56 protein-coding genes and 2 tRNA genes (2 of these 58 only partly in view) are annotated in these 56565 nt (G+C 66.9%); 37 read left to right on the top strand and 21 right to left on the bottom strand.

What is annotated here, in order from left to right; all coding sequences use genetic code 11:
- Positions 1-647: the final stretch of an aminotransferase-like domain-containing protein gene (locus SACXIDRAFT_RS10170; protein ID WP_006238471.1), read on the top strand. The gene continues 688 nt to the left of window position 1, outside the view; 647 of the gene's 1335 nt are visible here — the last part of the coding sequence; its start codon lies off the left edge, out of view; it ends in the stop codon at positions 645-647.
- A gap of 64 nt (positions 648-711) precedes the next feature.
- The gene (locus tag SACXIDRAFT_RS10165) at positions 712-1662 is read left to right on the top strand and encodes a D-alanine--D-alanine ligase family protein (RefSeq protein ID WP_006238470.1); all 951 of its coding nucleotides are present in this window, start codon (positions 712-714) and stop codon (positions 1660-1662) included.
- A 188-nt stretch (positions 1663-1850) separates the two neighbouring features.
- Here the strand turns inward: SACXIDRAFT_RS10165 and SACXIDRAFT_RS10160 are convergent, their stop codons facing one another.
- The 8 genes from SACXIDRAFT_RS10160 to rpmH form a co-directional block, all read right to left on the bottom strand.
- On the bottom strand, positions 1851-2822 hold the full coding sequence (locus SACXIDRAFT_RS10160; protein WP_006238469.1) for a ParB/RepB/Spo0J family partition protein: 972 nt from the start codon (positions 2820-2822) through the stop codon (positions 1851-1853).
- Positions 2819-3721, bottom strand: a complete 903-nt coding sequence (locus tag SACXIDRAFT_RS10155; protein ID WP_006238468.1) for a ParA family protein — start codon at positions 3719-3721, stop codon at positions 2819-2821. Before SACXIDRAFT_RS10155 ends, SACXIDRAFT_RS10160 begins: the two co-directional genes overlap by 4 nt.
- Positions 3722-3812: 91 nt before the next feature.
- The gene (rsmG, locus tag SACXIDRAFT_RS10150) at positions 3813-4514 is read right to left on the bottom strand and encodes a 16S rRNA (guanine(527)-N(7))-methyltransferase RsmG (protein ID WP_006238467.1); all 702 of its coding nucleotides are present in this window, start codon (positions 4512-4514) and stop codon (positions 3813-3815) included.
- A 156-nt stretch (positions 4515-4670) separates the two neighbouring features.
- A complete protein-coding gene (locus SACXIDRAFT_RS10145; RefSeq protein WP_006238466.1) occupies positions 4671-5210 on the bottom strand; it encodes a Jag family protein in 540 nt (179 codons plus the stop codon).
- A 24-nt stretch (positions 5211-5234) separates the two neighbouring features.
- A complete protein-coding gene (gene yidC, locus SACXIDRAFT_RS10140; protein ID WP_006238465.1) occupies positions 5235-6323 on the bottom strand; it encodes a membrane protein insertase YidC in 1089 nt (362 codons plus the stop codon).
- 5 nt (positions 6324-6328) lie between these two features.
- On the bottom strand, positions 6329-6661 hold the full coding sequence (yidD, locus tag SACXIDRAFT_RS10135; protein ID WP_006238464.1) for a membrane protein insertion efficiency factor YidD: 333 nt from the start codon (positions 6659-6661) through the stop codon (positions 6329-6331).
- Entirely contained in the window at positions 6658-7023 is a 366-nt protein-coding gene (gene rnpA / locus SACXIDRAFT_RS10130) for a ribonuclease P protein component (protein ID WP_083840099.1), read from the bottom strand. The genes yidD and rnpA overlap by 4 nt, the downstream gene beginning before the upstream one ends.
- A 32-nt stretch (positions 7024-7055) precedes the next feature.
- A complete protein-coding gene (gene rpmH / locus SACXIDRAFT_RS22390; protein WP_005467123.1) occupies positions 7056-7199 on the bottom strand; it encodes a 50S ribosomal protein L34 in 144 nt (47 codons plus the stop codon).
- A gap of 753 nt (positions 7200-7952) precedes the next feature.
- Between rpmH and dnaA the strand changes: the two genes are divergently transcribed.
- From dnaA to SACXIDRAFT_RS10075, 11 genes are all read left to right on the top strand, one after another.
- The gene (gene dnaA / locus SACXIDRAFT_RS10125) at positions 7953-9701 is read left to right on the top strand and encodes a chromosomal replication initiator protein DnaA (RefSeq protein ID WP_006238462.1); all 1749 of its coding nucleotides are present in this window, start codon (positions 7953-7955) and stop codon (positions 9699-9701) included.
- A 1463-nt stretch (positions 9702-11164) separates the two neighbouring features.
- The gene (gene dnaN, locus SACXIDRAFT_RS10120) at positions 11165-12292 is read left to right on the top strand and encodes a DNA polymerase III subunit beta (RefSeq protein ID WP_006238460.1); all 1128 of its coding nucleotides are present in this window, start codon (positions 11165-11167) and stop codon (positions 12290-12292) included.
- 32 nt (positions 12293-12324) lie between these two features.
- Positions 12325-13221, top strand: coding sequence for a phosphogluconate dehydrogenase (NAD(+)-dependent, decarboxylating) (gene gnd / locus SACXIDRAFT_RS10115; protein ID WP_006238459.1), 897 nt, complete (start codon positions 12325-12327; stop codon positions 13219-13221).
- Positions 13222-14391, top strand: coding sequence for a DNA replication/repair protein RecF (gene recF / locus SACXIDRAFT_RS10110; RefSeq protein WP_006238458.1), 1170 nt, complete (start codon positions 13222-13224; stop codon positions 14389-14391).
- A gap of 244 nt (positions 14392-14635) precedes the next feature.
- Positions 14636-15199: a DciA family protein gene (locus SACXIDRAFT_RS10105; RefSeq protein ID WP_006238457.1), complete on the top strand. Its 564-nt coding sequence runs from the start codon at positions 14636-14638 to the stop codon at positions 15197-15199.
- A 292-nt stretch (positions 15200-15491) separates the two neighbouring features.
- Entirely contained in the window at positions 15492-17459 is a 1968-nt protein-coding gene (gyrB, locus tag SACXIDRAFT_RS10100; protein WP_006238456.1) for a DNA topoisomerase (ATP-hydrolyzing) subunit B, read from the top strand.
- A 55-nt stretch (positions 17460-17514) separates the two neighbouring features.
- Positions 17515-20058, top strand: a complete 2544-nt coding sequence (gene gyrA / locus SACXIDRAFT_RS10095; protein ID WP_006238455.1) for a DNA gyrase subunit A — start codon at positions 17515-17517, stop codon at positions 20056-20058.
- 32 nt (positions 20059-20090) lie between these two features.
- Entirely contained in the window at positions 20091-20825 is a 735-nt protein-coding gene (locus SACXIDRAFT_RS10090; RefSeq protein WP_006238454.1) for a DUF3566 domain-containing protein, read from the top strand.
- Between the two features lie 49 nt (positions 20826-20874).
- Positions 20875-20948 (top strand) — tRNA-Ile (locus SACXIDRAFT_RS10085).
- Positions 20949-21207: 259 nt separating this feature from the next.
- Positions 21208-22320 (top strand): tryptophan--tRNA ligase, encoded by a 1113-nt coding sequence (gene trpS, locus SACXIDRAFT_RS10080; RefSeq protein ID WP_006238453.1) that lies wholly within the window; start codon positions 21208-21210, stop codon positions 22318-22320.
- A 173-nt stretch (positions 22321-22493) separates the two neighbouring features.
- Positions 22494-22910 (top strand): GvpU-like protein, encoded by a 417-nt coding sequence (locus SACXIDRAFT_RS10075; protein WP_006238452.1) that lies wholly within the window; start codon positions 22494-22496, stop codon positions 22908-22910.
- A gap of 54 nt (positions 22911-22964) precedes the next feature.
- Here the strand turns inward: SACXIDRAFT_RS10075 and SACXIDRAFT_RS10070 are convergent, their stop codons facing one another.
- Positions 22965-23198: a CsbD family protein gene (locus SACXIDRAFT_RS10070; RefSeq protein ID WP_006238451.1), complete on the bottom strand. Its 234-nt coding sequence runs from the start codon at positions 23196-23198 to the stop codon at positions 22965-22967.
- A gap of 130 nt (positions 23199-23328) precedes the next feature.
- Here SACXIDRAFT_RS10070 and SACXIDRAFT_RS10065 point away from each other — a divergent pair, with 130 nt between their 5' ends.
- The 10 genes from SACXIDRAFT_RS10065 to SACXIDRAFT_RS10020 all read left to right on the top strand — a co-directional run bounded on the left by SACXIDRAFT_RS10065 (position 23329) and on the right by SACXIDRAFT_RS10020 (position 31578).
- On the top strand, positions 23329-23520 hold the full coding sequence (locus SACXIDRAFT_RS10065; protein WP_006238450.1) for a DLW-39 family protein: 192 nt from the start codon (positions 23329-23331) through the stop codon (positions 23518-23520).
- Between the two features lie 37 nt (positions 23521-23557).
- A tRNA-Ala gene (locus SACXIDRAFT_RS10060) sits at positions 23558-23630 on the top strand.
- A 619-nt stretch (positions 23631-24249) separates the two neighbouring features.
- Positions 24250-25500 (top strand): DNA cytosine methyltransferase, encoded by a 1251-nt coding sequence (locus tag SACXIDRAFT_RS10055; RefSeq protein ID WP_006238449.1) that lies wholly within the window; start codon positions 24250-24252, stop codon positions 25498-25500.
- A complete protein-coding gene (locus tag SACXIDRAFT_RS23700) occupies positions 25497-26294 on the top strand; it encodes a very short patch repair endonuclease (protein ID WP_006238448.1) in 798 nt (265 codons plus the stop codon). The genes SACXIDRAFT_RS10055 and SACXIDRAFT_RS23700 overlap by 4 nt, the downstream gene beginning before the upstream one ends.
- A 156-nt stretch (positions 26295-26450) precedes the next feature.
- A complete protein-coding gene (locus SACXIDRAFT_RS10045) occupies positions 26451-27089 on the top strand; it encodes an Eco29kI family restriction endonuclease (RefSeq protein ID WP_006238447.1) in 639 nt (212 codons plus the stop codon).
- 515 nt (positions 27090-27604) lie between these two features.
- Positions 27605-27955, top strand: coding sequence for a YciI family protein (locus SACXIDRAFT_RS10040; RefSeq protein WP_040922117.1), 351 nt, complete (start codon positions 27605-27607; stop codon positions 27953-27955).
- Position 27956: 1 nt separating this feature from the next.
- Complete coding sequence (locus tag SACXIDRAFT_RS10035) at positions 27957-29225, top strand: RNA polymerase sigma factor (protein WP_040922116.1); 1269 nt, start codon at positions 27957-27959, stop codon at positions 29223-29225.
- Between the two features lie 153 nt (positions 29226-29378).
- Positions 29379-30131, top strand: a complete 753-nt coding sequence (locus SACXIDRAFT_RS10030; RefSeq protein WP_006238444.1) for a hypothetical protein — start codon at positions 29379-29381, stop codon at positions 30129-30131.
- An 11-nt stretch (positions 30132-30142) separates the two neighbouring features.
- Positions 30143-30898 (top strand): hypothetical protein, encoded by a 756-nt coding sequence (locus SACXIDRAFT_RS10025; RefSeq protein ID WP_006238443.1) that lies wholly within the window; start codon positions 30143-30145, stop codon positions 30896-30898.
- Between the two features lie 104 nt (positions 30899-31002).
- On the top strand, positions 31003-31578 hold the full coding sequence (locus SACXIDRAFT_RS10020; RefSeq protein WP_006238442.1) for a dihydrofolate reductase family protein: 576 nt from the start codon (positions 31003-31005) through the stop codon (positions 31576-31578).
- A 42-nt stretch (positions 31579-31620) separates the two neighbouring features.
- Here SACXIDRAFT_RS10020 and SACXIDRAFT_RS10015 read toward each other — a convergent pair whose 3' ends face one another.
- Positions 31621-32082 carry an iron chaperone gene (locus SACXIDRAFT_RS10015; protein WP_006238441.1) on the bottom strand — a complete coding sequence of 154 codons (462 nt, stop codon included), beginning with the start codon at positions 32080-32082 and terminating at the stop codon, positions 31621-31623.
- 260 nt (positions 32083-32342) lie between these two features.
- Complete coding sequence (locus SACXIDRAFT_RS10010; RefSeq protein WP_006238440.1) at positions 32343-32864, bottom strand: CGNR zinc finger domain-containing protein; 522 nt, start codon at positions 32862-32864, stop codon at positions 32343-32345.
- A gap of 95 nt (positions 32865-32959) precedes the next feature.
- Here SACXIDRAFT_RS10010 and SACXIDRAFT_RS10005 point away from each other — a divergent pair, with 95 nt between their 5' ends.
- Positions 32960-33652: a haloacid dehalogenase type II gene (locus SACXIDRAFT_RS10005; RefSeq protein WP_006238439.1), complete on the top strand. Its 693-nt coding sequence runs from the start codon at positions 32960-32962 to the stop codon at positions 33650-33652.
- 67 nt (positions 33653-33719) lie between these two features.
- Positions 33720-34838, top strand: coding sequence for a DMT family transporter (locus SACXIDRAFT_RS10000; RefSeq protein ID WP_006238438.1), 1119 nt, complete (start codon positions 33720-33722; stop codon positions 34836-34838).
- On the opposite strand, the gene SACXIDRAFT_RS09995 is transcribed toward SACXIDRAFT_RS10000, so the two are convergent.
- The gene (locus SACXIDRAFT_RS09995) at positions 34828-35847 is read right to left on the bottom strand and encodes an NADP-dependent oxidoreductase (RefSeq protein ID WP_006238437.1); all 1020 of its coding nucleotides are present in this window, start codon (positions 35845-35847) and stop codon (positions 34828-34830) included. The genes SACXIDRAFT_RS10000 and SACXIDRAFT_RS09995 overlap by 11 nt on opposite strands.
- Before the next feature lie 103 nt (positions 35848-35950).
- Between SACXIDRAFT_RS09995 and SACXIDRAFT_RS09990 the strand changes: the two genes are divergently transcribed.
- A complete protein-coding gene (locus tag SACXIDRAFT_RS09990; protein WP_006238436.1) occupies positions 35951-38722 on the top strand; it encodes an AfsR/SARP family transcriptional regulator in 2772 nt (923 codons plus the stop codon).
- Between the two features lies 1 nt (position 38723).
- On the opposite strand, the gene SACXIDRAFT_RS09985 is transcribed toward SACXIDRAFT_RS09990, so the two are convergent.
- From SACXIDRAFT_RS09985 to SACXIDRAFT_RS09970, 4 genes are read right to left on the bottom strand one after another with little or no spacing between them, the layout of a single operon-like run.
- Positions 38724-39908: a DUF418 domain-containing protein gene (locus SACXIDRAFT_RS09985; RefSeq protein WP_006238435.1), complete on the bottom strand. Its 1185-nt coding sequence runs from the start codon at positions 39906-39908 to the stop codon at positions 38724-38726.
- A gap of 42 nt (positions 39909-39950) precedes the next feature.
- Complete coding sequence (locus tag SACXIDRAFT_RS09980) at positions 39951-40634, bottom strand: response regulator transcription factor (RefSeq protein WP_006238434.1); 684 nt, start codon at positions 40632-40634, stop codon at positions 39951-39953.
- The gene (locus tag SACXIDRAFT_RS09975; RefSeq protein WP_232285284.1) at positions 40631-41806 is read right to left on the bottom strand and encodes a histidine kinase; all 1176 of its coding nucleotides are present in this window, start codon (positions 41804-41806) and stop codon (positions 40631-40633) included. Before SACXIDRAFT_RS09975 ends, SACXIDRAFT_RS09980 begins: the two co-directional genes overlap by 4 nt.
- 17 nt (positions 41807-41823) lie before the next feature.
- Positions 41824-42612: a MerR family transcriptional regulator gene (locus SACXIDRAFT_RS09970; protein WP_006238432.1), complete on the bottom strand. Its 789-nt coding sequence runs from the start codon at positions 42610-42612 to the stop codon at positions 41824-41826.
- 100 nt (positions 42613-42712) lie between these two features.
- On the opposite strand from SACXIDRAFT_RS09970, the gene SACXIDRAFT_RS09965 reads away from it, so the two are divergent.
- Entirely contained in the window at positions 42713-45001 is a 2289-nt protein-coding gene (locus SACXIDRAFT_RS09965) for an ATP-binding cassette domain-containing protein (protein ID WP_006238431.1), read from the top strand.
- An 804-nt stretch (positions 45002-45805) separates the two neighbouring features.
- Here SACXIDRAFT_RS09965 and SACXIDRAFT_RS22380 read toward each other — a convergent pair.
- A complete protein-coding gene (locus SACXIDRAFT_RS22380) occupies positions 45806-46462 on the bottom strand; it encodes a transposase family protein (protein ID WP_198284311.1) in 657 nt (218 codons plus the stop codon).
- Between the two features lie 273 nt (positions 46463-46735).
- Between SACXIDRAFT_RS22380 and SACXIDRAFT_RS09950 the strand changes: the two genes are divergently transcribed.
- From SACXIDRAFT_RS09950 to SACXIDRAFT_RS09940, 3 genes are all read left to right on the top strand, one after another.
- Complete coding sequence (locus tag SACXIDRAFT_RS09950) at positions 46736-47431, top strand: hypothetical protein (RefSeq protein WP_157599657.1); 696 nt, start codon at positions 46736-46738, stop codon at positions 47429-47431.
- An 87-nt stretch (positions 47432-47518) separates the two neighbouring features.
- Positions 47519-48052, top strand: a complete 534-nt coding sequence (locus SACXIDRAFT_RS09945) for a DUF2020 domain-containing protein (RefSeq protein ID WP_040922575.1) — start codon at positions 47519-47521, stop codon at positions 48050-48052.
- Between the two features lie 175 nt (positions 48053-48227).
- Positions 48228-48671, top strand: a complete 444-nt coding sequence (locus SACXIDRAFT_RS09940) for a DUF6918 family protein (RefSeq protein WP_006238426.1) — start codon at positions 48228-48230, stop codon at positions 48669-48671.
- Between the two features lie 86 nt (positions 48672-48757).
- On the opposite strand, the gene SACXIDRAFT_RS09935 is transcribed toward SACXIDRAFT_RS09940, so the two are convergent.
- Positions 48758-49435 carry a hypothetical protein gene (locus SACXIDRAFT_RS09935; RefSeq protein ID WP_006238425.1) on the bottom strand — a complete coding sequence of 226 codons (678 nt, stop codon included), beginning with the start codon at positions 49433-49435 and terminating at the stop codon, positions 48758-48760.
- 91 nt (positions 49436-49526) lie between these two features.
- Here SACXIDRAFT_RS09935 and SACXIDRAFT_RS09930 point away from each other — a divergent pair, with 91 nt between their 5' ends.
- Together SACXIDRAFT_RS09930 and SACXIDRAFT_RS09925 are read left to right on the top strand one after the other, a co-directional pair.
- Positions 49527-50084 carry a peptidylprolyl isomerase gene (locus SACXIDRAFT_RS09930; RefSeq protein ID WP_006238424.1) on the top strand — a complete coding sequence of 186 codons (558 nt, stop codon included), beginning with the start codon at positions 49527-49529 and terminating at the stop codon, positions 50082-50084.
- Between the two features lie 137 nt (positions 50085-50221).
- Positions 50222-51175 (top strand): rhomboid family intramembrane serine protease, encoded by a 954-nt coding sequence (locus SACXIDRAFT_RS09925; protein ID WP_006238423.1) that lies wholly within the window; start codon positions 50222-50224, stop codon positions 51173-51175.
- Here SACXIDRAFT_RS09925 and SACXIDRAFT_RS09920 read toward each other — a convergent pair.
- Both SACXIDRAFT_RS09920 and crgA read right to left on the bottom strand, forming a co-directional pair.
- Positions 51151-51582, bottom strand: coding sequence for a PH domain-containing protein (locus SACXIDRAFT_RS09920; RefSeq protein WP_006238422.1), 432 nt, complete (start codon positions 51580-51582; stop codon positions 51151-51153). The genes SACXIDRAFT_RS09925 and SACXIDRAFT_RS09920 overlap by 25 nt on opposite strands.
- Before the next feature lie 47 nt (positions 51583-51629).
- Entirely contained in the window at positions 51630-51896 is a 267-nt protein-coding gene (gene crgA / locus SACXIDRAFT_RS09915; protein ID WP_006238421.1) for a cell division protein CrgA, read from the bottom strand.
- 507 nt (positions 51897-52403) lie between these two features.
- Between crgA and SACXIDRAFT_RS09910 the strand changes: the two genes are divergently transcribed.
- The gene (locus SACXIDRAFT_RS09910; protein ID WP_006238420.1) at positions 52404-53279 is read left to right on the top strand and encodes a class E sortase; all 876 of its coding nucleotides are present in this window, start codon (positions 52404-52406) and stop codon (positions 53277-53279) included.
- On the top strand, positions 53279-53437 hold the full coding sequence (locus tag SACXIDRAFT_RS23295; protein ID WP_006238419.1) for a hypothetical protein: 159 nt from the start codon (positions 53279-53281) through the stop codon (positions 53435-53437). The genes SACXIDRAFT_RS09910 and SACXIDRAFT_RS23295 overlap by 1 nt, the downstream gene beginning before the upstream one ends.
- A 17-nt stretch (positions 53438-53454) precedes the next feature.
- Here the strand turns inward: SACXIDRAFT_RS23295 and SACXIDRAFT_RS09905 are convergent, their stop codons facing one another.
- The gene (locus tag SACXIDRAFT_RS09905) at positions 53455-54249 is read right to left on the bottom strand and encodes a TetR/AcrR family transcriptional regulator (protein ID WP_006238418.1); all 795 of its coding nucleotides are present in this window, start codon (positions 54247-54249) and stop codon (positions 53455-53457) included.
- 144 nt (positions 54250-54393) lie between these two features.
- Here SACXIDRAFT_RS09905 and SACXIDRAFT_RS09900 point away from each other — a divergent pair, with 144 nt between their 5' ends.
- The 3 genes in view from SACXIDRAFT_RS09900 to SACXIDRAFT_RS09890 are tightly spaced (at most 37 nt apart) and all read left to right on the top strand, a layout consistent with a single transcriptional unit that may run on beyond the window.
- Positions 54394-55323, top strand: coding sequence for a daunorubicin resistance protein DrrA family ABC transporter ATP-binding protein (locus SACXIDRAFT_RS09900; protein WP_006238417.1), 930 nt, complete (start codon positions 54394-54396; stop codon positions 55321-55323).
- Positions 55320-56123, top strand: coding sequence for an ABC transporter permease (locus SACXIDRAFT_RS09895; RefSeq protein ID WP_006238416.1), 804 nt, complete (start codon positions 55320-55322; stop codon positions 56121-56123). Before SACXIDRAFT_RS09900 ends, SACXIDRAFT_RS09895 begins: the two co-directional genes overlap by 4 nt.
- Before the next feature lie 37 nt (positions 56124-56160).
- Positions 56161-56565, top strand: the 5' portion of a protein-coding gene (locus SACXIDRAFT_RS09890) for an aminodeoxychorismate/anthranilate synthase component II (protein ID WP_040922112.1). 237 nt of this gene lie beyond the right edge of the window; only the first 405 of its 642 coding nucleotides appear in the window; the start codon lies at positions 56161-56163; its stop codon lies off the right edge, out of view.

Below are 56565 nucleotides of genomic sequence, written 5' to 3'. Positions count from 1 at the left end.
ACAACCCGTACGGCCTGCTGGGCTTCGACGGACAGACCTATCCTTCGCTGCGTTCGATGGCGCCCGACAACGTCGTGTACCTGGGATCGTTCTCCAAAACGTTCGCGTCAGGCCTGCGGGTCGGGTGGGTTCTCGCGCCGCACGCCGTGCGCGAGAAGCTGGTCCTCGCGGCCGAGTCGGCGACACTGTGCCCGCCGACGTTGAACCAGCTCATCGTGTCAAAGTACCTCGCCACGCACGACTGGAAAGGCCAGATCAAGACCTTCAGGGAGAACTACCGCGAGCGCCGCGACGCCATGCTGTCCGCACTGGAGCAACACATGCCTGCGGGAAGCACGTGGACGAGGCCCGACGGCGGCTTCTACGTGTGGGTGACCGTGCCGTTCGGTGTGGACACCAAGGCGATGCTGCCGAGGGCCGTCACGGCCCGCGTCGCGTACGCCTCGGGCACGGGCTTCTACGCCGACGGTTTCGGCAGCAGGCAGATGCGGCTTTCGTATTGCTACCCGACTCCCGAACGCATCCGCGAGGGTGTTCGCAGGCTCGCCGGGGTGCTCGAGTCCGAGATGGAGCTCATGCGCACCTTCGGTAACGTGACCACCCGCGCCGTGTCCGGTCCACAGTTCCCCGGTCCCGACACGGCCTGACGTCCGCCGCGGTCCAGCGGCGCCGATCACACCTTCACGTTCACAGATCACGAGGAGTTCCGCGTTGGCCGAGGGTACTGTCGCCGTTCTCGCCGGCGGGTTGTCACACGAGCGAGAGGTCTCGCTGCGGTCCGGCCGCCGACTGTCCGTCGCCTTGCGCGATCAGGGCCTCATGGTTCGGGAGTGGGACACCGACGCGGGGCTGCTGGACCGGTTGAGGCAGGAGAAGCCGGACGCGGCCGTCATCGCCCTGCACGGCGGCGAAGGGGAGAACGGGTCGGTGCAGACCGTTCTGGAGATGCTGGGCGTGCCGTTCGTCGGAACCAGTTCCCGTGGCTGCCGCAAGGCGTGGGACAAGCCGATCGCCAAGGCTCTGATCGAGAACGCGGGTTTCGCGACGCCGGAGTGGGTGGCCCTGCCACACAGCACGTTCAGGGAACTCGGCGCGCAACCCGTACTCGACGCGATGGTGGAGCGGCTCGGTCTCCCGCTGATTCTCAAGCCCGACCAGGGTGGTTCCGCACTGGGTGCCCAGGTTGTGCGCGACGCCGCCGATCTGCCTGCCGCGATGGTGGGTTGCTTCGCGTACGGCGACACGGTGCTCGCCGAACGGTTCGTGGACGGCGTCGAGGTGGCCGTTGCCGTTGTCGAGCGGGACGGCGGCCCGCAGGCGTTGCCTCCGGTGGAGATCGTTCCCGAGGGCGGCGTCTACGACTACACCGCCCGCTACACGGCCGGACTCACCGACTTCTTCGCACCCGCGAGGCTTTCCGACGACGAGGCCGACGCGGTGCGGGAACTCGCCGTCCGCGCCCACTCCCTGCTCGGCCTCCGCGACATCTCCCGCACCGACGCGATCGTGGCCGAGGACGGCACCGTTCACTTCCTCGAGGTGAACTCCTCGCCCGGGCTCACCGAGACCTCCACCGTCCCGATGGCGTTCGAGGCGGCAGGCAGTTCGCTCGGCGAGGTGTTCGCCGATCTCGTTCAGCGGGCGGTTGTGCGGGGGAGCTGATCGGCCGGGCCCATAGCCGATCAGCTGCACGCCGTGTCGATCCGCAAGACGACGGTGGCATTCCAGGCTCGCCGCTCAGGGGCGTGGCAGTTGATCCCGCCACGCCCCTGAGCACCAGCCGATCGAACCGTCACCGTGACGTAATGACCTGGTGTCATCAGTCATCCGCTTACAGTGTCCGATTTGCCTTATTTCGCTGTCATCAGGGCGACAATGCGTTCGAGATCGTCCACCGAACCGAACTCCACAACGATCCTGCCCTTGCGGCGACCCACGTCCACCTTCACCCGGGTGTCGAACGCATCGGACAGCCGTTCCGCGAGGGCGTCCACACCGGGCATCGCCATCGGCTTGCGGGCTGCCTTCTTGGGCTTCGGTTTCGTCTCGCTCTTGGCGAGCGTGACGGCTTCCTCCGTCGCCCGCACCGAAAGCCCCTCCGCCACGATGCGAGCGGCCAGATCCTCCTGGCGGTCCGCGTCCTCCAGCGAGAGCAGTGCCCTGGCGTGTCCCGCGGATAGCACACCGGCCGCCACCCTGCGTTGCACGGGGAGAGGCAGCCGCAGCAGCCGGATCGTGTTGGTGATGACCGGACGACTCCTGCCGATGCGGGAGGCCAGTTCCTCGTGTGTCACGCCGAACTCGTCGAGGAGCTGCTGATATGCCGCAGCCTCCTCAAGCGGGTTCAGCTGCACCCGATGAATGTTCTCCAGCAAGGCGTCCCGCAACATCGCCTCGTCCGCCGTACTGCGGACAATCGCGGGGATCGCGTCGAGGCCGGCCTGCTGCGCCGCTCGCAATCGGCGCTCACCCATGACGAGTTCATACTCGTTATGGGTGAGTTGCCTGACCACGATGGGCTGCATGAGCCCGAACTCGCGGATCGAGTGTTCGAGCTCCGCCAGCGCATCCTGGTCGAAGACCTGCCTCGGCTGCTTCGGGTTCGGCTTCACCGACTCGACGGGCACCTCGCGGTACACCGCACCGGCGACCTCACCGGGCTTGGCGGACACGGCACCGTTGGCCGCGAACCAGCCCGTGTCGGCAGTCGGCTTCGACGTACCGTTGGTGTCCGGTTCCGGCATCTCGCCACCAGAGTCGGCCGGTCCCGTGGGAATCAACGCGGCAAGGCCGCGGCCGAGGCCCCCTCTACGCTCATTCATTGTCGTCGCTCCCTGCTCGATCCACGCTCGGCGACCTCGCGCGCCGCGTCAAGGTAACTCATCGCTCCGCGAGATCCCGGGTCGTAGGCCAGCACGGTCTGGCCGTAGCCCGGCGCCTCCGACACCTTCACACTCCGGGGAATGATCGTCTTCAGCACGACGTCACCGAAGTGCCTGCGAACCTCCTGCGTCACTTGGTCGGCCAGCTTCGTACGTCCGTCGTACATCGTCAGCAGGATCGTCGAGACACGGAGCGACTGATTCAGGTGGCGCTGCACCAGGTCGATGTTGTTCAGCAACTGCCCAAGACCTTCCAGCGCGTAGTACTCGCACTGAATCGGGATGAGCACCTCATGTGCGGCCACCAGCGCGTTGACGGTCAGCAGACCCAGCGAGGGCGGACAGTCGATGAAGACGTAGTCCACCCCGAGCGCGTCAAGGGCTTCCCTGGTGAGCGCCTCCTTGAGCCGGGACTCGCGCTGCGCCATGGAGACGAGTTCGATCTCGGCGCCGGCGAGATCGATCGTCGCGGGAACACAGAGCAGGTTCTCCGACTGAGTGCTCGCCTGTACCGCATCGACCAACGACACCTCGCCGAGCAGCAGCTCGTAGACCGACGGCGTGCCCGAGCGATGGTCCACGTCAAGCGCCGTACTCGCGTTGCCCTGCGGGTCGAGGTCGATCACCAGTGTTCGCACACCGTGGAGGGCAAGTCCTGCGGCGAGGTTGACGGTGCTGGTCGTCTTACCGACCCCGCCCTTCTGGTTCGCCACCCCGATCACACGCCGACGAGTGGGCCGTGGCATGAAGTTCGCATCGGGATGGAGGACACGCGCAGCGCGCAGCGCTTCCTCCGCGATCGGCGTGCCTCCGAGACCGGCGTTGGGGGAGGTGCTCACCGCGCATCACCCCGTGCCGCCGTCGCGCCGCACTGTTTCACGTGGAACATCCGCCGCTCCGTACTGGTCGTCATTCGCTGAGCCAATCCTCTCAGTGCTTCTTGCGTCCGCGTTTCCGCGCAACTCCGGGCGGCCCCGACTCCACCCGTTCGATGGCAACCACGGTGGTGGGCGTCTCCAGAACTCCCGCACCGCACCGTCTGATCCTCGGCTCGCCGCCCCCTGCCCTGCGGACGGCGGAGCGATCCCGTTCGATCTCCTCTGCTGCGCTTTGTCCCTTCAATGCGAGGAGCGTTCCGGAGGGACGGACGAGCGGCAGACACCACTCGGCAAGCCGGGCCAACGGGGCGACCGCGCGAGCGGTCACGACGTCGGCGACGTCGATCCGGTGTCGCACCACCTTCTCCTCCGCGCGGCCACGCTCGACAGTCACCGGGAGGCCGAGCGTGTCAGCCACCTCGGTGAGCCACTCGACCCGGCGAGCCATCGGTTCGAGAAGAACAATATCGAGATCCGGCCGCGCGATCGCGAGAGGTATTCCGGGGAAGCCCGCTCCGGAACCCACATCGATGACCCGGCGCCCTTGCGGAATGTGCTCGCCGAGCACCGCCGAGTTCAGCACGTGGCGGTCCCACAGCCGATCTACCTCCCGCGGTCCGATCAATCCGCGCTCGACTCCGTGTGAGGCGAGCAGTGAGACGAACTCCGCAGCGACCGGCAGGTGATCCCCGAAGACGAGTCGCGCGGCTTGGGGAACCGGGGACTCGACACCTTCTGAGCCTTCTGACTGCAATGACACTCCTCCGGGCAACCGTTTCACGTGAAACAGGCTCGATTGTCCCCGACGCGTTGAGCATCGCCACGCGCACGGTCGGTGTTTCACGTGAAACGCGAAACGGCCCGCCAGGTCTCGCCTGACGGGCCGTTTCCTTTGACGCGGTGGCCGCCGTTACTCGGGCAGCACGACAACCCTGCGCTTCGGTTCCTCGCCCTCGCTCTCGCTCGTGACACCGTCCACCGTCGCCACGGCATCGTGCACGATCTTGCGCTCGAAGGGCGTCATCGGCTGGAGTCGGATGCTCTCACCGGAGTCGCGCACCGACTCGGCCGTGGACCGACCGAGCTCCCGCAGTTCCTCCCTGCGAGCGGCCCTCCAGCCCGCGATGTCCAGCATCAGCCTGCTTCGCGTACCGGTCTCCTGCTGCACAGCGAGCCGGGTGAGTTCCTGGAGCGCCTCCAGCACCGTGCCTCGCGGGCCGACCAGCTTGTCGAGATCGTCGCCACCGTCGATGCTCACCACCGCGCGACCCGCCTCGACGTCGAGGTCGATGTCGCCGTCGTAGTCGAGGATGTCGAGCAGCCGCTCAAGGTAGTCGCCTGCGATGTCGCCCTCGCGGACGAGCAGGTCCTCGTTGTCGGTCGCGTCGTTCGCCGCCGCGGAGGCGGTGTCACTCTCTCCCGCTCCGACCACCTCGGCCGTATCGGACATGTCGTCTCTCCTTCCCGCCCCGAGTCAGCGCCGCTTGCGTCCCTGCGACTTCTTGCCCTGACCGCCCGCGGGTTTCTGCTGATTCCCGCCGTTCTTGGCCCAGGCGCCACCACGCACGCTGTTGCCGTCGCTCTTCGGGGACTTGCCGTTCTTGGTGTTGTCGCTGGAGTCCTGCTGCTTGGACTGTGCCGATTTCGGGGCCGACTTCGGCGTTTGCTTGGGGGCCTGCTTCTGCGCGGGCTTCTGACCCGGCCTCGGCTTCTGACCGGCCTGAGGCTTCTGACCCGGCTTCGGCGCGAGGGTGTCCCGCTTCTCCTTGGCGGCTTCCTTCTTGGCTTCCTCTTCCTTGTCGATCCGCGTGTAGACGAACCGCTGCTGTCCGAGGGTCCACATGTTGTTGGCAAGCCAGTAGATCAACAGACCGATGGGGAAGAAGGCACCGAAGACGAGCACACCGGCGGGGAAGATGTACAGCGTCAGCTTGTTCATCACCGCGGTCTGCTGCGTCGCCGAAGCCGGGTTCTGCCTCGACACGGAGTGGCGGGCGGTGAAGTGCGTCGCGATACTCGCCACGATCATCAGCGGCACGGCGACGGGCGCGACGTCCCAGTGCCAGCCCGGCTCGCCACTGCCGCCCATCATCCCGAGGTGGTTGATGGCGTCGCCGAGGTTGACACCGAAGATCTGCGCATCGACGTAGGACGCGACGTCGTCGGCGTCGAAGAAGTAGTTGGACTGCCCGCCGGGGCGGAAGTTCCGCAGCACCCAGTTCAGACCGATGAAGACCGGGATCTGGAGCAACATGGGCAGGCAGCTGCCGAGCGGGTTGACGCCGTGCTCCTTCTGGAGCTTCTGCATCTCCATCGCCTGACGCTGCCGGTCGTTCGCGTACTTCTTCTGGATCTTTTTGACCTCAGGCGCGAAGTCCTGCATCTTCTTCATCGACCGCACCTGCTTCACGAACGGCTTGAAGAGCAGCCCTCGCACCGTGAAGGTCAGGAAGACGATGCCCAGAATCCAGGCGATGGCGTTGTCTTCACCGAAGACGAAACCGAAGACCTTGTGCCACACCCAGAGGATGAACGACACAGGGTAGTAGATGAAGTCGAGCACTAGAGCTACTCCTCGGTAGACATACCAGGGCCTTGGTACCGGAAGCTGAACTTCTCGGGAACCGGGTCACGTCCCGGTGGGGTCCACGGTCCGCAGCGCAGCAACCGGCGCACGGCGAGGTACGTGCCGCGGGCGGCTCCGAAGCGAGTGAGGGCTTCGGCCGCGTAGGTGCTACAGCTCGGATAGAACCGGCACATCGGGGGAAGGTACGGGGAGATCGCCTTGCGATAGAAGCGGATCGGCAGCAGCAGGACCCACGCCACCGGCGTCGGCCGGGCTGGCGCGGCGGTGTCGTGCTCGTCGGCCTGGTGAGTGCAGGCCGGGTGGTCTTCGTTCACGCCGTTGATCCAGTGTTGTCGCGGAGGGACGACAGTCCCAGCCGCCGCAGCGCCGCGTCGAGGTCCGCGCCGAGCTCCGCGCTCGACGCGGTGGCGGCCGCAGGTAGTGCCCGAACGACCAACGCACTGCCTTCGGGTAAGGTTCCGAGCCTTTGCGCGACGAGGTGCCGGAGTCGCCGCAGAACCCGGTGACGGACGACAGAGTTGCCCACAGCCTTGCTCACGACGAAGCCGGCCTTGCTGCTCCCCTCATCCGAGAGGAGCACGTGCAACACCAAACGGCGGCGCCCTGCACGGACGCCGCCCCGCATCACGGCACGGAACTCGTCGCTACGCCGCAGACGAGCGTCGGCTGGTAGCACGCCGCGCCCCGTCGTCGCAGGCTGTGACGTAATCAGGCGGAGAGCCGGTTACGGCCCTTGCGACGGCGGGCCGCCAGGATGGCGCGGCCCGCGCGGGTCCGCATCCGGAGCCGGAACCCATGAGTCCGCGCGCGACGACGGTTGTTCGGCTGGAAGGTGCGCTTGCCCTTGCTCACGGCAGTCGTTCTCCTGGTCTTGCGGCGATCGGTCGTCGGTGTGCCACCGCGACGAGGCAGCCCGACTCGCACCCGGCACTCACAAGGTGGGCAGGCCGAAGGGCGCCGCTGTCGGCGGTAGACCTTACGAGGGTACGCATCGGCCACCTGGCCTGCGACACCGCCCCCTGTCTCACGAAGGTTCTCCGTCATCCACCACGACAGGGGGACGCGGCTGCGCCCGGGGACCGGCCTCGGGGTGCGCGGGAGAAATACGCCTGCGGCCGATCTCAACTCTGCGTCTTTCGTGGGCCGCGGGATCGAGGCAGCGGCGAAGACGCGGGCACGAAGGGGACGACACGGCTTCCCAAGTTCCGCGACACAGCGCCGGAGAACTGTGTGAACAACCTCGCCTGACGAGACGGGAGACACAGTGTCACCCGTTCGCTGAACACGGCTGGCGACACGCCGAAGCCCGTGATTTCCTTGCCGTCGCGCACGCCTTGTGGCATCGCGTGCGGCTTGTTAGCGTGCCCCTTCTCGGACTCCGGCGGCCACCGGGGGCGCTTGATCGGCGTCGTGGGAGTGCGAGATGCGTTCCAGGCCGTAAGCATGATCCCGCAGGACGGAGGGTGCGCGGGTCGGGCGTACATTGGTGCAAAAGTTGTGGACAACTCTGTGGATACCTGCTGCGCGGGTGGCCACACCGACCTACCGTGACGCTCCGCCGAGCCGTCGAGGAGAGAAGGGTCGAGGGGAGGGGAGCGGAGCAGCGTGTCTGAGCATCAGCTGAATCTGGCTGTTGTCTGGGAGCAGGTTGTCGCAGAACTCTCCGACGGAACGCTGTCCCCGCAGCAACGCGCATGGATGAGGGTCACCCGCCCCATCGGCCTCCTCGACGGAACGGCCCTGCTGGCCGCTCCGAGCGACTTCGCGAAGGAAGCCATCGAGCGCGCGTTGCGCGAACCCATCACCTCCGCACTCTCCCGGCACCTCGGCCGTGAGGTGTCCCTCGCTGTGAAGGTTGACACCACCGAGAGCGCGCCGCCTCCTCCGCTCGCACCCTCCGGCCAGACGCCGTCCGCGCCGCCGGGTTCGCCCGTGCTGCCTGCGCCGGCAAGTCGATACGGGCCGAGGCCCGTCGGTGCGTCCCCCGATCGCCCGCCCCTGCCTTCGGGCGAGGACACGATCATCATCCCGGCGATCAGGCCGAGGGCCGAGACGGTCGAGCCCCGGATTCCCGGGTTGCCTCACCGGTCCCACCCGCCGACGATGCCGTCGGCGCATCCACCGTTGCGCCCTGGCGGAGGGCCGCCACAGCCACCGTCTCAGCATCCCAAGCCTTCCGCCGAAGGCGAGGACGGCGACGAGGAAGTTGACGAGGAAGGCGAGGCACTCGCCGCGGTGCACGAGATTTGGCCGACCTTCTCCGGTCAGCCCATCGCTGGGCAGCCGTACACCGCTCCTGCCCAGCCTCAGACGTCGAAGACCCGGCTCAACGAGAAGTACACGTTCGACACGTTCGTCATCGGCGCGTCGAACCGGTTCGCTCACGCGGCGGCCGTCGCCGTGGCCGAGGCACCGGCGAGGGCCTACAACCCGTTGTTCGTGTGGGGCGAGTCCGGTTTGGGCAAGACCCACCTCCTGCACGCGGTCGGACACTACGCGCAACGACTGTTCCCCGGTATGCGGGTGCGCTACGTCTCGACGGAGGAGTTCACCAACGACTTCATCAACTCACTGCGCGACGACCGCAAGGTGGCATTCCAGCGCCGGTATCGCGACATCGACATCCTGCTGGTTGACGACATCCAGTTCCTGGAGGGCAAGGAAGGAACCCAGGAGGAGTTCTTCCACACCTTCAACACGCTGCACAACGCCAACAAGCAGATCGTCGTGTCGTCCGACCGGCCGCCGAAGCGACTGGAAACGCTGGAGGAACGGCTTCGCACGCGGTTCGAGTGGGGTTTGATCACCGACATCCAGCCTCCCGAGCTCGAAACCCGCATCGCGATCCTGCGGAAGAAAGCCGCTCAGGACCGGCTGGCTGTTCCCGGCGAGGTGCTGGAGTTCATCGCGGCGCGCATCGAGGCCAACATCCGTGAGCTGGAGGGCGCGCTGATCCGGGTCACCGCGTTCGCCTCCCTCAACCAGCAGCCCGTTGACGTCGGGTTGGCGGAGATAGTCCTTCGTGACCTCATTCCCACGGACGCGCAGGCTCCCGAGATCAGCGCCACGACGATCATGCGGGTAACCGCCGAGTTCTTCGATGTGACCATGGACGATCTGTGCGGGCCGGGAAAGACCAAGGCGCTGGCAACGGCACGGCAGATCGCGATGTATCTGTGTCGCGAGCTCACCGACATGTCGCTGCCCCGCATCGGGCAGACCTTCGGCGGTCGCGACCACACCACCGTGATGCACGCGGACAAGAAGATCCGCAAGGAGATGGCAGAGCGGCGCCGCATCTACGACCAGGTGCAGGAGCTGACGTCCCGAATCAAGCAGCGCGCCCACCAGTGACCTCGGGCATCGTGCCCGCTGGGCGAGCTGGCCAGTGACGTCGGGCTTGCCGGTGACGTCACGCCGCTGACCGAGGACGTTCCCACAGTCCAGGACCGCGGCTTCTTCCGATTCCCGTAGCGCCTTCTCCTGTAAACGGTCTTGGCTGAGGTCTGACGTCGGCCGTCATCCTCCGCGATCGCCCACGCCGACCCTCTCGCATCGACTCCCATGGGCACGTCCTCACGTGACGCCAGGCCACTCGGGTGAGGTCTCGCGGCGGTGTCCCGCAGTGGTCTGGCAGTGGTCTGGCAGTGGTCTCGCGACGGTGTCCCGCACCGGCCTCCTCGCGTGGCAGGCGCCCGGCAGTCCTGTCCACAGGCCGCAGAAGGCGTCGAGTCCGGTACCGACCGGCGGCACCTCGCATCGCGGAGGGCCCCACTCGCCACGGACACTTCCGCCGATTTACGTGGGCGTGAGCCGCGCCAGGCAGGTCGTTCAGATCGCTCCGGCGCTCCACATGCTGGTTGCAGGCAGCCCCTCAGGCCGAGTCTTCTCGTCCTCTTCCGGCCCTCTTCAGGCCCCGACCGCCCCTCTCTCCTGGCCGTGTGGCAGTAGGCGCGGAAGGTACCGGGCCCCTTGGGGGTGCAGGCGGTGCAGAAGGCGCAGAAGCGCCGAGGGGCGCGTGCTCCGGAGGAGTAGGAGGCACGGGATGAAGGCCCGAAGCGCGCTCGGCCGCACCCCAAGAAAAAAGCTCGGATGCTTGTTTTCTGAGTTATCCACAGCCCTCGCGGGCTGGGCATACACCTGTGGATGAACGCGTGGACGAGGGGAAGCGCTCGGTTGTCCACAGTGGCCCGTAGGTTTTCCACAGGTCATCCACAGGGTTACCCACAATTCTGTCCACATCAAAGGTTTGATCACTCGATACGGTGACGAGCCTGTGTGTGGGCCGTGGACAACCTGGGTATAACTCGGCCCAAAACTGTGGATAGAACTGTGGATAACTTCATCCACATGTGGATAGTTCCTTGTTGGCACTCATCCATTCACAGGTTGACTGAACTGTCCACAGATCCATCAACAGGTTGTCCACAGTTGAATACGCTCTGTGACCTGGGGAAACAAGGGGTTATCCACAGTATCCACAGCCCCTACTACTACGACTGAACTTCTTCTATCTCTGAGAAGAAAAGAAGAAAAACAGGCTCGGCTCGAAGTTGGGGACAACTCGCTGCCAAAGCGGTCGTGGCGGGCTCGGAGAAGCCCTGGCCCCAGGTGACGCCCCAAGTCGGCACGCTCTACCGTGGAAGTCCACATGTCGGTGCGCTCGGTGGGCCGTGGCTGTCGGCCGCAGGGTGTTGACTGGGGGGCGAGACACGGCCCCTGCGCCGTGTGGACCTACGAACCTCGCCGGGAGTCATCCACCGGCGTTATGCGATCTCACGAGCTCCAACCGGCTCGGCTGTCGAAAGGATGGGCGCATGAAGATCCGCGTCGAGCGCGACGGGCTTGCCGACGCCGTCGCATGGGTGGCCCGTAGCCTGCCGTCGAGGCCGCCCGTTCCCGTGCTCGGTGGTGTCCTGCTCGATGCGGGCGGCGATGCCGAAGCACTGACCGTGTCCGGATTCGACTACGAAGTCTCGGCGACGGTGGGGGTGCCCGCGACCATCGCCGATGGGGGGCGCACGCTCGTGTCCGGCCGTCTGCTGGCCGACATCACCAAGGCGTTGCCCGCCCAGCCCGTCGATATCGCGGTCGAGGGCGCTCGGGCCACCATCACGTGCGGAAACGCCCGGTTCAGCCTTCCGACCATGCCGGTGGAGGACTACCCGCAACTTCCCGCTCAACCCGAACTCGCGGGACAGGTCACCGGTGACGCGTTCTCGCAGGCCGTCGCGCAGGTTGCCGTCGCGGCAGGCAAGGACGACACCCTTCCCATGCTCACCGGTATGCGTGTCGAGATCACCGGGAGCACCCTGACGCTCGTCGCCACCGATCGGTTCCGGCTCGCGATGCGCGAGTTCACCTGGCAGCCCACCGACGGCATCACCGACTCGGCGGTCCTCGTGCCGGCGCGGACGCTCGCCGACGCCGCCAAGTCGCTCGGTTCGGCGGGCACGACGGTGCAGATCGGCCTCGCAGGGGGGGACGGCCTGCTCGGGCTCTCCGGTGGCGGCAAGTTCACCACAACGCGCCTGCTCGACGCGGAGTTCCCGCCGTACCGGCAGTTGCTGCCCTCCGACCACTCGTCGCGCGCGATCCTGAACGTTCCCGCGCTGGCCGAAGCGATCAAGCGTGTGTCGCTCGTCGCCGAACGGGGCACCCAGGTCAGGTTGGAGTTCGCGGAAAACTCGCTGCGACTGTCGGCAGGCGGAGACGACGAGGGCAGTGCGGAAGAAGAGCTTCCCGTTGACTACGAGGGCGACTCGGTGACCATCGCCTTCAACCCGACCTACCTCGCCGATGGCCTCGGAGCTTTGCACACCGAAAGGGCCGAGTTGACGTTCACGACGGCGAACCGGCCCGCGCTGATCAAGCCTGCCGATGCGGACGGCAATGTCGTGCCCGGCTATCTCTACCTGCTGATGCCGGTGCGGCTTCCCGGCTGAGCAGCGGCACACCCGGAAAGAGGAGCATCTGAATGGCACAGCTTGGACTCGTCGGTCTCGGCCGTATGGGGTTCAACATGCGGGAACGGCTCAGGTCGGCAGGCCACGAGGTCGTCGGCTACGACCGCAATCCCGAGGTCAGCGATGTCTCGTCGCTGGCGGAGCTGGTGTCGAAGCTGGCCACACCGAGGGTGGTCTGGGTCATGGTGCCCGCCGGTGAACCCACCCGCCGGACGGTGGCCGACCTTGCCGAGCTGCTCGGTGACGGCGATCTGGTGATCGACGGTGGCAACTCCCGTTACACCGACGACGCGGGCAACGCCGAACTGCTGGGCCGCAGGGGGGTCGGCTACCTCGACGTCGGTGTCTCCGGCGGCGTGTGGGGCAGGGATAACGGCTACGGCCTCATGGTCGGTGGGGCTGAGGCCGATGTCGAACGTGCGATGCCCTTCTTCGACGCCCTCCGCCCTGAAGGACCCCGCGAGGAGGGGTTCGCCCACGCAGGCGGAGTTGGTGCGGGGCACTACGCGAAGATGGTGCACAACGGCATCGAGTACGGGCTGATGCAGGCCTACGCCGAGGGATTCGAGCTGCTCGAAGCGTCCGACGTCGTGCGGGACGTGCCCGCGGTGATCAAGGCATGGCAGCGTGGCACAGTCGTGCGGTCCTGGCTGCTGGAACTCCTCGTCCGCGCGCTGGACGAGGATCCGGAACTGGACGATCTCGAAGGCTACGTCGAGGACTCGGGGGAAGGCCGCTGGACACTGGAGGAAGCGGTGAACAACGCCGTGCCGGCTCCGGTGCTCTCGGCGGCCCTGTTCGCGCGTTTCGCGTCGCGGCAGGAGGACTCGGCGGCCATGCGCGCGGTCGCCGCACTGCGGGAACAGTTCGGCGGGCACGCCACCAGGACGAAGAAGGTATCCGGCTAGGTGTATTTGCGGCACCTCCAGGTGACCGATTTCCGGTCGTGGGAGTACGTCGATCTCCCGCTCGAACCGGGTCCGACCGTGCTGGTCGGACCCAACGGGCGAGGGAAGACGAACCTGCTCGAAGCCGTCGGCTACCTCGCCACACTGTCGTCACACCGGGTCGCCACCGATGCTCCGCTGGTCAGGCACGGTCGAGACAGGGCATTGGTGCGCGCGGCCGTGGTGAACGAGGGTCGCGAGCTGACCGTGGAGTTGGAGATCGCACCGGGAAGGGCCAACAGGGCACGCGTCAACCGCGGTGCGGTGGGCAGGCCACGCGATGTCCTCGGCGTTCTTCGCACGGTGTTGTTCTCGCCCGAGGACCTGTCTCTCGTGCGTGGCGACCCGTCCGAGCGGCGGCGTTTCCTCGATGAGCTGCTCGTCCAGCGCGCACCCCGGTACGCGGGGGTGCGGTCGGAGTACGAGCGGGTTCTGCGGCAACGGAACGCGCTGCTGAAGAGCGTCGGCAGACCTTCCGCGCGCAGGGGACGAGGTGAGGACGATCCCTATGTCGCCTCGACGCTTCAGGTGTGGGACAGCCATCTTGCGACGGCGGGTGCCGAACTGCTGGCGGCCCGGCTCAACCTGGTGGCCGATCTCGCGCCTTTCCTGGCAGCGGCGTACGCGGATGTCGCCCCCGACTCGCGGCCCGCGTCGATCGCCTATCGGTCGAGCCTCGGCGACGCTCTGCCCGAAGGGAGTGGCGCTCCGGAAGGCGCGAGGGTCACGGCGCGGGAGCTGGAGGAGGTCCTGCTGCGGATTCTGGCCGAGTCGAGGGACGCCGAGCTGGAGCGGGGCGTGAGCCTGGTGGGTCCTCATCGGGACGACCTCGATCTCGTGTTGGGGCAGGCTCCCGTGAAGGGGTACGCGAGCCACGGGGAGTCGTGGTCGTTCGCGCTGGCTGTGCGGTTGGCTTCGTACCAGTTGCTGCGCGACGAGCCGGGTGGGGAGCCGGTCCTGCTGCTCGACGACGTGTTCGCTGAACTCGACACCCGGCGCAGGGCGCGCTTGGCCGACATCGCCGCGAAGGCCGAGCAGGTGCTGGTGACCGCGGCGGTGGAAGCCGATGTGCCCGAGGAACTGGACGGGGTGCGCTACCGCGTGTCCGAGGGCGAGGTGACTCGTGGTTGAGGGGCACAGGTCCACACAACGAAACGTGACCGTCGGCACGCGAGTTACCCACCGATCTGGGGATAAGTCTGTGGATAGTGTGGATAACTCAGGTAGCGCGTTACCACTGCGGGTAGCGGAAGCCTCGAAAGAAGGGTTAGTTAACCCTCAAGTAGGTGCCTTTGACAAGGGCAAGCCCGAACGCGGCACAGAGCGTAGCAACGGCGATGGGCCGAACGGGGTCGGGGGCCATCCCGTCGCCGCTGTGGATGGATCGTCCGCAGGCAGTTCTCCACAGGGCCGAGACCTGGCGAGGGCGGCTCTGCGTGCCGCGAAGGAGCGCGCAGCGGCACGGGGAACGGAACCCGGTGTTCGCAAACCGGGACCGGGCCGGACGAGTGGAGGGCGCGCCGTCTCAGGGTTGCCAGGTCAGAACCCCCTTCGCCGCCGCTGGTCCGGCCCAGGTTCGGACGAGCGGGACCCGCAGCCGTTCGGCCGCCTGATGTCGAGGATGTCGTCGCAGTTCGGCTGGAACGCCCGGATCGCGAACGGCAGGGTCTTCGGGCAGTGGCCTGCGCTGGTGGGTGCGGAGGTGGCCGAACACGCGCAACCGGTGGCGTTGACCGATGGCGAGCTCACCGTGCGCGCGAGTTCCACCGCATGGGCCACTCAGTTGCGCTTGCTGCAACGGCAGCTACTGGCAAGAATCGCAGCGGGCGTCGGGCACGGCGTCGTCACCAGGATGCGGATTCAGGGGCCGACCGCGCCCAGTTGGCGCAAGGGGCCCCGGCACATTCAGGGAAGAGGTCCGCGCGACACCTACGGCTAGAGTCCCGCCCGCCGCGAAGCGGGCGAGATCGACTCCGTGTCCGATTCGCGTACACAGCCTGAAACCGTGCGACACGCCTCGGCACGAGTCTCGTCCGAGGCCGGACCCACCCCCCGATCGATTCGTGGCTCTGCGACGCTGCCAGGGGTGTCCTTGGTGCCTGTTAGCGCGACTGGCCAAGTAAACTTGAAGAGGCAAGCCGGATTGGTGCCGGAACGAGTGTCAGCTTCGAGCCCGACGTAGGACCTGGCTCACAGGGTTCCCGTTGAGCGAGACGAGGAGAAGTCAGCCGGTGGCAGCGAAAAACAGCGAATACAGTGCGTCCTCCATCACAGTGCTCGAGGGCTTGGAGGCGGTCCGCAAGCGCCCCGGCATGTACATCGGTTCGACCGGTGAACGTGGCCTGCACCACCTCATCTGGGAGGTTGTGGACAACTCGGTCGATGAGGCGATGGCGGGCCACGCCACGCGCGTGGAGGTCACACTGCTCGCCGACGGCGGGGTCCGTGTCGTTGACGACGGGCGAGGCATTCCCGTCGGCGTCCACCCCGTCTACGGCAAACCCACCCTCGAGATCGTGCTGACGCAGTTGCACGCGGGCGGCAAGTTCGACGGCGAGTCGTACGCGGTGTCGGGCGGCCTGCACGGCGTCGGCGTCTCGGTGGTCAACGCGCTGTCCACAGCGCTCGACGTCGAGGTGCACCTCGACGGCAAGATCTGGGTGCAGCACTACGAGAAGTCGGTACCGGGTGAGTTGTTGGAGAAGGGGCCGACCGACCGCACCGGCACCAGCGTCACGTTCTGGGCCGACCCCGACATCTTCGAGACCACGACCTACAGCGCCGAGACGGTGGCGCGCAGGCTTCAGGAGATGGCCTTCCTGAACAAGGGCCTCACCATCGTGTTGCGTGACGAGCGGGTCTCCGACGACGAGGAGGGCCAGGACGCCACGGGCGAGCGCGCGCACCTGAAGGAGCGCACCTACTGCTATCCGGGCGGGCTCGAGGACTTCGTCAGGCACATCAACGCGTCGAGGGAGGCCATCCACCCGAGCGTCGTCTCGTTCGAACAGAAGGGCGACGGCCTGGAGGTCGAGGTGGCGATGCAGTGGAACAACGGCTTCACGCCGTCGGTCTACACCTTCGCCAACACGATCAACACGCATGAGGGCGGTACCCACGAGGAGGGTTTCCGCGCCGCGCTGACCCGTGTGGTGAACGCCTACGCCCGTGACAAGAAACTGCTCAAGGAGAAGGACGCCAACCTCACCGGCGACGACGTGAGGGAGGGCCTCGCGGCGATCGTCTCCATCAAGCTCGCCGAGCCGCAGTTCGAGGGGCAGACGAAGACGAAGCTGGGCAACAGCGAGGCGCGCTCATTCGTACAGACCACCTGCAACGAGTGGATCGCCGACTGGTTCGAGCGCAACCCGGCCGAAGCGAAGATCATCATCAACAAGGCCGTTTCCAGCGCGCAAGCCAGGATGGCCGCCCGCAAGGCGCGTGACCTTGTGCGTCGTAAGGGCGCGATGGACATCGGTGGACTGCCGGGCAAGCTCAAGGACTGCCGCTCGCGTGATCCGGAGGAGTGCGAGCTCTACATCGTCGAAGGTGATTCCGCCGGTGGTTCGGCCAAGGAAGGCCGTGATTCGCGATTCCAGGCGATCCTGCCCATCCGAGGCAAGATCATCAACGTCGAGAAGGCCCGCATCGACAGGGTGCTGAAGAACCAGGAGGTCCAGTCGCTGATCACCGCGCTGGGCACCGGCATCCACGACGACTTCGACATCTCGAAGCTGCGGTACCACAAGATCGTGCTCATGGCCGACGCCGACGTGGATGGTCAGCACATCCGCACGCTGTTGCTGACCCTGCTGTTCCGGTTCATGCGGCCGCTGATCGAGCAGGGGTACGTCTACCTCGCGCAGCCACCGCTCTACAAGATCAAGTGGCCGCGTTCGGAGCCGGAGTACGCCTACAGCGACCGGGAACGCGACGGGTTGCTGCGCGCCGGGGCCGAAGCGGGGCGGAAGCTGCCGAAGGAAGACGGCATCCAGCGGTACAAGGGTCTCGGCGAGATGAACGCCGAGGAGCTGTGGGAAACGACGATGGACCCGGCGAACCGCGTGTTGTTGCAGGTCAGCCTCGACGACGCCGCGACAGCCGACGAGTTGTTCTCCGTCCTGATGGGCGAAGACGTCGAGGCGCGTCGCTCGTTCATCACCCGCAACGCCAAGGGCGTGCGGTTCCTGGACGTCTGACGAGAGATCCCGACCCCGTGCCAGACGTTCGCCTGCGTGAAAGGAACATCCAGCCGTGACCGAGACTCTCCCGCCGAGCTCCCATGGACGCATCGAGCCGGTGGACATCCAGCAGGAGATGCAGAACTCCTACATCAACTACGCGATGAGCGTGATCGTGTCGCGGGCTCTGCCGGATGTGCGTGACGGCCTCAAGCCGGTGCACCGCCGCGTCCTCTACTCGATGTACGACTCGGGTTTCCGGCCCGAGCGCGGCTACAACAAGTGCTCCCGTGTCGTCGGCGACGTGATGGGCAACTACCACCCGCACGGCGACTCGGCGATCTACGACGCTCTGGTGCGGCTGGCCCAGCGGTGGTCGATGCGGTACCCGCTCATCGATGGTCAGGGCAACTTCGGCTCGCCGGGCAACGACCCCGCCGCGGCGATGCGATACACCGAGTCGCGCCTCGATCCGCTCGCCATGGAGATGTTGCGGGACATCGAGGAAGACACGGTCGATTTCTCGGACAACTACGACGGGCGCACGCGGGAACCGGACGTCCTGCCGAGTCGCATCCCGAACTTGCTGGTCAACGGCGGTTCGGGAATCGCCGTCGGCATGGCGACCAACATTCCGCCGCACAACCTTCGCGAGGTCGCCGAGGGCGTGTTCTGGGCGCTGGACAACCCGGACGCGGACGACGAGGAACTGCTGGCCGCACTGATGCAGCGCATCAAGGGCCCGGACTTTCCGACGAGCGGTCTGATCCTCGGCACCCAGGGCATTTCCGACGCCTACCGCACGGGCAGGGGCTCGGTCCGGATGCGTGCCGTGGTGGAGGTCGAGGAGGACACCAAGGGCCGTACCACGCTGGTGGTCACGGAGCTGCCGTACCAGGTCAACCCGGACAACCTCGTCGAGAACATCGCGACGCTGGCGCGCGACGGCAAGATCACCGGTATCTCGGACATCGCGGACGAGAGCAACAGCCGCAGCGGTATGCGCATCGTGATCACGTTGAAGCGTGACGCGGTGGCGAAGGTCGTGCTGAACAACCTCTACAAGCACACGCAGTTGCAGTACAACTTCGGCGTCAACATGCTGGCGCTCGTCGATGGTGTGCCGAGGACGTTGAGGCTCGACCAGATGGTGCGGCACTACGTGACGCACCAGGTCGAGGTCATCGTGCGCCGGACGCGGTTCCGGTTGCGCAAGGCCGAGGAGCGAGCCCACATCCTGCGTGGTCTGGTCAGGGCGCTCGACCAGCTCGACGCGGTGATCGCGCTGATCCGCCGCTCGCCCAGCGTTGACGAGGCGCGCAGCGGCCTGGTCGAGTTGCTCGACGTTGACGAGGTGCAGGCCACCGCCATCCTGGACATGCAGCTGCGCAGGCTGGCTGCCCTGGAACGGCAGAAGATCATCGACGAGCTGGCCGACATCGAACGGAAGATCGCCGACCTTCAGGACATCCTGGACCGGCCGGAGCGGCAGCGTTCGATCGTGCGTGACGAACTACAGGAGATCGTCGATAAGTACGGTGACGATCGCCGCACGCAGATCATTCCTTTCGACGGCGACGTGTCGATGGAGGACTTGATCGCCGAGGAGGACGTGGTCGTCACGATCACGCGCACCGGCTACGCCAAGCGCACCAAGACCGACCTCTACCGTTCGCAGAAGCGCGGTGGCAAGGGTGTGCAGGGCGCGACGCTCAAGCAGGACGACATCGTGGAGCACTTCTTCGTGTGCTCGACGCACAACTGGGTGCTGTTCTTCACGAACAAGGGCCGCGTGTACAGGGCGAAGGCGTACGACCTTCCCGAGGCCAACCGCAACGCGCGGGGTCAGCATGTGGCCAACCTGCTGGCGTTCCAGCCGGACGAGTCTATCGCGAGCGTGATCCAGATCCCGAACTACGAGGTCGCGCCGTATTTGATCCTCGGCACGAAGAAGGGCCTGGTGAAGAAGTCGAGACTGGCCGACTTCGACTCACCGCGCTCGGGCGGGCTCATCGGGATCAACCTCCGCGAGGGCGACGAACTCGTCGGCGCGGTGCTCGCGTCGGCGGAGGACGACCTTCTCCTCGTCTCCTCCGACGGGCAGTCGATCCGGTTCAACGCCACCGACGAGGCGCTGCGGCCGATGGGCAGGGCCACCTCGGGCGTGCTCGGGATGCGGTTCAACGACGGTGGGGAACTGCTGAGCATCAACGTCGTCAAGGAAGGCACGTTCCTGCTGGTCGCCACCGACGGTGGTTACTCGAAGCGCACCGCCGTCGAGGACTACCCGGTGCAGGGCCGGGGTGGTAAGGGCGTGCTCACGATCCAGCACGACGAAAAGCGTGGCAGGCTGGTGACAGCTCTCGTCGTCGATGCCGACGACGAGCTGTACGCCATCACGTCGAGCGGCGGGGTGATCAGAACCCCTGCGGAACAGGTCCGCAAGGCCGGGAGGCAGACGAAGGGCGTGCGATTGATCAACCTGGGTGAAGGGAACACCCTGCTGGCCGTGGCGCGCAACGCGGACCGGCCGTCGGACGTCCCGGAAGTGGACGACCCGGAGGGCGTCGAAGCCGAGGGCGAGGCCGTGTCCGACACGGACACGGAGCAACAGTAGTGGCTCGCGACAGACAAAGGGACTGACCGGTTGTGACACCACCTGACAACACTGAACAGCGCGGCTCCGGTGGAACGGACACCAGTACGGGGGAAGTTCCACCGTGGCAGCGGGTGGACAAGGACGGTCCTGCGGGATCGCCGGACGGTGACGGCGGTGCCACCCAGTGGCTACCGAGTCAGTCGGGTCAGGAACAGGCGCGGCCGGTGGCGATGACAGCGGCGCAGCCGGAGGCCGGGGCCTCCGACCCCGTGTTCGGGCAGAGCGGGCCGGCGAGTGGCCTGTTCGGCCAGGGCTCCGACGGCGACTCCGCGCGGACGTCGTCCCCGGCGTCCGCGCAGGCCAAGTCTGAGGCCGGTTCACAGAGTGGCCGGTCGGTCAGCGCGTTCCGCAGGCCGGGCCGAGGGCCGAGGCGGGCGAATCTGCAGGTGAAGCGGATCGACCCGTGGTCGGTGCTGAAGCTGTCGCTCGTGCTCGGGGTGGCGTTGTTCTTCATCTGGCTCGTCGCCGTCGGTGTGCTGTACATGGTGCTCGACGGCATGGGTGTGTGGGACAACATCAACGGCACCTACAACTCGCTCGTGGCCAACGACGGAGCCGAGGGCGAGTTGCTGGTCACGGCAGGCACGGTGTTCGGTGCCGCGGCGATCGTGGGCGCGGTCAACATCGTGCTCATCTCGGCGCTGACCACGGTCGGGGCGTTCATCTACAACGCCTGCGCCGGGCTGACCGGAGGGCTGGAACTCACACTGTCGGAACGTGAGTGACCCCAGCGAATGGGCGCTGATCGGCTTGCGGTAAGCTGTTCAGCGTCAAGGGCCCATAGCTCAGGCGGTTAGAGCGCTTCGCTGATAACGAAGAGGTCGGAGGTTCAAGTCCTCCTGGGCCCACAGCAGATCAGGGGCGGTTGACTTGTACAGGTCAACCGCCCCTGATGCTTTTTCCGCCTGTCGGTGTCGGTCCGGCTGAAGGTACTGGGCGCTATGCTGTTCCTGTGCATCGCTCGTCGTGTCTGAACTGGTGGCGCTCCTCGTAGGAGCGGCCATCACTTGACAGCACGACCGGGCCGTTCGAAAGGACGGCCCTTCGCGTGTCCCCTGGTAACGGGTTCGGGTCGTCCGCGACCACGACCGACCCCAAGGAGACAGCGTGAGAACGTTTCCCGACCTCGAAGCCACCGTTGCCGACCCTGCCTCGTCCTCCGCTGACGCGCGGGAGATGTCCGCGGCGCAGTCCCGGAGCGCGGTGCTTGAGGAGCAGATCGCCGAGAACCCCGGACGGTTCCGTGTTCTGACGGGCGACCGGCCCACAGGCCGCCTGCATCTCGGCCACTACTTCGGCACGCTGCACAACCGGGTGCGGCTTCAGAAGCTGGGCGTCGAGATGTTCGTGCTCGTCGCGGACTACCAGGTGCTGACCGATCGCGACGTCGCCGACGACCTGCCGTGGCACGTCGAGGAACTGGTGCTCGACTACCTCGCCATCGGTGTGGACCCGCACCGCGGCACGATCTTCACGCACAGCGCCGTCCCCGCGTTGAACCAGCTGATGCTGCCTTTCCTCAGCCTCGTTTCGGTGGCAGAGCTGAGCCGCAATCCCACGGTCAAGGACGAGATCGCGCACTCGCGGCAGTCGGCAGTCAGCGGCCTGATGTTCACCTATCCCGTCCACCAGGCAGCCGACATCCTCTTCTGCAAGTCCAATCTGGTGCCGGTAGGGCAGGACCAGCTTCCGCACCTTGAACTGACGCGGACGATCGCAAGGCGCTTCAACAACCGCTACGGCGACGGCACCGCCGTCTTTCCCCAGCCGGAGGCGCTGCTGTCGAGCGCACCCCTGCTGCTCGGCACGGATGGCGCCAAGATGAGCAAGAGCCGAGGCAACGCCATCACACTGGCCGCCTCTGCCGACGAGACGGCGCGGCTGATCAGGGGAGCCAGGACGGACTCCGAACGCCACATCACCTACGAGCCTGCCACCCGGCCAGAGGTGTCGTCGCTTGTCCTGCTCGCGGCCCTCTGCCAAAAGCGACCTCCCGAGGAGGTCGCCGCCGACATCGGCTCAGCGGGGGCCGGTGCGCTGAAAAAGGTCGTGATCGAGGCGGTCAACGAGTACCTGGCGCCGATCAGGTCGCGCCGAGCGGAGCTGGCGCGTGACCGCGCCCACCTCCGCCGGGTCCTCGCCGAGGGCAACGAGCGAGCGCGAGCCGTGGCCGACGTGACTCTCGCGGAGGTGCGCGAGGCCATGGGTGGCTGTCGCTGAGACAGGCCGTGGCGGCGAGTGCGACGACGGCCCGGTTCAGGCGAGTCCCGGGCCGTCGTCGTCAGTCACAGGCGTGATCCTGCTCGGCTGCCCGTTCAGGCCCACCCGCCTCGGGTAGGTAGTCCCTCGGGACGATCCCGCCCCGGACTGTCCCGAGGCGAAGGAGGTGGGTGATGGGAGCGGCGCGGCCGGACTTCCTTCTACAGGCGTTCGTGGATGCCGCGAACCAGATGGAGGACTTCGCCATGGGAGTCACGTTGAGCGTTTCGGGCGGAATCATCGCCGGTGACCTCGTGACGGCGACGCGGTGGATGGACGAGGTCGCCACTCTCGTGGAAATGGAAGGATCGGAGGCGGCGTTCCATATCGCGAACGTGTACCGCGAACAAGCCGGGCTCTACAAGAAAAGGGCGGCGCAGAATCGCGGAGAAGTGCATGGTGAGGTCACCTACATTCATCTCAGGGACGCGCAATGGTTGACGAACGCCGGTCAGCTCGGCCCGGTGCCGGGGGTGCACTGGCGGGGGCTGCTCACAGAGATTTCCGGGTGGGCTCTGGGGCGCTTGCCTCTGCCGAGCCTGCGTCACTGAGCGAGCGTGCTCCGCAGGGAACGGCCGAGCCGACCGGCGCGCCGACCTGCGTCGCTACTGTTGCCGACGTTCGCGTTCCTCGGCTTCACGCGCTTCTCGCTGCGCTTGCTCTGCCTGCTGCTGCCGCTCGGCGGCGGTCTGCTGCTTCGCGCCCTTCTCCCGCTGCGCGCCGCCTTCGCGTTCCATCTCGTCGTTGCCGAGGAAAGTCCCCGCGGCTTCCTTCGCCCTGCCCTTCAGATCCTCGACCGCACCCTTGATGCCTTCGCGCTTGTCGTCGCTACCAGCCATGACAATTCCTCCCTTTTCGTCCGTGTTCTGGCGCGATCTACCCGTGAGGTGGACCGCGTAAACGCCGCCTCGGTGCCGTGCAGTAACATCACTGGTGCACGGTCAGCAGGTTGTCGAGGAGGGCTTCACCGTGAAGAAGCTGTTGGCACTCGCGGTTGTCGCGGGCGGCGTTTTCTTCTTGATCAAGCGCAACAGGGACGCGAAGGCCGAGGCGGACCTGTGGCGTGAAGCCACCGCACCGACCGAGCGCCCGACGAGCGGTGTCTCCCCGAACGGCAGCGCACCGGCGAAGGCCGGCTCGGACGCCGCGAGCAAGAACTGAGAGCTTTCCCCGCGGGTGGTATCCTGGCCCGCGGTTCGGGGCTGTAGCTCAATTGGTAGAGCGCCGCTTTTGCAAGGCGGAGGTCAGGGGTTCGATTCCCCTCAGCTCCACAATGTTCGACCAGGTAAAACGCCGCTGACGGTGGCCGCCAGTTCTGAGCTTTGACAGTCACGATGACTGCGAGTGCCCTTCGAGCATGGCCAAGCCGCGGGTGGACGCCAACGCTCGCGAGGTTTCATCCGCCGTCGAGCCAAGCTCACCGCAGATCAAACGTCTACGCCGGGATCGACCCGCTGACCCGCAAGCGGATGTACTTGTCAGAGTTGACGGCCGACGAGAATGAAGCTTAATGGATCTTCACTCTGCTACTCGTCCATCTCGCGACCGTCGAGATGCTGGCGGAGCACCGCGATACGAAGCGGCTGTACGGCAGCTCGGCGTCGAGCCGACGAACGAGGCGTTCCTGTTCTCCTGTGAGCCTACGTTCAATCGCTCGTACGACCCTAGCGGCGTGATTACACCGCTACGCCCGGATGTGCGCCGGCTTCGGCGACGGCGAGTGGATGTGCGCGGTTGAGGCCGCCCTCGCGCTCCTCGGCGAGCACGCGCTGTCGCGGTTGAAAGGTGTACGACCATGATCGGACGCATGTTCGCCAGTCGTTGTCAATACGTCCGCGCTCTCGGCATGTCGCACGTGCGTTCGATCCAAGACCGCGGTACAGTCCCCGCGTGACTACGCAGCCAGCCCTATTCCCCGAAGACGGACCCCCGCGCGAGGTGGGCACCAGCATTGAGCTCTTCACCGGGGGTGGTGGGCTCGCGTTGGCCATGCACAACGCGGGCTTCCGTCATCTGTTGGCTGTCGAGTTGGAGAAGCGGGCGTGCGCGACATTGCGCGCGAACAGGGCGGAGGACTGGGACGAATCCGCAGTGCAGGGTCTGGGCCTGCACTCGCCGTGGCCGCTTATTGAGGGCGACATCCGCGAAGCGGACCTATCGTGCTACCTCGGCCAAGTCGATGTGATCGCCGGTGGAGTGCCGTGCCAACCCTGGTCGTTGGGCGGCGTCCATAAGGGCTACGACGACGAGCGGAATCTGTGGCCTGAACTATTCCGGACGGTGCGGGAAACTCGTCCGCGCGCGGTGATCGCGGAGAACGTGAAGGGATTGTTACGGCCGTCGTTCAAGCCGTACTACGAGTACATCCTCAACGAGTTGCGTGCGCCGTTCGAACAGCGAGTGGACGGTGAGGACTGGCGCGATCACGACAAACGGCTGCGAAAGGCGCTAGCCAAGGACGCCGGGGACGATACCGAACGTTACGACGTTAAGTACCTCATGGTTAACGCTGCGGACTATGGAGTGCCCCAGGTGCGGTGGCGTGTCTTCGTTGTCGCCTTTCGCCGCGACCTCGGCCTCGAGGATTGGGACTTCCCGCAGCCCACGCACTCGGAAGCCGCGCTACTGCGAGCGCAGGCCGACGGCAGCTACTGGGACGAACACAAGGTGCCCAAGCGCTACCGTCACACGCCCGTAGCGCCCAAAGGCAACGACGATGGTGAGCGCACCCACCGGTGGCTCACGCTGCGGGACGCCATCAAGGGGTTAGGGGAACCGCTTGGGGACAAGGTCGAGCACCCGGACCACCTGCACCACTACGGTTGGCCCGGCGCGCGCCAATATCCTGGGCACACCCCGAATCTGCTGGACCGGCCAGCCAAGACAGTGAAGGCCGGTGTGCACGGCGTACCAGGAGGAGAGACCGTCCTGCGCCGTGACGACGGCTCCATCCGGTACATGACGGTGCGCGAAGTCGCGCGCGTGATGACCTTCCCCGACGACTGGTTCCTGGCTGGCCCACGCGGCGAGCAGATGCGCCAACTCGGAAACGCCGTGCCGGTCAGACTCGGTGAAGCTATCGCCCGGTCGGTAGCCGACGTGCTGTCCCCTCACTTAACGACGATTCGGCGGCGCTCGTGACATCGCACCCGCTCTGGCGAGACCACCCGCCGGATGCGGCGGCGTGGAAACCCGCACCTGGACTCAGTCGCCGGGAACGAGCGGAGGAACAAGACCGTGCCGCTGGTGGCCGCGATGCCCGCGAGATCCACCTGCCGGATGGAAAAACAGGCCATGCGTCGGTCGCGCTCCGCGTCTTCCCATCTGGTCGTCGAATTTACGCCTATCTTCGCTGGTCAGTCCTTGGCAAGACTCACGAGTGCTACGCCGGCGAGGTTGACGCTCTCACCCGTGAGGACAACCTCGCCCAAGCTTGGCAACAGATCCATGCCAGGGGATTGCTCGACCAACGAGGAGATGCGGCAGAGACCGGCGAGAGTGCCACGTCGGCGCCTACGTCTTGGGCTTCCACTCCCGCCTCTCGAGCGGTGATGCGAGCCAACCGGAGCCGTGATACTCGTCCGGAACGGGCACTGCGCTCGGCGATACACGCGCTCGGGTTGCGCTACCGTGTAGCTACCCGCCCGGTCAAGAACGTTCGACGTACCGCCGACGTGGTGTTCCCACGCGCCAAGGTGGCTGTCTTCCTCGACGGATGTTTCTGGCACGGTTGTCCCGAGCACCATCGTCCCGCCACCGGCGCCACGTCCTCGTTCTGGAACACCAAGATCGAGGACAACAAGCGCCGTGACGCTGACACTGATCAACGACTGCGCAATGCCGGCTGGGACGTCATCCGTGTGTGGGAGCACGAGGACGTAGCGGATGCGGCACGTCGCATCGCGGACACTCTCCGCGGCAAACAGCGACCGTAGCAGCCGCATCTACAGGCCAGAGATGCTGCAGCGGGCCTTCGCTACTGGCGAATCCACTGCTCTGGTACCTGGTGTCGGTCGCAGGAAGTCACCTGACGGACGGTGCGAGTCAGGTGTGGGATCGAGGTCACCGATGATCCTCTAATCTTCGGGGTTATGTCTGCGCCGGACGTGTATCGACCCGCATTCTTTGATCCGTTGTCTACGGAGCATCTGACTTGGATCATCTGCCGACAGTTTGAGGAACAGCCGCCTGTCCGCCTCGACACCGTGATGCCTTCTTTCGAGGGGCCAGGCCTATATGCCATCTACTACGAGGGGGATTCCTGCGACCTGTATCGGCCCCTCAGCGGACTCACCATCCCGCTGTACGTCGGTCAGTCGAGATCGACTAACAGCGCTACGGGACGGACGAATCCCAGCACCCGCCCGCTGCACTCGCGCGTCCACCAGCACCGTAGGTCGATCATTGAAGGTGGGTTGCCACCGGAAGAGTTCTCAGTTCGGCTGCTGGCGATGCCGGATGTCCACATAGATCTTGGAGAGAACGGGCTACGTGTCGGCTACCAGCCGGTATGGAACTCGGTGTTGAACGGATTTGGCAGCCATGAGCAGGGCTCGACCACGCGCAGGAGCAGCCGGAGTAAGTGGGACACGGTGCACGAGGGCAGGTCACGAACCTACGGTGCAGCGAAGCATGATCGTGACGAGCTGATCGCGCGAGCGACGGAGGCGATCCGTCAGCAAGTCGAGCGTTATAACGAGCTGCCATGGCACCGTACGGCACTGGAGTGATGCTCGATGGCGTTGGTGTGAGCCGAGAGTGCGCTGGGTCGGAGTCGGCGCAGCACCGTGGGAATCACGGTGGGCGCGACAGTCGGCAGCGTGCAGAGCGGTCACGGCATACACAGACACCGCCAACGTGACCAGCGGTATCCGCCCTGATTGGTAGAGCGCCGCTTTTGCAAGGCGGAGGTCAGGGGTTCGATTCCCCTCAGCTCCACAGTGTTCGAACTGGGGAGACTCCCCCTATTTCGGCCTCTGAGTGTTCCGTGGTCCGACCGGCTCCGGTGGCGGGGAAATCCCGGGCGAGCGCGGTGGTCGCGCGTGTGACAGGCGAGTCCCGGCCCGGTCCTGAGTAGCCGACATCGCCCCGACCGCCGGTGGCCACAGAAGCCGAACGCGGCACAGCCTGTCCCACAGTGCGAAAGATTTTTCCCTGGTGTGTCCATCGGCGGGGTCGCCGTTCGTGGTTGTGTTGTGCGGCGACGCTGCCGTGCCTGGACGACGCAATCCGAGGGAGTTGGACCGTGAAGTACATGCTGCTGATCAACGCCGGTGCGGTTGGCGACAACGGCGAGGCCGCAGGGTGTGAGGCCGGGGATTGGATCGCCTACGACAAGGAAGTACGGGAGGCGGGGATCTTCGTCTCCGGCGAGTCGCTCGCCGACCTGGTCACCGCCACCGCTGTGCGGGTCGAGGACGACGGAAGGCCGATCGTCACGGACGGGCCGTTCGCGGAGACCCGCGAGATTCTGGGTGGGTTCTACGTCATCGACGTGCCGAACCTGGACGTCGCGCTGGACTGGGCCGCGCGCTGCCCCGGAGCGCGGCATGGCGGGTCGGTCGTGGTGCGTCCGGTCGCCGACTTCGGAGACTGAGGTGAGGGACGAACGGGCCGCCCGTGGCACGACGCCGGTTGTGGAGGCGGTGTTCCGCGAGGAGCACGGTCGGCTGCTGGCGGCCCTCGTCCGTCGCTTCGGCGATCTCGATCTGGCCGAGGAGGTCACATCGGAGGCCGTCGAGGCCGCGCTGGCGAAGTGGCCGGTGCACGGTGTCCCACCCAAGCCGGGCGCGTGGCTGATGACCACTGCCCGGCGCAAAGCGGTCGATCGGCTGCGGCGTGACCAGGCGTTGGCCGCGCGGCTGGCCATTCTGCAGGTGGATGCCGACCGGGCCGAACCCGCCGCCGCTCCGGCCATGGACGGTGACCTGCCGGACGAGCGGTTGCAGATGTTCTTCACCTGCTCTCATCCGGCGCTCGCGGCCGAGGACCGAGTCGCTTTGACACTTCGGTGCCTCGCGGGGCTGACGACATCGGAGGTCGCGCGGGCTTTCCTCGTGCCGGAGAGCACGATGGCGAAGCGGATCGTGCGCGCGAAGAAGAAGATCCGCGAGGCTCGGGTCCCGTTCCGCACGCCAGGTGCCGGTGAGCTGCCGGACCGCCTACCCGGTGTTCTTCAGGTGTTGTACTCGGTCTTCACCGAGGGTTACGCGGCCAGCGCCGGTCCTCGGTTGCAGCGGCTTGATCTTGCGGAGGAGGCGATCCGGCTTGCCCGGATTCTGCGGAGCTTGCTGCCCGCACAGCGGGAGGTGACCGGGCTGCTCGCGCTGATGCTGCTGGTCCACGCCCGTCGGGAAGCCCGAACGGGTTCGGACGGGGAGTTGGTCCTGCTCGACGAGCAGGACAGAAGCAGGTGGGACAGTGCGATGATCTCGGAAGGTCTTGGCCTTGTGCCCATCGCGTTGGTCGGCGGAACACCCGGCCGGTACGCGGTGCAGGCCGCGATCGCCGCCCTGCACGACGAGGCCGCGGACCTCGGGACCACCGACTGGCCGCAGATCGTGGCGCTCTACGACGTCCTGCTCACGCTCACGCCCTCGCCGATCGTCGCCTTGAACCGAGCGGTGGCCGTGGCATTTCGCGACGGTCCGGCGGCGGGTCTGGCCCTGCTCGACGAGTTGGCCGACGAACCCCGGCTGCACCGCTACCACCCTTTCCCCATGGCACGGGCAGAACTGCTGCACCGGCTGGGTCGGCATGCCGAGGCCGCAGCTGCCTACCGGAAGGCAGTCGAGCTGGCAGGCACCGAACCCGAACGTGCTCGCCTGCGGCGCAAGCTGCGGGAGATCGAGCACGGCGACTCGTGACGCACCCGGGGACTCGGTGCCGGTTCCACCGGCGGAGCAGGCGCCCGTCGATCCACACGCGACCGTCTCGGCGAGCACGTTTCCCACCGGGCCGGGTCTGCGGCAACTGGTCCTGCCCGCTCGGGTGCCGCTTCGGCATGTGACGATCAACCGATGGGCATCCCTTCGTCTCTTCGTGAATCGCTGAGCGACCCTGTGTTCTGGGCGCGGTACACCTTCGCCGCGGAGGACGGACCCGGCGCCGATCGGCTCGGCGACCTCGAAGAGCTGCTCGATGGGGACGACGAGGACGACGACCTCGACGAGGACGGCGAGGACCAGGACACCAAGATCCGCGTGACCTTCGACGTCGGGGGAGGGCAGGCACTCAGCCTCGACGTTGACACCGGGCTCGACAATCACGAGCTGGGCATCGTCGGACCGGGTTCGGCCGAGTTCGCCGGGCTCGGTTGGGACAACCTGGCGCACTGGCATCCTTACGCGCTGCGGTGGCCGGAGCTCGACCTGATCTGCCAGGCGATCGCCGTGCTGGACCCGCTTCTGTTCCATCCTGGCGTTCCGATGGCGTTGCTGTGCCGGTTCGCGGCGGTGTTCGAGGACGACGACGTGGACGCCGCCGTCGCCACCGTAGACGCGGCGTTCGCCGCACTGCGGCCCCATGGCTGGGACGGTTACTGGCCCACCGGCGCCGACTGGCTCGAACGCGCCGACTTCCGCGGGGAGAACGTGTTGTGGCGCCGCGACGACGCGGGCCACCTGTGGGCCGAGCAGGGCGAGGACCACGACGCCGACTTCTACAGCATTCGGGTGAGCCCGCCTGCCGGGAATGGTGACGGTTTCCCGCACGCCCGGCTCAACGATCTGCTGGCTGCCGCGGCCGCCACGGTGGCTACCGGCCGACCTTGAGGAGGCCTGGCGTGGGCAGCGTGACGGGATCGCTCCGATGGAAGGCGGCGACCGCCCGTAACGTCGTCGTTCTCGGCCTCGCGGGTTTACTCGTGTGGTCTGTCGCCGTCGAGGTGGCGATGCCGTCCTCGCTCGATCCCGACGGCTCCTGCCCCGGCGCCGTGGGTGTCGAAAGACACTACGTTCCGCCGAGCGCGACCTGTCTCCACCCCGACGGCCGCACCATCGACTACATCCCCTTGCCGGAGACCGTCGTGCTCACCGTGCTGTTCGTGGTTCTCGCGGGGACGACCACGGCCGGGTTCGGGGTGCTCGGGTGGCGGCTGCTGCGGCGGGGTCGCGACCTCGGACGAACGAAGCCAGGGCGGCCTGTGTTCCACGTCCTCGGCGCGGCGATGCTGGGGCTCGTCACCGCCGTCGTCGCCAGAGTCGCCGTCCTCATCGCGTTGTTCACGGGCGGTCCGCCTGGTGGTGTCGTCGTGTTCGTCGCCGTCGCCCTTTTGGCCATCGGTGTGGCGAGCGCCCTGGACAGGGCCGTAGGCCCCGGAGGAGCGGCGGGCCCGAACCGACGCGCAACGGTTCTGGTGGTCGCCGGTAGCGCGGTGATGCTGACGCTGATAGTCGTGGGCTGGCGTGACTACGCCGAACACAACACCTTGCTCGGCCCGGCATGGGCTGTCACGGCGAGTGGCGGGATGTTCGCGCTCCTCGCAGGCGCCCAATGGATCAGGCTGCCGGGCCAGCGAGGACACACCCGGCTCATCTGATCGAACGACCTCGGGAGAGATTTTTTCGCGGGAGGTGTCGAATCAGGCGTTGGCTGTTCGATGTGTTGGTGACGAGAGCAACCGAGTAGACCAAGGAGCAACCGATGCGCACGCTGATCGCCACCTCGTTCATCTCGCTCGACGGCGTCGTCGAGGCACCCGGAGGTGAAGCGGGCTACCGCAACACCGGCTGGACCTTCAAGGCCGCCGAGTTCGACCCTGCCGCGTACGAGTTGAAGGCCCGCGAGCAGGAGGAGGCGACGGCGATGCTGCTCGGCCGGGTCAGTTACGAGGCGTTCGCGCCGGTGTGGCCCGGCATGACGGAGGAGTTCGCCCGTTACAACGCCATGCCCAAGTACGTCGTGTCCACCACGCTCAGGGAAGAGGACCTGGTGTCCGACTGGGGCGAGACCAACATCCTCCGTTCGCTTGACGACGTGGCCGCGCTCAAGGAGACCGAGGGTGGGCCGATCAGCATCCACGGCAGCGCCACGCTGAACCGCGGTCTCTCCGATGCCGGTCTGATCGACCGTTACCACCTGCTGGTCTTCCCCGTCCTTCTCGGCGCGGGCAAGCGGATGTTCAGCGACACCGACAAGGATCTGCAGCAGCTCGAGCTCATCGAGAGCGAGTCGTACGGCAACGGGGTCCAGAAGCTGGTCTACGACGTCGTCCGCTGAGCGGCGCCGCTCATGGCGGGTTCTCGGCCGGTGGGTCGAGGATCAGCTCACCGCCTTCCTGACGAGTGCGGTGATGCGCTCCTCGACCTTGGCCGTCACCTCGGTCAGGGCGAAGGACGTCGCCCACATCGGGCCGTCGTCGAGGTTCGCTTGATCGTCGAAGCCGAGGGTGGCGTAGCGGGCCTTGAACTTGTCGGCGCTCTGGAAGTAGCAGACCACCTTGCCGTCGAGGGCGTAGGCGGGCATCCCGTACCAAAGCTTCGGCGCGAGTTGCGGGGCGTTCGCCTTGACGATCGCGTGGACGCGCTCGGCCATGACCCGGTCGGATTCGGGCATGTCCGCGATCTTGGCGAGCACGTCTCGTTCGGCCTCGGCGGCCTTGTCCGCGCGTGACCGGCGCTTCGCCTCCTTCTTGCGCTCCTGGACATGCTCCTTCATGGCGGCACGCTCTTCGGGCGTGAAGATGTCGGAGGCGCTGGTGTCCTTGCCTGTCGCCGGGTCCATTGCCGAACTCCCTTCGCAGCGGAAACGGTGCTGGGCTCAACGCTAGGCGCGGTCGTCTGCGCGGGCTTCTCGATTCCTGACCGGTTCGCCCGACCACGGCGCGAGCGTCAGTACCGAGGTCGCGCCGGGCGCGCGGACATAGCCAGGCGAGAGGATCGCCAGGCAGACGGCGGCACTCGGGTGGAGAAATCAACCCCGCGGGTGGTCGGTCTTTCTCGCGGCATGTCCGGAATGTCGTTTACGCGAGTGGATGTCGTCTGTCAAAGCGCCCTGTGGCGCGCCCGGTACGCGGCGGCCTTGACCCGGTTGCCGCACTCCGCCATCCCGCACCAGGTTCGTCGCGCGCCCCGCGAGCGATCGACGTAGATCCTTGTACAACCGGTACGACCACATTCCTTGAGACAGGCGTCCGGGTCGGCCAGCACGTCGATGCCGTGTCTGGCTACGGAAGACAGCGCCTGCCGGAGGTCACCCGACCTCCGCAAGCCCGATTCGGTGAGGACGACTGCCGGTACCGGCCCGGCAGCCAGGTCGTTGACGATCGCGAGGCTGTCGTGGTCGAAACGCCGCCCGAGCACTCGGTCAAGGGCCAGGTGATAGACGGCTTCGCGAAGCGCGATGGCTGATTCGAACGTGGTGAGATCGGCGGTGACCCGGTCAGGCAGCTCGTCGCACTCGGCCACCCATCGTTCGAGATCCGTAGGAGTGGCCAGGGCGTCAACGGGGGCATCTCGGCGGGACAACACGGTGCCCGCAAGGTCGAGGGCAGGGTTTCCGCTCACGAAGGCGAACTCCACATCACCATCTTGACCGGTTACTTCCCCGCTGGCAAGATTCGTCACCTGTTAAACCGGTGACGTTGAAGGGAATGGAGATTATGCCGCAACGCAGCGACATCGAGGTAGTGGTCTTCGACGTCCTCGGGACGTTGGTTGACGAGCCCACCGGTGTTCGATCGACGATCCGCGACACGACGCCCCAGGCGGACGATGCGATGGTTGAGAGGCTCTACACCGTGTGGCAACGCCACCGCGAGCGTGAGCAGCAGCGCATCGCGGATGGTGACCGCCCCTATGTCAACTCCGGGATCCTCGACGCCGAGGCGGCGCGCTGCGCGGCGGAACAGGTCGGACTCGACGATCCAGCGACCGTCACCGGACTGGCAACGGCAGGCTGGCGGCTGCCGCCATGGGGCGATTCCGTTGCCTGCGTCGAACGACTGGGGCGGCACCTTCCCGTGCTCGGCCTCTCTAATGCCAGTCGCGCCACCCTACTGCGGCTCAACGCGCTGGCGGGTCTGCGCTGGCATCAAGTCCTTTCCGGCGAGACTGTCTCGGCGTACAAGCCCGCGCCGGAGGTCTACCAGCTCGCCGTTGACACGGCTGGGTGTCCGCCGGAACGCATACTCATGGTGGCCGCGCACGCCTGGGACCTGCGTGGGGCACAGTCCTGTGGCATGCGAACCGCGTACGTCCAGCGTCCTGTCGGGGACCCGCCGACGGCCTCGGACACCATCGACTGGCTGTTCAGCGGGTTAGACGAACTCGTCGCCGCGTTATTGCCGGGATAGTTGTCGCGGGCAGCCAACCGGCGGGCTCCCCACGGGTTCGACGACCGAAGATCTGCACGGAAGGACGGTGGGCGAGCTCCACGTCCGGATTCCGCCGGTTCTCGTGTGCTGGGGCGGGTTCACTGTCATCGTGGTGGCTCATCGGGATTTCCCGTCGGATTCTGCGTCGCCGGAGGTCGCGACCGTCGGACGGCAAAGGGGTGGGCAGTTCGGCGTGGCGGTGCAGTTCGTGCTGCTCGCCGTGACCTGGGGGTCGAGCTTCCTGCTGATCAAGCTCGGCCTCGCGGGTCTTTCACCGATGCAGGTGGTGTGGGCTCGGCTGGTGTTCGGCGCGCTGGCGCTCGGCTCGGTGGTGCTGTTCACACGACAGCCGGTGCCTCGCGAGCCGGTGGTGTGGGCCCATCTGACCGTGGTGGCGATGCTGCTGTGTGTCGTGCCGTTCACGCTGTTCGCGTGGGCTGAGCTGCACATCTCCTCGGGGATGGCGAGTATCTGGAACGCGACGACGCCCCTCACCACCGTGGCGTTCACAGCGGTGGCGCTGCGCAGCGAGCGGCTGACGAAGGCCCGCGCCGCCGGGTTGGCGCTCGGGTTCGCGGGTGTGCTGTTGCTGATCGCACCGATGGTCGTGGGCACGAGCCACGACCTGCTGGGCAATCTCGCCTGCCTCGGTGCGACGGCCTGCTACGGGGCCGCCTTCTGTTACCTGCGTGCCTTCGTGGCCCACCGTGATCTTCCTGCGGTCTCTGTGGCTTTCGTGCAGGTCGCGAGCGGCGCGGCGGTCATGGTGCTCGCAACGCCCGTGGTCGCCGGTGGCGCCATGAATCTCACTCCCACCGTGGTGGTCAGCATGGTGGTGCTCGGCGCTGTCGGCACAGGTCTCGCCTACATCTGGAACACCAACGTGGTCAGGTCGTGGGGAGCCACCCGGGGTGCTTCCGTCACCTACGCCACCCCGGTCGTCGGTGTCGCGCTCGGTGTCGTGCTGCTCGACGAGTCGCTCACCTGGAATCAGCCGGTGGGTGCGGCTCTCGTCGTCGCGGGCATCGTGGTGGCAGGCAGGCGCATTCCACGGGCGGTTTCCGCCGTCGTGAAAGCCCCGAACGAGCCGGAACCCCCGCCGTCGCAGGACGCGCCAGGGGCGCGACCGCGCCGACGGGGCGGACGTCCGGAACTCAGGCGGTGAGGCGGATGAGCATCTTGCCGGTGTTGGCTCCGCGCAGAAGCCCGAGCAGCGCCGACGGGGCGTTCTCAAGGCCGTCCACGATCGTCTCCTCGGTGACCAGCGAGCCGTCGGCCAGCAGCGGAGCCGCTGTCTCGATGTACTCGGGGAAGCGGTCGAAGTGGTCGCTGATGACGAGCCCGCGCAGAGTGAGCCGCTTGGTCTGCGCCGTGGGAAGGTTGCGCGGTGCGGGTGAGGGTTCGGTGGCGTTGTAGGTGCTGATCATGCCGACCATGGCCACCTTGCCGTGGTCGTTCAGCGACTCGATGGCGGCTTCGAGGTGATCGCCGCCCACGTTGTCGATGTAGACGTCGATGCCCTCAGGTGCGAGTTCGGCCAGCTGCTCGGCGACGGAGCCCGCACGGTAGTCGATGGCGGCGTCGAACCCGAAGGTCTCGGTCAGCTTTCTCGTCTTCTCAGGACCACCCGCCGACCCGATCACCCTGGCCGCGTTGAATTTGCGGGCGAGTTGCCCTGCCACACTGCCGACCGCACCCGCCGCTGCCGAGACGAAGACGACGTCGCCCTCGCGCACCGGCGCGATCTCGGTGACCGCGAGGTAGGCCGTGAGCCCGGTCGTGCCCAGCGCACCGAGGTAGTCCTGGGGGCGCACGTTCTCGACGTCGATCACCTCGACGTGCGCGGCGTCGAGAACGGCGTACTCGCGCCATCCCGCGAAGTGAGACACAGCGGCACCGACCGGGATCGTGTCGGCCTCGGAGGCGACCACCTCACCGATCGCGCTTCCTTCCAGCGGCGCGCCGACCTCGAAGGGCGGGATGTAGGACTCGCCCGCGTTCATCCGGGTCCGCATGTACGGATCGACGGACATCCAGGTGTTGCGGACCAGGATCTGGCCGGCTCCTGGCTCCGGCACCTGGGTTTCGACGAGGGCGAAGGTGCCCTCATCGGGTTCGCCGAAAGGCCGGGAGGCGAGGCGGATCTCGCGGCTGGTGATCGTCGTGGTGCTCATGGCGCGTCCTCTCGGTGCTCGTTCGTGGTGCTACGTGCAGTCTGGAAGCGCGCTCTCCAGGTCTTCTTCGGATTCTCTCCCGGCCCGTCAGTAGGCTCATCCGGTGCGGTTCGGGGTGTTGGGTCCGCTGGCGGTGTGGACGGAAGACGGAACCCCTGTGCGGATTCCGGAACTGAAGGTCAGGGCGCTGCTGGCGAGACTTGTGGTTGCGGAGGGTCGCATCGTCTCGTCCGACCGGCTGGTCGAACAGCTGTGGGGACACGGTCGCCTTCCACGCAACCCGATCGGCGCGCTGCACACCCGGGTGTCCCAGCTGCGTAAGGTGCTGGATTCGGTGCGACCTGGTGGCCGCGAACTCGTGGTGTCGGAGCGGCCCGGCTACCGTCTGCGCTGGTCCACCGCAATGGGCGTGGAAGGGTCATCGTCCATAGAGGACACTGTGGACGCGATCGAATTCCGGGCGTTGACGGCCTCCGCCGATGCGACGGCCGATGCGCGCGAGCGCGTCACCACGCTGTCGCGGGCGCTCGGACTGTGGCGAGGGCCCGCGTATGCCGACTTCGCGGACTGCGCCTTCGCGAAACCGGCTGCGGCCAGGCTTGAGGAAGAGCGGCTGGCCGCGGTGGAACAGCTCGCCGAGGCCCGGCTCGAACTCGGAGAGCACAGCGGACTCGTCGGCGAGCTTTCGGAGCTGGTGAACCGCCACCCGCTGCGCGAACGGCTCCGGGAATCCCACATCCGCGCGCTGTACCTGGCTGGACGGCAGGGCGAGGCGCTCGCAGGTTATGCCGATCTGCGTCGGCGGCTTGCCGACGAACTGGGTGTCGATCCCAGCCCTTCACTGGTCGCCCTGCACGGCGCGATCCTCGCTCAGGCTCCCGAACTGGGTGCGGCGAGCGAAACCGGGTACGAACGAGACCGTGTGCGGCTGCCCTCGGCCGCGACGAGGCTGGTCGGCAGGGCTGAGGCCGTCGCGCGGGTGAGGTCGCTCGTGTCCGCTCACCGGCTTGTCACGCTGACGGGGCCGGGAGGCGTCGGCAAGACGCAACTGGCCATCGAGGTGGCACGTGGTCTCGACGGCACGTTCGCCGACGGTGTGGCCCTGGTGGAGCTGTCGGGTATCGACACGGCATCGGCGGCGGGTACGTCGAGCCCGCAGCGGATCGTGGATGTGCTCGCCTCGGCACTCGACATCCGTGACGAGGACGTGCGGCGGTTCCGCGGAGACGATGTGACGCGACTCGCCGCCGCGGTGCGGTCGAGGCGCATGCTGCTGCTTCTCGACAACTGCGAGCACGTGATCGAACCGATTGCCCTCGTGGTCAGAAGGCTCCTCGACGACTGCCCTGACCTGAGCATTCTGTCCACTAGCAGGGAACCTCTCTCGATTGCGGGGGAATGGCTGTGGCCGGTACCCACACTGGACGTTCCAGCTCAGGACGCCGATCTGGCTACGATCCTGGCCTCCGGCTCGGTGACATTGTTCGCCGACCGGGCCGCCGCCGCTGTGCCGGGCTTTCGCGTCGATGCGCCCAACGCGGTGGCCGTGGCCGCCATCTGCCGACGTCTGGACGGCATCCCACTCGCCATCGAACTCGCGGCGAGCAGGCTTCGGGTGCTGGACGTGCACGACCTTGCCGCGCGGCTGGACGACCGGTTTGGGCTGCTCGTGTCGTCGCGGCGGGACGCTCCTGCCCGGCACAGGACGCTACGGGCGATGATCGACTGGAGTTGGGAGCTGCTCGGCGAACCCGAGCGGGCGCTGCTGCGCAGACTGGGCGTGCACACCGACGGCTTCACCCTCGCCGCGGCCGAGGCCGTCGCGCGCCGGAAGCCAGCCGGGTCCGGCGAGGCTGGTGAGCCGACCACTCTCGACCTGCTGTCCCGGCTCGTGGACCGCTCACTCGTGGTGGTATCCGGGAACCCAGGGAACCCAGGGGACCCGGCGAACACAGAGGGACCCAGGTACGCGCTGCTTGAGTCGGTGCGCGAGTACTGCGTCGAGCAGTCGAGGATCACGGACGAGTACGACGAACTCCGCACCCGGCATCTCCACCACTATGTGGGGCTGGTCGAGCGGGCGAGGCCGTTGCTGTATGGCGCGGAGCAACTACGGGGGCTGGGGCGGCTCGACCGGAACCTCTCGAACATCCGGACCGCGCTGGACACGGCGGTGCGGGTCGCCGACGTGGAACAGGCGACGCGGCTCGTCGATGCGCTGACGTGGTACTGCGTCCTGCGTGGATGCCTGAACGAGGCGGGCAGGGCGCTGGACGCGGTGCTCGCCCTGAACCCCGATCCCCGCCTCGTCGCGTGGCGGGCCGGTATCGCGTTCCTGATGGGCGACGGCACGACAGCGCTCGCGCGCAGGGCTCGCTCGGCTCACGACGAGATCACCGCAACGGCGGAGCGGGCGAGGGCACGGTGGTTCCTCGCGCATGCGCAGCGAGGTGGCGGTCTCACCACGGCGGCCGACCTCGCCGAACGCACTCTCGACGAGTTCGGCGAGGTCGGCGACCACTGGGGCATCGCGGCGGCGCTGAACCTGCGAGCGGAGATCGAGCGGGAGAGGGCCGATCTCGAAGCCGCTCACCGGGACGCCACATCGGCCTGGCACCTCTTCAGGGAGGTGGGCGACCGGTGGGGGCAGATACAGGCGACCAGCACGCTCGCCGAACTCGCCGAGACCGAGGGTGACTTCGAGCGCGCAGCCGGACTGCACAGCGAGGGGCTGCGCATGGCGGGTGAACTGTCCCGGCAGAGGCCGAACGGCGTCGTGGCGTTCGGGCCGCGTGCGCACGGTCACCCCGAACCGGCCCCGTGGCTCACCCTCCCGGCTCAGTCCGTCCCCAATGGACTGATCAGGGAGGACTGACCTATACCGGCTCGCCCACCTTCTTCGGCCCTCCCGTGTAGAGGCGGTGCAGAAGCAGTTCGAGCGGGCCACGGGAGAAGGCGCGCAGCCACAGCGCCGCCAGTGTCATGAGCAGCGCGCTCACGAAGGCCCACGCGGCCAGTACCCACCACGGCCTCGCGTCGGCGAGCAGTGTCGCAAGGCCAAGGCCCCAGCCGTAGCAGAGGGCACCGGCCACGAGGTTCTGAAGGACGTAGCACGACATAGCCGCGCGGCCCGTGGCGATCAGCCCGCGCCGCAGCACCCCGCCGCGCGTCCTCGCCGCGAACTCCACAACGGCGGCAAGAAGTCCGAACGCGACGATCGGGGGAACGATGTAGCGATCGACGAAGAACCAGTCCGGCCCTGCGAACGCCGTGACCAGGTTCAACGGCACACCGGCACCGAGGCCGAGAATCAGAAGGCGGCGCCGCACCCGCGACCCACGTTCCGAGTCCTCGAACGCGCCAGCGCGCAACACCTCGATACCCGCGAGGAACAACACCGTGGACAGGGGAACGATCAGCAGGATCTCCAGCCGGAAGAACCCGGCCAGCTCGATGCGGGTCCGCACCTGGTCGAGCCAGCTCGCGGAGCTGTAGGCCGCGATGGCTGTGTACTCGGCGTCTCTCGTGCTCGCGGTTCCGTCGGCAGCACCGGAAAACGCGCCCGACAGCGAGGCAGCGGTGAGCAGCCCGACAAACGTGACGTGGACGGCGGCCGCCACCGCGAGCCACGTGCGGCGAACCCGGTCGCTGCGGCTCACGAGGAAGGCCACGTGCACCGAGACCAGCGCGTACCCGGTCAGCACGTCGAACTCGAAGATCAGCAGGTAGTGGAGGGCGCCTTCCAGCAGCAGCAAGGTCGCGCGCCATAGGTATCGGCCCGGCCAGCGAAGACCCCTGCGCACCGCGGAGCGGTACTGGAGTTCCAGCCCGACGCCGAAGAGGATCGACAGCAGCGCGAGGAACTTGCCGTTCGACAGCGTCAGCAGCAGCGTCTCGACGGCACCTCTCTCGACGTCGAGGGCGAGCCACCCCAGCGCGCCTGCCGGATCGGTGAAGATCCAGACGTTGGTGGCGAACGTGCCAAGGATGGCGATTCCCCTTGCCAGGTCGAGCGCGTCGATCCGGCCGTGCCGTGCCGTGGTGTTCCGTCCGTTACTCACAGTCCGGGCAGGCTACGGGCGCATCCTTCGACGCGGCTCCACTCACGGGTGGAGATCCGGGTGGAGATCGTCCGCAGCACCGACAGCGCCGCACGCGAGCCCAGCGTCGTAGGCGTAGCGGACGGCGTCGGCGCGGTTGCGCGCACCGATCTTGGCGAAGGCATTGTTGATGTGGGTCTTCACGGTGGTCTCCGCGACGTAGAGCTTGCGTGCGATGTCGCGATTGGACAGACCGGCTCCGATCAGTGTGAGCACCTCGCGTTCCCGTGCCGTGAGCGTTTCAGGGCTCACGCCGGGGCGAAAGCGATGCGCGAGAGCCGCGACCAGCCGCTGCGACACCTCCGAGCCGAAGGTGGACTGGCCCGCGACAACGGCGTGCAGCGCGGCGTGGATCTCGGCGCGGCCCGCGTCCTTCGTGAGGTAGCCCCGCGCGCCCGCGGTGAGGGCGGCGTGGATCGAGTCGTCATCCGAGTAGGTGGTGAGCACGAGCACCGCCACCTCGGGATGGCGTGTGCGGACCAGCCTCGTCGCCGCGACGCCGTCGAGCACGGGCATGCGCAGGTCCATGAGGACGACATCACAGGGTTTGCGTTCGAGCACGTCGAGCACGCCGTTCCCGTTCGCGGCCTGCCCGACGACGGTGACGTCTCCCATCAGTTCCAGCAAGGCCACCAGCCCTTCACGGACGAGCTGCTGGTCGTCGGCGACGACGACGCGGATGGTCACCGGGCCTCCAGTGTGGATTCGTGATTATCCGAATTGGGCGAAATGGGCGGAGTGGGCGAGGTGGGGACGACGGCCGTCACCGTCCAGCCGTCGTCGCAGGGACCTGCTTCCAGTGTGCCGCCGCACAGGGCGAGCCGTTCGGCCATTCCCGTGAGGCCGAACCCGGTGCCTGTGGTGCGTTGCGGTGCTGTGGTGACGGGGTTGTGCACCACGACGCCGACGGTCTCACCGGTGTGGTCGAGGGTGATCGTGATCAGCGCACCTGGCGCGTGTCTCGCGGCGTTGGTGAGGGCTTCCCTGACGGTACCGAGCAGCGCCACCGTCGCGGCGGACGGCACGGGCCGCGCAGTGCCCCGGCAGCGCAGCACCACGCTCGCATCGTGATCGCGGCCGAAACGATCGGCAAGTTCCGCGAGTGCCTCATCGAAGGCGGGGACATCGCGGCGCAACGCCGAAACGGCGTCGCGGGCCTCGGTGAGTCCTTCGACGGCGAGCCTGCGACACCGGCGCACCCGCTCCAGCGTCGCGGCGCGGTCGTGCCCTGCTTCGAGTTCGGCTTCGGCGACCTCCAGTTGGACGCGAAGAGCGCCGAGGGAATGCGCGAGCACGTCGTGGATCTCCCTCGCGATGCGGGCACGTTCGTCGAGTGCCGCCGCACGTGCGTGCTCGCTCCTGGCCAGCCGGGTCTGTTCGAGCAACTGCTCGGTCTGCCTGGCTCGGAGTTGGTACTGCCTGCGGTTGGCTCCGATCAACATCATCACCACCACGGTGAGGATCGTGGCGGCGAGCAGTTCGGGGCCCGCACCGGTGAGGAGGACCGCAACCGAGGTGATGGCGAGGTTGGCCGCACCCACTGACATGATCGTGCCGGTGGAGGGCGTCGGGTGGGAGGCGTAGACGCCGAGCGCCGCAGCCGACAGCACGAACACCGCCAGTTCGCCGGACACGAGTGCCACCGATGCGAGCAGCGAGCACAGCGCGAGCGCGTTCGCCGCGGCGCGAGGTCTGCGCGGTGAGAGCACGACGAACGACAGCCAGCACAGCAGGGAACCGGCGAGCGTCGCTCCCAGCCAGAACGGCGGCCCATCGAGCAGGATCGCGCCCAGCGCCCACCCGAACAGCAGCAGCGTCAGCCCTTCGGCGATCCACCACCACCGTCCGTGGTGGTCCATGAACTCAGGCTGTGCCATCACGTCGGGGTGTCCTCATCGGCAGGTCGCAGACCACCGGTCGCGTCCTGCTCCCGTCGTGGCAGGGCCTGCGGGTGTGCCGTCGGGAAGTCTTGTGAGAGGTAGGCGTGGAGCAGGGCCGACGCGTCGAGCAGTGCCGTCGCCCTTCGATCGACCTCGTCGGTGCGTGTGGCGACGGCGGCGAGCAGCGCGTCGGTGCTTCCCGTCCGCCGTAGCGCGTCGAGCACCGGCCCGATCTGGGGCAGCGGGTACCGAACCTGCCTGAGCAGGTGAATCATCTGTGCCTCGCGGACGTCGGCGGGGGAGAAGACGCGGTATCCCGTGCCTTTCTCCCTGCCGGGGCGGAGAAGTCCCACGGACTCCCACACCCGCAGAGCGGACGTGCGCACCCCGAGCCGGCGTGCCACGTCGCCGATGTACAGGCTGGTCTGAGGTAACGGCGGCGGGTCCTGCCGGGCGACGGCCCGAAGCGCCTCGGCTATCTCCTTGAGCGACCGGCGAGCGTCGTGCAGTTCGGCGTGTGCGGCGTCGAGCAGCACGAGTACCTGCCGCGTCTCGCCGTCATTGGCCGCCGCCATGATCTCCAGAGCCGCCTGCCTTCCCGCACCGGCCACCAGCGCGCGGTAGGTCAGCACCGCGTCACGGTGGCGCGGCAGGAACACGCGGTATCCGGTGGACGTGCGCGATGTCGGAGGCAGGATGCCCGCGTCGGCGTAGTTGCGGATCTGCTGCGTGGAGACCCCCGCGGCCCTCGCGAGATCCACGGGCCGCAGAGTGCGCTTTCCCATAACCTCGTGACCCTCCCGTTGAGTTGAAGGTTTGGGCCAATTTTCTTGGCACTTTGCCGCAAAAACTGCCAACATGCATTTCAATGACACACTTTAAGGCATGCGAACTGACAAGATCCGGGTCATCGGTGCGCGCTCCCACAACCTCGCCGACATCGACATCGACGTCCCAAAACACACGCTCACGGTGGTCACCGGAGTGTCCGGTTCGGGCAAGTCGTCGCTCGTCTTCGACACCATCGCCACGGAGGCGCAAAGGCAACTCCACGAGACGCTGCCCGCGTTCGTGCGGGGATTCCTGCCGAGCTACAGCAGGCCCGACGTGGATTTCGTGGAGAACCTCTCGGCCGTCATCGTCGTTGACCAGAAACGCCTCGGTGGTGGCGCACGGTCCACAGTGGGCACTGTCACCGACATCGCGCCGTTGCTCCGCCTGTTGTTCTCCAGGGCAGGTCAGCCGTTCGTCGGCGGCTCGGACGTGTTCTCCTTCAACCTGCCTGCCGGGATGTGTCCCGCGTGCGACGGGATCGGTTCTGTGACCGACGTGAACCTCTCCGCGTTCCTCGACGAGGACCGTTCACTGGCCGAGGGTGCGCTGCTCGCACCCGCGTTCAAGGTGGGTACCTGGCACTGGCAGATCTACGCAGAGAGCGACGAGTTCGATCAAGACAAGCCGATCAGGGAGTACACCGACTCGGAGCGGAACCGCCTGCTGTACGGGCGGTCGGGTTCGGTGGTGGTGCGAATCAAGGGGCAGCAGGTCAATGCCACCTACGAGGGCGCGGTCGTGAAGTTCCGCAGGCTCTACCTCCGGCGTGATCCGTCCGAGATGGGGGAGCGGACAAGGCAGCTGGCCGCGCGGTTCACCGCCACGGTGCCGTGCGGCGATTGCGGCGGCAGCCGGTTGTCCGAGGCCGCGCGGAGTTGCCGGATCGAAGGGCGCGACATCGCCGACGTCTACGCCATGGACGCCACCCGCCTGCACGAGTGGGTGAGCGGGCTCGACCTGCCGAGGGTCCGGCCTGTGCTCGACGCGCTGCGGGCCAGGGTGGGCCACCTCGTGGACATCGGTCTCGGATACCTCAGTCTCGACAGGGCGACGGCGACGTTGTCCGGCGGCGAGAGCCAGCGCATCAAGATCGTGCGGCACCTCGCGAGCACGCTCACCGACCTGCTGTACGTGTTCGACGAGCCGAGCATCGGGCTGCACGCGAGGGATGTGCGCAGGCTTGTCGGACTGCTGTGCCGCCTCCGCGACAACGGCAACACGGTTCTCGTCGTCGAGCACGATCGGGACATCGTCGATGCGGCCGACCATGTGATCGACATGGGGCCCGACGCGGGTACGGGAGGTGGCAGGGTCGTGTTCAGCGGGAGCGTGGCCGATCTCGTCTCGGCAGACACGGTCACGGCGAGGTATCTCAAGACGACCCCGACCGTGCGCTCCCTGCCTCGCACGCCGCAAGGGCGGATCAAGGTGAGCGGTGTCGATGCCCACAACCTGCGTGACGTCGATGTGGACTTCCCCACGGGTGTGCTGACCGTGGTCTCGGGAGTGGCCGGGTCGGGGAAATCGACGCTGGTTCGTGAGGGCCTGTGCCGCACGCACCCTGGCGTGATCATGGTTGATCAGTCGCCGCCGACCACCAACCGGCGCTCGACGGTCACGACCTACACCGGCGTGTCCGGCCCCATCCGTAAGGAGTTCGCGAAAGCGTCCGGGGCGAGTCCCACCCTGTTCAGCGCCAATTCCGAGGGAGCCTGCCCCGCGTGTGGCGGACTCGGCGTGCTCGAAAGCGAGCTGGCCTACCTCGACTCGGTCACCATGCCGTGCGACGACTGCGAGGGCAGGCGGTTCGGCGACGAGGTGCTGGCCCACCGGCTGCGGGGCAGATCGATCAGCGACGTGCTGGAGATGACGATCGGCGAGGCGCTGGAGTTCTTCGCGGGCAACCGTTCCGTTGCAGGGGTCCTCCGCGCCGTAGCGGACGTCGGCCTCTCCTACCTGCGCCTCGGCCAACCGCTCACGACGTTGTCCGGCGGTGAGTGCCAGCGCATCAAACTCGCCGCGCACGTGCGCAAACCCGGAAGCGTCTACGTGCTCGACGAGCCGACGACCGGCTTGCATCCCCGCGATGTCGATCGGCTGCTGGACGTCCTCGACCACCTGGTTGACGAGAGGCGGGCCACGGTCGTGGTCATCGAACACAGCCTCGACGTCATCGCCCACGCGGATCGGGTGATCGACCTCGGTCCCGAAGGGGGCAGCGCGGGAGGCCGGGTGCTGTTCGAGGGAACACCGGCGGAGTTGCTCGGCGCGGAGGGCTCACACACCGCGTCCTGCCTGCGAGAGGCAGTCGGCGCGGCCGCAGGCGTCACAGCAAGTTGATCAGTACCGTCAGCAGTAGTGAGAGCAGGATCGACACCAAGATCATCGTCAGGCAGCCCATCCGCCCGCCGCGGCCTGTGAACTCGGTGTTTCCGATCCGCACGCGTGGGAGTTGCCTGAAAGGCAGGGCCGGAAACGTCCGATCTCGACACTCGGGGCAGCGGGGGCCGAAGGGCGCTCGTAGTGCGAATCTCGCGATTTCGGCCACGCGCGCCACGGTGAATCAGTAGCATCCTCTCGGCTTTGAATTCGTCGAGAGAACGGTGTCAGGTGAACCGGCGCGCGCCCATCCGATTGCCACTCGCACTGCTCGCACTGTCGCTGGCCACCGGCTGTGTCACAACGGTGGACGGTTTTCCCTCGGCTTCCCCGGAATCGGCGGGGAAGAACGACGGACATCAGTCCGGAATGGTTCTGCACCAGGAGCGGGGAAGCGAGGGCCCGTTCCAATTCGGGGGCACTCCCGCTTACGACGCATGCTTGGTGCTTCCGCTCGCCGACATCGTCAGTGCGGGTGTCGTGCTCCGTGAGGACTCAAACGGGCAGCTGGTCAACCGGCACCAGATCGCAGAAGGGGAACACGATCCCGAACAAGGGGGTATGAGCAACAACGGCATGAGTACGTGCTCGTTCCCCACCGACGGCGCAAATCAGCTCAATCTGACGATCTTCCAGCCTCCCTTCGACGACCCCGAGTCGAAGGAGCAGTTCGAGGACATCTACAGCGGAAAAAGCTCGGTGGACGTCACGATCGTGCGCGAGGAGACCATCGCGGGGCAGAAGGTCATCGAGCGTTATTCAGGCTTACCAGCCAAGTCGGTAGAATTCCAATGCGGTGATGACTCGGATGACGTTGGGAAGTTCGGCGAGTCGTCCTCGGTAACCGGTGGCGAGTATTTTCCAGTTCTTGATATGGGCGATGCACCGTTCGACTGCGGCACGCAGTGAGGAGATAGCTTTGTTGTTGGCCTTGTCTCCGATGGAAAGTTCGCCGCCCTTTGGTTTTTTGCGTGGTGTGATCGCGTGAGTTCCTTGGTAGGCGGGGTCGGCGATGATCGGGGCATCGGCCAGAAGAACCTCCCAGTCGCATTCGGTGAACGCTTTGCGGTCATGCATTGCGCCAGGCAGGGGTATCGATATTCCCAACAGGACGCCGTCGGTATCGGCTGCCACCTGGATGTTGAGCCCGGCCCGACGGCGCTTACCGGAGTAGTTGTCCTCGTGACCTGCACGGTTGCCAGTGGGGATGTCGGTGCCGTCGACGAGGACAAGTCGGCCGCGTATCGCTTCTTTGAGGTGGGGAACGTGCAGGCATAACGCCTCTCCGATCAGCGGGAGAATGCGTCGATAGACTCTCGACACTGTCGACTGGCTGACATCGAACAGATCGCCCACGGCCGCCTGGTTCAGGTTCTGCCGAACATAAATCAACGTCAGTAGGACAGCCCGATAGAGTCCCATAGCCGGAGGCCACGATCGCTCGCGACCGCACTGAACGATCTGCCAAATACGGGCAACAAGCTCCTCAACCTGGTCGGCAGAAAGTCCTGTAGTAGAATGGTATCGCAACGGCTCCGCCTGTTAATCGTCTTCTGTGGTAGGAAAACGATCTTACACGGCGGGGCCGTTGTCCTATTTTTAGGCAACCATGCCACCTGAATAACGCTCATCGTCGAGGGAACCGACTGGGGCGGTTGGGAGATCGCCTTCTTCGGCGACGACTACTACGCGATCTTGGTGGTGAAGGTGGACGAGGAGGGAATTCGCGGCTCCTCACCTGAGGAGTTCCGCGATTCTCTCGCCACCACGGTCGCGCAGCGTTTGTCGGAAGGGCCGACTCCGCCCGCGCGATATTCGTACACAGGCGAGTTCGCGTGGGTCCAGCCCGCCTGCACGCTGTACACGGGTGAGGACTTCGAGACCGCGTTCGGCATGCCCGACATCGGCAGGGTCGAGGAGCGCTACAACATTTTCGTGGGCGTCACGACAGGTTCGGTGCAGGGCGGCACCCAGGACAACGAGCCGAGCAGGTCGGTGAGGACGGGGTGCGGGCGGGAGAACGAGCAGGCCGCGAACTCCAACGTCGGGTCCTCGTCGGTGGTGCCACAGGGGCTCGTCGCGAGTTTCGAGCACTTCGAGACCGAGCAGGGCGCCGCGCAGTACAACAACTACAACTGCGACGGGGACAAGAAGTACAACCATCCTTTCGGGCCGCCGCTGAAAGTGCCTGCCGAATTCTCCGACATTGGAGACGGGCATGTGTGCTTCATCAGCCTCGGTGACGTGAATCCTCCCTTCACGTTCAAGGTGAAGCAGACCGTCGTCGAGCTGTCGAGCTGGAACTCTGACACCTACAGCGATATGCGCACCGCGCTCGACGTGCTGGAACAGCCCGCGAGGAACATCGTCGAGCGGCTGGCGAGGCTGTAGCGATGGGGAGCCCGAGGTGGCGGCCGAGCGGTTGAACCCCGTGTGATCGGCGGTGCGGTCGAGCCGGTCTGGTTCACTGTGCGGGTTATGCACAGAAGTCTTGTCGTGATCGGTGTCGCCGTGGCCGCACTCGTGTCGGGATGTGCGGGCGGCGACTCCCCACAGGAGCAGACCACCTCGTCGCCTGCCGCGGCGAAGGCATCCTCGGCGGCGCTGCCACCGGAACCCGAGCCCACGAATGAGGAGCCGTGCCCTTACCTCGACGGCGAGTTCGTGGCACAGACCAACGGGCAAAGGGTGGGCAGTGTCAAGACATCCATGGACGAGCCGCATCCCGCGTGCTTCTTCTACCGGCCTGACGGCGACACTCAGCTCACCGTCCGGGTCTACGTCGGGGAGGTGGACGTGGCGAAGGCGTTGGTCGATGCTGCGGCCCCTGTGGCGACGTCCAACCCCACCGCACAGCCCACCGGTTGGGAAGGCGGCTACGAATCGGGTGACGACGGCGCCGTCTACGCGGTATCGAAGGAGGGAACGGCGGTCATCGTGACCACCAACCAGCAACAGAGTGTGAAAGCCCGGACGGTCGCGATCGAGGCCATCAGCTCGCTCGGGATCTGAGAGTGACGACAGGACACCGCTGCGTGCAGCCCAATTTGATCTTGTATTAGGGTTACGCGCACGCGCAGGCATCAAAATCGGCACGTTCGGGGCACCTCGTTACCCGGAAGCGTGCCGAAGCCGCGAGGCGGCCCTGCGACCGAATCGTGGAATCAGACTGTGAAGGATGAGATCCGTGGCTGACACCCTCAAGGAAATCCTGCTCGACTCCAGCCGTCGCCCGACCGTGGTGGCCGACCTCCAGACTCTGATCGACGAGGAGGTCGCGGCGAAGAGCGGCGTCTCGGGCACGGTCATCAAGACCGGCTACGCGGCCGTCAAGAAGATCAAGCCGGGCATCATCGGTGCCGCCGTCGAGAGCCTGCTCGACGAGTTCGTCGCCGCCCTTGAGCCGATCTACGCCGACTTCAGGGCCAGCGGCGCGAGCGACTTCGGTTCGTACCTGCCCACCCGGCCGGACGCCGCCGACGCTCTTCTCTCGGTGACCGACGCCCGCGCCGAGCGCAGCGACCGGGAGAGCATCAAGAAGGTCTACGGCAAGCTGCGCCCGAAGGGCAAGGAGAACGTCGAGGAGGCTCTGCCTCGCCTCGGCAGGCTGATCGACAAGCACGCTGCCTGATCCGCACGACTCGCGAGAAGACCCCCGGCGGCGCCTGACGGCCACCGGGGGTCTTCCCCTTCGTGAGGTCGCACGAGCGCGCGACGTCAGCTGGACTTGCCTGCCTGAGTGGCCCTGGCGTCGCCGGTGGCCGATTGCTGTCCCGACCGCGTTTCCGTTTCCGCTGCCTTCGAGGAAGCGGGCGACGTCGTTCCGGACGGGGCGGGAGTGTCCGTGCTGCGAGGAGGCACAGGGGCGATCGCAGGCTCCTCGTGCCGTGACCTCATCGCGTACGCGGCGGCGCCTGCCAGCGCGACGAGTCCCAGCAGCCACGGCCACCTGCGCTTGCCGCGCTTGGCCACACCGTGCCTCGACACGGCCTTCGCCTCCGCGATGGCGGCCTTGAACTCCTTCTTCGCCGCGCGGAAATCGCGCTTGGCCTTGCGCCGCGACTGGCCTGCCGCCTTGGCCGCCTTGATCGCGGCCTTCTTCGCCTTACGGCCCGGCACGCGAAGCTCAGCCCGCCGCTGCTCGGCGAGTGCGCGCGCCTCTTTCGCGCTGCGCACGGCTTCGCGCCTGGTCTCCGCCGCCCTGCGAGCGAGTTCCTTGCGGGCGATCTCGGTGCTCTCGCTCAGCCGCTGCTCGGCGATCTGGGTGACCTGTGCTGCCTGTGCCGCCATGTCGGCGCTCACCCTTCCGATCTCAGCGGCGCGCTCCCGCAACGTGCGCGCGCCGTTTCTGGTGGCATCACCTACTGTCTGGGTGGTTCGACCCTTCGAACCCATCGGCCTCACCTCGTCATTCGTTGGTCTGCGTGGCTCGTGCGCCTCTGGCTCATCCTGCCCCTTTCCTGGCGATCTCGCCGTGGATGGCACGATGAATCGCGTGACTGACAGCAACGCAACCCCCAGTGGCGGGAAGCTCAACGCCACTCTGCACACCAACCGAGGCGACATCCACCTCGTGCTTTTCCCCGACCACGCGCCGAAGACGGTCGCGAACTTCACCGGTCTGGCCGAGGGCACGAAGGAGTACACGCAGCCGAACGCCAAGGGTGAGAAGTCCGGACCGTTCTACGACGGCAGCATCTTCCACCGGGTGATCGACGGCTTCATGATCCAGGGCGGCGACCCGACGGGAACCGGCCGAGGCGGCCCCGGCTACAAATTCGGCGACGAGTTCCACCCCGAACTCCAGTTCAACAGGCCGTACCTGCTGGCGATGGCGAACGCGGGCCCCGGAACGAACGGGTCTCAGTTCTTCATCACGGTGGCCCCCACTCCGCACCTGAACTTCAAACACACCATCTTCGGTGAGGTGGCGGACCAGGAGTCGCGGAACGTCGTCGATGCCATCGCCCGCACTGCCACCGGCCCGGCGGACAAGCCGCTCGAGGACGTCGTCATCGAGCGCGTCACCGTCGAACGCGGCTGAGCGGCACTCGACAGCAGGTAGGTTGGTGGTGGGCCACGCGCTCGTCTCTGTCGAGGGCGCGTGGCGAGTCCCACATCGTGAACCGGCCTCGGCCGTGAGCGCAGGAGTGTCGAGAACGCAGGAGTGTCGAGAACACTGTGACCGAACCCCCCAACCCCCCGCCGTTCGGCCGGCCTGCGCAGCAGGCGGCCCTTCCCGGCTGCTGGTGGCACCCGGCACGGCAGACCGGTCTGCGTTGTGTGCGCTGTGATCGGCCTGCGTGCCCGGACTGCCTGCGGGAGGCTTCGGTCGGTCACCAGTGCATCGACTGTGTGACCTCGGCCCGGCAACATCACCGCGCCGCGTCCTCGTCCTACCGGAGGGCGGGCTATGGCGAACGCACGGTGACCGGGGCGTTGATGCCGCGGCGCCCCGTGGTCGTTCCGTTGCTGATCGCGGTGAACGTGGTGGTCTTCGTGCTCACGGCCTTCCAGGCCCGCGATGCGATGAACAATTACAACTCTCCCGTGTTCGCCGAAGGGGTGTTGTGGCCGCAGGCTGTCGTCGCGTTCGACGAGTGGTGGCGGCTGATCACATCGGGGTTCCTGCACTACGGGCTGCTCCATCTCGCCATGAACATGCTGGCGTTGTGGGTCCTCGGACGTGATCTCGAAATGCTGCTCGGCCGGGTCCGTTTCCTTGCCGTCTACTTCGTGTCCATGCTGGGCGGTGGGGCGGCGGTGTTCGCGTTCGGCGCGCCGGAGACGAGCACGGCGGGCGCTTCGGGCGCGATTTACGGACTGATGGGCGCGATGCTGGTCGCGGTGCTGAGGCTGCGGCTGAATCCGACGACGGCTATCGGGATCATCGTCTTGAACCTGATCCTGACCGTGTCGATCCCCAACATCTCGCTGCTCGGGCATCTCGGCGGCCTTGCCGCCGGTGCCGTGGCGATGGTGGCGATGGTGTACGCGCCGGAGAAGAACCGCGCGGTGTATCAGGCCGCAACGGTGGCCTTCGTGGCTGCGGCACTGATCGGTCTCGTCGTCTACCGCGACGCCCGGATCGCGGAGCAGTTGTGTGCGGTCTACCCGGCATTGTGCGGCGCCTGACGGAGCCTGACCAGGTCGTCGTACACGTCACGGGGGTCGGCGCCGAGTTCGACCCAGCCGAACACGGTGAGCCGGTCCTCGGCGTCGATCTCGACGGTGGTGGCGTCGCGGCCGTATCGCTTGGTGGTGGCGAGGCGCACTGAGACGTCGGACCACGGCAGTGACCTGGCGCCACCGAGAGTGCGCACGCGCACACCGACGCTGTCGGCGGCGAGGCGGGGCCGCACGACGGTGCCGTGAAGGGACAGAGCCCCGACCGCGGCGGTCACGACGCCGAGCAGAAGTGTGCCCGGGCGGTCGCCGGAGAGGGCGAACCAGGCGAGCGCGCAGGCTGCGGCCACCGTCAGAGCCCACCCCAAACCCACCAGTCCGGGCTTGGGCGCCCAGGAAGGGGCGGGGTTGTCCACAGGGTTATCCACAGTGGGGATGAATTACGCCGCTGTGTTTTCGCTGGTCAGCGCCATCTCATGGTCATGAGAAGGCCAGTGATCATGAAAGCGAAGCCGATCGCGAAATTCCAGCCACCGAGTTCGGTCATGAAGTCGATCTTGTGGCCGGCGAGGTAGTTCACGACGAGCCAGGCGAGACCGAGCAGCATCAACCCGAACATTACGATCTTGTAGACCGGATGCGAAGGGCCAGCCGCGCGCACCTTGACCGGCGTGCGGCGGTTCGTCGGTGGCGTATACGCCGTCTTCTTCCGGACCTTGGACTTGGGCATCGGAGTCCTCGCGTGCTGTCGGGCAGAATGATCGGCAGTGCGGAACTGCCACTCTCTCCACACGTTAACGTAATCGGGCAGGCGTCAGAACCGGGGAGCGAGCGCCGGTCAGCAGATCGTGATGACCTTGCGCCGCTCGCGAGAGGAGCTCGGTTGTCGAGATACGAGGACCCGGAGACCCGCGAGATCGCCGTGCCCTCGCGTGGCAGGCTGCCAGGCGGCCCGCCCGATCAGGTCGCATCGGCGGGAGCGCGCCACGGCAGGACGGCTCGGCCGCATGTGCCACGGCGTCCCGGCCCGAACGAACCACCCGAGCGGCGGCAGGCCCGGCCCGCCATTGAACCCGGTGGTGGCACTCCGCCGCGCAAGACGATTCCACCTCGGCCCGAACGCCCGGTACCCGCGAGACAGAGCAGGCCACCCGCCGGTTCGCAGGACGACGCTCCGACCCAGCCGGTGATGATGCCCCCCGCCGTGCGGGCCCCGCGACCGGATCAGCAGGAGCCGATGCGGCAGGCAGGGCGGGTGCCGGATTCGGCAAGCCCTTCGGAACCTCCGCGGGAAGGACCGCCCCCGCCCCGGCGTGGTGGCGGCGGTCAAGGCCGGGTGGCCGTGCGGGCCTTCGGCGAGATTCTCATCACGCTCGGCGTCGTCGTGCTGCTGTTCGTGGTGTACGAGCTGTGGGTCACCAACCTCATGTCGTCCGAACTCCAGCGCGAGGCCAGCGCCGATCTCGACCAGCGCTGGTCACAGCAGCGCGAGATGCACACGGACCCCATGACAGGTGAGGCGTTCGCGCGCATCTACATCCCGTCGTTCGGCGCCGACTGGAACTTCACCGTCCAGCAGGGCGTGGATGCCGCGACCCTGGAGATCGGCCCCGGCCACTACAAGGAGAGCGCCATGCCGGGCGAGCCAGGCAACTTCGCGGTGGCGGGACACAGGGTGGGCAAGGGTGCCCCGTTCAACGATCTCGACCTGCTCGGCTCGTGTGACGCCGTGGTGATCGAGACGGTGGAGAACTTCTTCGTCTACCGCGTGTTGCCGATGAGCGACGAGACGCAGGGCTGGGCGCAGGGCAAGGGCAAGGACCCGAGGTGCGCGGGGGTCAGGCCGCTCGCCGAGATCGATCCCGCCTACGGGGAGACCGTGGGCCGCAGGATCGTGCTTCCGACGCGCGGTGACGCGGTGGCACCCGTGCCGTACCAGCCCGATTCGACTCTGGCCGAGGCCGCGCAGGTCGAGTTGCTGACCCTCACCACCTGCCACCCCCGGTTCTCCGACCGCGAGCGCATGATCATTCACGGGGTGCTCACGAACGTGTACGAGAAGAAGACCGGCGCGTCCTACGAGCAACTGCTGAAGGAGATCGGGGAGGCCTGATGTACGGCTGGATCTGGCGGCACCTGCCCGGCCCGCTGCCGGTGCGGATCGGTCTTGCCTCGGTGCTGGTACTGGGCGTCGTGGCGCTGCTGATGTTCGTCGTGTTCCCCTGGGCAGAGCCCCTGCTGCCCTTCAACGACGTCGCCGTCGAAGGCTGACCACGCGTGTCCGCACCTTATGCACGCGTGTCCGCACTTGGCGTACGCGTGTCGGCACTTGGCGTACGACTGGCGATCAACGCCTCAATGCCGTCGAGCAGCAGATCGAGGCCGAACCGGAAGTCGGTGTCCTGGCCGTACCAGTCCGAGGGGTCCGCGACGAACGCCTGACTGCGGACGGCGCTCGTCAGAGCGGGGTAGGAGTCCTCGTCCACCAGCTCGGCGAGCAGTTCCCCGTAGACGGTCGAGCTGGGCGGCAGGTGAGTGCCGACGCGTTCCGGTGCCAGCGCGATGATCAGCGAAGCCTGGCTGAGCGCGTACCCGCTCAGTGTCGTGGCGATGCCGATCTTCTCTCCCTCGTGCAGAGGAGTATCGGCCAGCGCGGAGAGCAACCGATCGAGCCAGCGCAGTCCCCGCGGCCCCATCGGCGGTCCGCCGCGTGCGATGGACAGTGTCCACGGCCGTGAGACGAGCAGGTCGGCGTTCGCCTTCGTCCACGCGTACAGGTATTCGCGCCGCGAAAGGTCGCCGAGCGGCGGCGGCTCCTCCGACACGGCGTCGAGCATGGCGACCAACAGTTCGTCTTTGCTGCCGACATAGCGATAAAGCGACATCGGTGCGACGCCGAGGCGTGCGGCGACGCTGCTCATCGACACCGAGGAGAGTCCTTCGGCATCGGCGATCTCCATGGCCGCTGTGGTGATCCTGGCGAGGTCGAGGCTGGGCTTCGGGCCTCGGCGTGAGACCGGCTCACGCCCCCACATCCGTGCGACGACCGGGGGCAGCTCGGGCCGTGCGCGTTCGTCCGCCATGCGTCTCCTTCGCGTCTCGTCCTCGCTCACCCTATGCGTCCGCGCCGGTGAAGCTCCCCGCCATCTCATCGCGTATCGCATATACAGTTTATGGCTTACAGTGTAAGGTCTACGCGGTAACTTCGAGTGGACACGGAGGATCGAATGTCACCACCAGCGATCGAGGCACGTGCACTTCGCAAGAGCTTCGACGGCCGCCCCGTACTCGACGGTCTTGACCTGACGGTGCCGACCGGGACCCTGCTCGCCCTGCTCGGCCCCAACGGATGCGGCAAGACGACCACCGTTCGCATCCTCACCACCCTCCTGATCCCGGACGGCGGCACGGCAAGGGTCGCGGGCCACGACGTCCGTGCGGAACCCTCGGCCGTCCGCCGCGCCATCGGGCTCACCGCGCAACAGGCCAGCGTTGACGAGTTGCTGACGGGGCGGGAAAACCTGGAGTTGTTCGCGGGACTGAACCAGCTCGGCAGGAAGGAAGCCCGGAGAAGGGCCGCCGAACTGCTCGAGAAGTTCCGGCTCACCGACGCCGCCGACCGGAGGGCGGGCGACTACTCCGGTGGTATGCGACGCAGGCTCGACCTCGCCGTGAGCATGGTGGGCGCACCTCGCATCCTGTTCCTCGACGAGCCGACCACCGGGCTCGATCCGCGCAGCAGGGCGGACCTGTGGGACGTCGTCCGCGATCTCGTCCGCGATGGCACGACGATCCTGCTGACCACGCAATACCTCGACGAGGCGGACCAGCTCGCCGACCGCGTCGCGATCATCGGCGGTGGCCGCGTCATCGAGGAGGACACCCCGGACGGGCTCAAGCGCAGGATCGGTACCGAGCGGCTCCGCCTGACCATGACGAGGCCGGAACACGCGCACTCGGCCGTGGCGCTCCAACCCGGCACCCACCTCGAACCCGAGACCGGCGAGGTGGTGGTGGCGCTGCGCGGACCCGACCACCTGAGGCAGGTTCTCGACGATTTCCACCGCGCGGGGCTCGGGGTGGCATCGGTGTCGCTGGCGGCACCCACGCTCGACGACGTGTTCTTCCAGCTCACGGACAAGGAGCCTGTGGCATGACGATCCCGACCGGCATACCGGCCGGCGCGGCCAGGCCGAACCGCCTCAACGAACTGGTGTTGCTCACCCAGCGCGCGTTGCGACGGGAGTTCCGCCAGGTGGACGGCCTGCTCGTCGGCGTGGCGTTGCCGATCATCCTCATGTGCGCCATGGTCGGCGTCTTCGGCAGGGCCATCGACACGGGGACGACGTTGACGTACGTCGATTACGTGACGCCTGCCGTCATGCTGCTGTGTGCGGGCTACGGCGCCGCCACCACCGGCGTCGGCATCACCGAGGACCGCAGGCTCGGACTGACGCAGCGGTTCAAGACGCTCCCGATCGCGGGGTGGGGGCTGCCCGCGAGCCAGGTCGTCGCATCCGTGCTGCGCAACGTCTGCGCCACCGGCCTCGCTGTCGTCGCCGCGCTGATCCTGGGTTTCTCGCCCGACGCGGACGTCGTGGACTGGCTGCTGGTCCTCGCCGTCGTCGTGGGATTCGTCGTCACCATCGCGTGGTGGTCGGTGGTGTGGGGCCTGCTGGTCAAGAGCGTGCAGGCCGCGGGGGCGTTCTCCTTCGTCGTGCTGTTCCTTCCGTACGTGTCGAGCGCGTTCGTGCCCGTGGAGTCGCTGCCCGGCTTCCTGCAAGGCTTCGCCGAACATCAGCCGACGACGCCGTTGGTCGAGCTGCTGCGCGGCCTGCTGCTGGGACTGCCGGTGGCCGACGGCACGGCGTGGACCGTGGTGGCGTGGCTCGTCGGCGGGTCTGTGGTTGCGGTGCCGCTGGCCGCCGTGATGTTCCGCCGCCGAGGTCAGGAGTAGGGCCCAGCCGACGTAGGCTTGTCGCATGGCTCGTCCCATGCGCGTACTCGTCGTCGATAACTACGACAGCTTCGTCTACAACCTGGTGCAGTACCTCGCTCAGCTCGGCGCGGAATGCACCGTGTGGCGCAACGACGTCGTTGCTGTCGAGGACGTGGCGAAGTTCGACGGCGTGCTCGTGTCTCCCGGACCCGGCACGCCGGAGAAGGCAGGGCGCAGCGTCGATGTGGTGCGGCGCTGCGCGGACGGGTCGGTGCCGATGCTCGGGGTCTGCCTCGGGCATCAGGCCATCGGCGTCGCGTGGGGTGCCACCGTCGATCGCGCACCCGAGCTGCTGCACGGCAAGACCAGCCTGGTGGAGCACAACGGTGCGGGCGTGCTCGCGGGACTGCCGAACCCGTTCACCGCCACCAGGTACCACTCGCTGACCGTGCTGCCGGAG

Origin of the sequence: Saccharomonospora xinjiangensis XJ-54 (genome assembly GCF_000258175.1) — a bacterium.
In the GTDB taxonomy this organism is placed as follows: Bacteria; Actinomycetota; Actinomycetes; order Mycobacteriales; family Pseudonocardiaceae; genus Saccharomonospora; species Saccharomonospora xinjiangensis.
The sequence above is the reverse complement of the archived record's forward strand: the minus strand, read 5'-3'. Positions and strand labels throughout refer to the sequence as shown.

What these genes read in the sequence shown, in the direction of transcription:
- crgA (WP_006238421.1), bottom strand. Translation starts at nt 51,896, where the DNA reads ATGCCCAAGTCCAAGGTCCGGAAGAAGACGGCGTATACGCCACCGACG.
- SACXIDRAFT_RS10145 (WP_006238466.1), bottom strand. Translation starts at nt 5,210, where the DNA reads ATGTCCGATACGGCCGAGGTGGTCGGAGCGGGAGAGAGTGACACCGCC.
- SACXIDRAFT_RS09970 (WP_006238432.1), bottom strand. Translation starts at nt 42,612, where the DNA reads ATGGGAAAGCGCACTCTGCGGCCCGTGGATCTCGCGAGGGCCGCGGGG.
- SACXIDRAFT_RS09910 (WP_006238420.1), top strand. Translation starts at nt 52,404, where the DNA reads ATGCGGCAGGCAGGGCGGGTGCCGGATTCGGCAAGCCCTTCGGAACCT.
- SACXIDRAFT_RS09930 (WP_006238424.1), top strand. Translation starts at nt 49,527, where the DNA reads ATGAATCGCGTGACTGACAGCAACGCAACCCCCAGTGGCGGGAAGCTC.
- SACXIDRAFT_RS10160 (WP_006238469.1), bottom strand. Translation starts at nt 2,822, where the DNA reads ATGAATGAGCGTAGAGGGGGCCTCGGCCGCGGCCTTGCCGCGTTGATT.
- SACXIDRAFT_RS10005 (WP_006238439.1), top strand. Translation starts at nt 32,960, where the DNA reads ATGCCGCAACGCAGCGACATCGAGGTAGTGGTCTTCGACGTCCTCGGG.
- SACXIDRAFT_RS09975 (WP_232285284.1), bottom strand. Translation starts at nt 41,806, where the DNA reads ATGGACCACCACGGACGGTGGTGGTGGATCGCCGAAGGGCTGACGCTG.
- SACXIDRAFT_RS09935 (WP_006238425.1), bottom strand. Translation starts at nt 49,435, where the DNA reads ATGGGTTCGAAGGGTCGAACCACCCAGACAGTAGGTGATGCCACCAGA.
- SACXIDRAFT_RS10070 (WP_006238451.1), bottom strand. Translation starts at nt 23,198, where the DNA reads ATGGCTGGTAGCGACGACAAGCGCGAAGGCATCAAGGGTGCGGTCGAG.
- SACXIDRAFT_RS10045 (WP_006238447.1), top strand. Translation starts at nt 26,451, where the DNA reads ATGTCTGCGCCGGACGTGTATCGACCCGCATTCTTTGATCCGTTGTCT.
- SACXIDRAFT_RS09900 (WP_006238417.1), top strand. Translation starts at nt 54,394, where the DNA reads ATGTCACCACCAGCGATCGAGGCACGTGCACTTCGCAAGAGCTTCGAC.
- SACXIDRAFT_RS09965 (WP_006238431.1), top strand. Translation starts at nt 42,713, where the DNA reads ATGCGAACTGACAAGATCCGGGTCATCGGTGCGCGCTCCCACAACCTC.
- dnaN (WP_006238460.1), top strand. Translation starts at nt 11,165, where the DNA reads ATGAAGATCCGCGTCGAGCGCGACGGGCTTGCCGACGCCGTCGCATGG.
- SACXIDRAFT_RS09995 (WP_006238437.1), bottom strand. Translation starts at nt 35,847, where the DNA reads ATGAGCACCACGACGATCACCAGCCGCGAGATCCGCCTCGCCTCCCGG.
- SACXIDRAFT_RS09945 (WP_040922575.1), top strand. Translation starts at nt 47,519, where the DNA reads ATGCACAGAAGTCTTGTCGTGATCGGTGTCGCCGTGGCCGCACTCGTG.
- SACXIDRAFT_RS10075 (WP_006238452.1), top strand. Translation starts at nt 22,494, where the DNA reads ATGGGAGCGGCGCGGCCGGACTTCCTTCTACAGGCGTTCGTGGATGCC.
- SACXIDRAFT_RS10020 (WP_006238442.1), top strand. Translation starts at nt 31,003, where the DNA reads ATGCGCACGCTGATCGCCACCTCGTTCATCTCGCTCGACGGCGTCGTC.
- SACXIDRAFT_RS10015 (WP_006238441.1), bottom strand. Translation starts at nt 32,082, where the DNA reads ATGGACCCGGCGACAGGCAAGGACACCAGCGCCTCCGACATCTTCACG.
- SACXIDRAFT_RS10030 (WP_006238444.1), top strand. Translation starts at nt 29,379, where the DNA reads ATGGGCATCCCTTCGTCTCTTCGTGAATCGCTGAGCGACCCTGTGTTC.
- gnd (WP_006238459.1), top strand. Translation starts at nt 12,325, where the DNA reads ATGGCACAGCTTGGACTCGTCGGTCTCGGCCGTATGGGGTTCAACATG.
- SACXIDRAFT_RS09895 (WP_006238416.1), top strand. Translation starts at nt 55,320, where the DNA reads ATGACGATCCCGACCGGCATACCGGCCGGCGCGGCCAGGCCGAACCGC.
- SACXIDRAFT_RS09905 (WP_006238418.1), bottom strand. Translation starts at nt 54,249, where the DNA reads ATGGCGGACGAACGCGCACGGCCCGAGCTGCCCCCGGTCGTCGCACGG.
- SACXIDRAFT_RS22380 (WP_198284311.1), bottom strand. Translation starts at nt 46,462, where the DNA reads ATGGGACTCTATCGGGCTGTCCTACTGACGTTGATTTATGTTCGGCAG.
- SACXIDRAFT_RS23295 (WP_006238419.1), top strand. Translation starts at nt 53,279, where the DNA reads ATGTACGGCTGGATCTGGCGGCACCTGCCCGGCCCGCTGCCGGTGCGG.